At 59.7% G+C, this 55854-nt stretch carries 57 protein-coding genes (1 of these 57 cut by a window edge); 28 read left to right on the top strand and 29 right to left on the bottom strand.

The annotated features are described in order from the left end of the window. Positions 1–66 precede the first annotated feature (66 nt). On the bottom strand, positions 67–996 hold the full coding sequence (locus tag BLU24_RS12680) for a hypothetical protein (RefSeq protein ID WP_093100678.1): 930 nt from the start codon (positions 994–996) through the stop codon (positions 67–69). 189 nt (positions 997–1185) lie between these two features. After that, a complete protein-coding gene (locus BLU24_RS12675) occupies positions 1186–1494 on the bottom strand; it encodes a hypothetical protein (protein ID WP_442965783.1) in 309 nt (102 codons plus the stop codon). A 194-nt stretch (positions 1495–1688) separates the two neighbouring features. On the opposite strand from BLU24_RS12675, the gene BLU24_RS12670 reads away from it, so the two are divergent. Both BLU24_RS12670 and BLU24_RS12665 read left to right on the top strand, forming a co-directional pair. Further along, positions 1689–2372, top strand: coding sequence for a response regulator transcription factor (locus tag BLU24_RS12670; protein WP_090284268.1), 684 nt, complete (start codon positions 1689–1691; stop codon positions 2370–2372). After that, a complete protein-coding gene (locus tag BLU24_RS12665; RefSeq protein WP_093100676.1) occupies positions 2350–3744 on the top strand; it encodes a sensor histidine kinase in 1395 nt (464 codons plus the stop codon). Before BLU24_RS12670 ends, BLU24_RS12665 begins: the two co-directional genes overlap by 23 nt. Positions 3745–3872: 128 nt before the next feature. Here BLU24_RS12665 and BLU24_RS12660 read toward each other — a convergent pair whose 3' ends face one another. The 3 genes from BLU24_RS12660 to BLU24_RS12650 all read right to left on the bottom strand — a co-directional run bounded on the left by BLU24_RS12660 (position 3873) and on the right by BLU24_RS12650 (position 5654). Next, positions 3873–4283, bottom strand: coding sequence for an SRPBCC family protein (locus BLU24_RS12660; protein WP_093100673.1), 411 nt, complete (start codon positions 4281–4283; stop codon positions 3873–3875). 232 nt (positions 4284–4515) lie between these two features. Continuing rightward, the gene (locus BLU24_RS12655) at positions 4516–5184 is read right to left on the bottom strand and encodes an HAD-IA family hydrolase (RefSeq protein WP_093100670.1); all 669 of its coding nucleotides are present in this window, start codon (positions 5182–5184) and stop codon (positions 4516–4518) included. 56 nt (positions 5185–5240) lie between these two features. After that, complete coding sequence (locus BLU24_RS12650; protein ID WP_090284276.1) at positions 5241–5654, bottom strand: response regulator; 414 nt, start codon at positions 5652–5654, stop codon at positions 5241–5243. A gap of 199 nt (positions 5655–5853) precedes the next feature. Here BLU24_RS12650 and BLU24_RS12645 point away from each other — a divergent pair, with 199 nt between their 5' ends. After that, positions 5854–6795 carry a class I SAM-dependent methyltransferase gene (locus BLU24_RS12645; RefSeq protein ID WP_093100667.1) on the top strand — a complete coding sequence of 314 codons (942 nt, stop codon included), beginning with the start codon at positions 5854–5856 and terminating at the stop codon, positions 6793–6795. A 72-nt stretch (positions 6796–6867) separates the two neighbouring features. Here the strand turns inward: BLU24_RS12645 and BLU24_RS12640 are convergent, their stop codons facing one another. Both BLU24_RS12640 and BLU24_RS12635 read right to left on the bottom strand, forming a co-directional pair. Then, a complete protein-coding gene (locus tag BLU24_RS12640) occupies positions 6868–7818 on the bottom strand; it encodes an IS481 family transposase (RefSeq protein WP_093096621.1) in 951 nt (316 codons plus the stop codon). Positions 7819–8017: 199 nt separating this feature from the next. Further along, positions 8018–8650 carry a TetR/AcrR family transcriptional regulator gene (locus BLU24_RS12635; RefSeq protein WP_093106626.1) on the bottom strand — a complete coding sequence of 211 codons (633 nt, stop codon included), beginning with the start codon at positions 8648–8650 and terminating at the stop codon, positions 8018–8020. Between the two features lie 164 nt (positions 8651–8814). Here BLU24_RS12635 and BLU24_RS12630 point away from each other — a divergent pair, with 164 nt between their 5' ends. Continuing rightward, positions 8815–9255, top strand: coding sequence for a hotdog fold domain-containing protein (locus tag BLU24_RS12630; protein ID WP_093100663.1), 441 nt, complete (start codon positions 8815–8817; stop codon positions 9253–9255). 120 nt (positions 9256–9375) lie between these two features. Here the strand turns inward: BLU24_RS12630 and BLU24_RS12625 are convergent, their stop codons facing one another. The 3 genes from BLU24_RS12625 to BLU24_RS12615 form a co-directional block, all read right to left on the bottom strand. After that, positions 9376–10062, bottom strand: coding sequence for a GNAT family N-acetyltransferase (locus tag BLU24_RS12625; RefSeq protein WP_093100660.1), 687 nt, complete (start codon positions 10060–10062; stop codon positions 9376–9378). Between the two features lie 75 nt (positions 10063–10137). After that, a complete protein-coding gene (locus tag BLU24_RS12620; protein ID WP_093100657.1) occupies positions 10138–10695 on the bottom strand; it encodes a YceI family protein in 558 nt (185 codons plus the stop codon). An 83-nt stretch (positions 10696–10778) separates the two neighbouring features. Then, on the bottom strand, positions 10779–12134 hold the full coding sequence (locus BLU24_RS12615) for an MATE family efflux transporter (RefSeq protein WP_093100654.1): 1356 nt from the start codon (positions 12132–12134) through the stop codon (positions 10779–10781). Positions 12135–12334: 200 nt separating this feature from the next. Here BLU24_RS12615 and BLU24_RS12610 point away from each other — a divergent pair, with 200 nt between their 5' ends. Both BLU24_RS12610 and BLU24_RS12605 read left to right on the top strand, forming a co-directional pair. Then, entirely contained in the window at positions 12335–12895 is a 561-nt protein-coding gene (locus BLU24_RS12610) for a chorismate mutase (RefSeq protein ID WP_093100651.1), read from the top strand. Positions 12896–13030: 135 nt separating this feature from the next. Then, a complete protein-coding gene (locus BLU24_RS12605; protein ID WP_093100648.1) occupies positions 13031–14674 on the top strand; it encodes a sensor domain-containing diguanylate cyclase in 1644 nt (547 codons plus the stop codon). A gap of 54 nt (positions 14675–14728) precedes the next feature. Here the strand turns inward: BLU24_RS12605 and BLU24_RS12600 are convergent, their stop codons facing one another. Both BLU24_RS12600 and BLU24_RS12595 read right to left on the bottom strand, forming a co-directional pair. After that, positions 14729–15115: a c-type cytochrome gene (locus BLU24_RS12600; protein ID WP_090284292.1), complete on the bottom strand. Its 387-nt coding sequence runs from the start codon at positions 15113–15115 to the stop codon at positions 14729–14731. 51 nt (positions 15116–15166) lie between these two features. After that, positions 15167–16498 carry an aminotransferase-like domain-containing protein gene (locus tag BLU24_RS12595; protein WP_093100646.1) on the bottom strand — a complete coding sequence of 444 codons (1332 nt, stop codon included), beginning with the start codon at positions 16496–16498 and terminating at the stop codon, positions 15167–15169. Between the two features lie 91 nt (positions 16499–16589). Here BLU24_RS12595 and BLU24_RS12590 point away from each other — a divergent pair, with 91 nt between their 5' ends. Beyond that, a complete protein-coding gene (locus BLU24_RS12590) occupies positions 16590–17483 on the top strand; it encodes a DMT family transporter (protein ID WP_093100643.1) in 894 nt (297 codons plus the stop codon). Here the strand turns inward: BLU24_RS12590 and BLU24_RS12585 are convergent. Beyond that, the gene (locus BLU24_RS12585; protein ID WP_093100640.1) at positions 17476–18303 is read right to left on the bottom strand and encodes an AraC family transcriptional regulator; all 828 of its coding nucleotides are present in this window, start codon (positions 18301–18303) and stop codon (positions 17476–17478) included. The two genes, BLU24_RS12590 and BLU24_RS12585, sit on opposite strands and share 8 nt — an antisense overlap. A gap of 268 nt (positions 18304–18571) precedes the next feature. Here BLU24_RS12585 and BLU24_RS12580 point away from each other — a divergent pair, with 268 nt between their 5' ends. Both BLU24_RS12580 and BLU24_RS12575 read left to right on the top strand, forming a co-directional pair. Then, positions 18572–19090 (top strand): carboxymuconolactone decarboxylase family protein, encoded by a 519-nt coding sequence (locus tag BLU24_RS12580; RefSeq protein WP_090284301.1) that lies wholly within the window; start codon positions 18572–18574, stop codon positions 19088–19090. 189 nt (positions 19091–19279) lie between these two features. Further along, the gene (locus tag BLU24_RS12575) at positions 19280–21511 is read left to right on the top strand and encodes a GAF domain-containing hybrid sensor histidine kinase/response regulator (protein WP_093100637.1); all 2232 of its coding nucleotides are present in this window, start codon (positions 19280–19282) and stop codon (positions 21509–21511) included. On the opposite strand, the gene BLU24_RS12570 is transcribed toward BLU24_RS12575, so the two are convergent. Next, on the bottom strand, positions 21479–22924 hold the full coding sequence (locus tag BLU24_RS12570) for a SulP family inorganic anion transporter (protein ID WP_093100634.1): 1446 nt from the start codon (positions 22922–22924) through the stop codon (positions 21479–21481). The two genes, BLU24_RS12575 and BLU24_RS12570, sit on opposite strands and share 33 nt — an antisense overlap. Before the next feature lie 154 nt (positions 22925–23078). Between BLU24_RS12570 and BLU24_RS12565 the strand changes: the two genes are divergently transcribed. After that, positions 23079–23381 (top strand): DUF7693 family protein, encoded by a 303-nt coding sequence (locus BLU24_RS12565; protein WP_093106623.1) that lies wholly within the window; start codon positions 23079–23081, stop codon positions 23379–23381. A gap of 737 nt (positions 23382–24118) precedes the next feature. Here the strand turns inward: BLU24_RS12565 and BLU24_RS12560 are convergent. Together BLU24_RS12560 and ggt are read right to left on the bottom strand one after the other, a co-directional pair. Further along, positions 24119–24655, bottom strand: coding sequence for a cysteine hydrolase family protein (locus BLU24_RS12560; protein ID WP_093100630.1), 537 nt, complete (start codon positions 24653–24655; stop codon positions 24119–24121). A 67-nt stretch (positions 24656–24722) separates the two neighbouring features. Further along, positions 24723–26450, bottom strand: coding sequence for a gamma-glutamyltransferase (gene ggt, locus BLU24_RS12555; RefSeq protein ID WP_090284310.1), 1728 nt, complete (start codon positions 26448–26450; stop codon positions 24723–24725). Between the two features lie 150 nt (positions 26451–26600). Between ggt and BLU24_RS12550 the strand changes: the two genes are divergently transcribed. Next, positions 26601–27116 (top strand): methylated-DNA--[protein]-cysteine S-methyltransferase, encoded by a 516-nt coding sequence (locus BLU24_RS12550; RefSeq protein ID WP_093100627.1) that lies wholly within the window; start codon positions 26601–26603, stop codon positions 27114–27116. Between the two features lies 1 nt (position 27117). Here BLU24_RS12550 and BLU24_RS12545 read toward each other — a convergent pair whose 3' ends face one another. From BLU24_RS12545 to BLU24_RS12535, 3 genes are all read right to left on the bottom strand, one after another. Next, entirely contained in the window at positions 27118–27708 is a 591-nt protein-coding gene (locus BLU24_RS12545) for an NUDIX domain-containing protein (RefSeq protein ID WP_093100623.1), read from the bottom strand. 365 nt (positions 27709–28073) lie between these two features. After that, on the bottom strand, positions 28074–28709 hold the full coding sequence (locus BLU24_RS12540) for a lytic polysaccharide monooxygenase auxiliary activity family 9 protein (protein ID WP_093100620.1): 636 nt from the start codon (positions 28707–28709) through the stop codon (positions 28074–28076). 220 nt (positions 28710–28929) lie between these two features. Continuing rightward, on the bottom strand, positions 28930–29367 hold the full coding sequence (locus BLU24_RS12535) for a hemerythrin domain-containing protein (protein ID WP_093100617.1): 438 nt from the start codon (positions 29365–29367) through the stop codon (positions 28930–28932). A 146-nt stretch (positions 29368–29513) separates the two neighbouring features. Between BLU24_RS12535 and BLU24_RS12530 the strand changes: the two genes are divergently transcribed. Further along, a complete protein-coding gene (locus BLU24_RS12530) occupies positions 29514–29939 on the top strand; it encodes a GNAT family N-acetyltransferase (RefSeq protein WP_093100614.1) in 426 nt (141 codons plus the stop codon). A gap of 116 nt (positions 29940–30055) precedes the next feature. On the opposite strand, the gene BLU24_RS12525 is transcribed toward BLU24_RS12530, so the two are convergent. After that, the gene (locus tag BLU24_RS12525; RefSeq protein WP_093100611.1) at positions 30056–30406 is read right to left on the bottom strand and encodes a hypothetical protein; all 351 of its coding nucleotides are present in this window, start codon (positions 30404–30406) and stop codon (positions 30056–30058) included. A 134-nt stretch (positions 30407–30540) separates the two neighbouring features. On the opposite strand from BLU24_RS12525, the gene BLU24_RS12520 reads away from it, so the two are divergent. The 7 genes from BLU24_RS12520 (at position 30541) to BLU24_RS12490 (ending at position 34509) form a co-directional block, all read left to right on the top strand. Then, positions 30541–30870 carry a DUF6388 family protein gene (locus tag BLU24_RS12520; RefSeq protein WP_093100609.1) on the top strand — a complete coding sequence of 110 codons (330 nt, stop codon included), beginning with the start codon at positions 30541–30543 and terminating at the stop codon, positions 30868–30870. 173 nt (positions 30871–31043) lie between these two features. Beyond that, entirely contained in the window at positions 31044–31436 is a 393-nt protein-coding gene (gene tusD, locus BLU24_RS12515) for a sulfurtransferase complex subunit TusD (protein ID WP_093106620.1), read from the top strand. Further along, positions 31437–31793, top strand: coding sequence for a sulfurtransferase complex subunit TusC (gene tusC, locus BLU24_RS12510; protein ID WP_093100606.1), 357 nt, complete (start codon positions 31437–31439; stop codon positions 31791–31793). After that, a complete protein-coding gene (tusB, locus tag BLU24_RS12505) occupies positions 31793–32086 on the top strand; it encodes a sulfurtransferase complex subunit TusB (RefSeq protein ID WP_093100603.1) in 294 nt (97 codons plus the stop codon). The genes tusC and tusB overlap by 1 nt, the downstream gene beginning before the upstream one ends. Beyond that, a complete protein-coding gene (locus tag BLU24_RS12500) occupies positions 32083–32418 on the top strand; it encodes a TusE/DsrC/DsvC family sulfur relay protein (RefSeq protein ID WP_090284330.1) in 336 nt (111 codons plus the stop codon). The genes tusB and BLU24_RS12500 overlap by 4 nt, the downstream gene beginning before the upstream one ends. Further along, positions 32415–33416 carry a glycosyl transferase family protein gene (locus BLU24_RS12495; protein WP_093100600.1) on the top strand — a complete coding sequence of 334 codons (1002 nt, stop codon included), beginning with the start codon at positions 32415–32417 and terminating at the stop codon, positions 33414–33416. The genes BLU24_RS12500 and BLU24_RS12495 overlap by 4 nt, the downstream gene beginning before the upstream one ends. A gap of 91 nt (positions 33417–33507) precedes the next feature. Beyond that, positions 33508–34509, top strand: coding sequence for a glutathione S-transferase family protein (locus tag BLU24_RS12490; RefSeq protein WP_093100597.1), 1002 nt, complete (start codon positions 33508–33510; stop codon positions 34507–34509). Positions 34510–34626: 117 nt separating this feature from the next. Here the strand turns inward: BLU24_RS12490 and cysG are convergent, their stop codons facing one another. The 6 genes from cysG to BLU24_RS12460 all read right to left on the bottom strand — a co-directional run bounded on the left by cysG (position 34627) and on the right by BLU24_RS12460 (position 42292). After that, complete coding sequence (gene cysG, locus BLU24_RS12485) at positions 34627–36021, bottom strand: siroheme synthase CysG (RefSeq protein ID WP_093100594.1); 1395 nt, start codon at positions 36019–36021, stop codon at positions 34627–34629. Continuing rightward, positions 36022–37302 carry a serine--tRNA ligase gene (serS, locus tag BLU24_RS12480; protein ID WP_093100591.1) on the bottom strand — a complete coding sequence of 427 codons (1281 nt, stop codon included), beginning with the start codon at positions 37300–37302 and terminating at the stop codon, positions 36022–36024. Positions 37303–37317: 15 nt separating this feature from the next. Then, on the bottom strand, positions 37318–37692 hold the full coding sequence (gene crcB, locus BLU24_RS12475; RefSeq protein ID WP_093100589.1) for a fluoride efflux transporter CrcB: 375 nt from the start codon (positions 37690–37692) through the stop codon (positions 37318–37320). Next, positions 37692–39014, bottom strand: coding sequence for a replication-associated recombination protein A (locus tag BLU24_RS12470; protein ID WP_093100587.1), 1323 nt, complete (start codon positions 39012–39014; stop codon positions 37692–37694). Before BLU24_RS12470 ends, crcB begins: the two co-directional genes overlap by 1 nt. 153 nt (positions 39015–39167) lie before the next feature. Further along, positions 39168–39788: an outer membrane lipoprotein chaperone LolA gene (lolA, locus tag BLU24_RS12465; protein ID WP_093100585.1), complete on the bottom strand. Its 621-nt coding sequence runs from the start codon at positions 39786–39788 to the stop codon at positions 39168–39170. Positions 39789–39862: 74 nt separating this feature from the next. Further along, a complete protein-coding gene (locus tag BLU24_RS12460; protein ID WP_167359897.1) occupies positions 39863–42292 on the bottom strand; it encodes a DNA translocase FtsK in 2430 nt (809 codons plus the stop codon). Between the two features lie 489 nt (positions 42293–42781). Between BLU24_RS12460 and aat the strand changes: the two genes are divergently transcribed. The 3 genes from aat (at position 42782) to infA (ending at position 44559) form a co-directional block, all read left to right on the top strand. Beyond that, complete coding sequence (gene aat / locus BLU24_RS12455; RefSeq protein ID WP_093106617.1) at positions 42782–43462, top strand: leucyl/phenylalanyl-tRNA--protein transferase; 681 nt, start codon at positions 42782–42784, stop codon at positions 43460–43462. A gap of 58 nt (positions 43463–43520) precedes the next feature. Next, entirely contained in the window at positions 43521–44228 is a 708-nt protein-coding gene (locus tag BLU24_RS12450; RefSeq protein ID WP_090284349.1) for an arginyltransferase, read from the top strand. A 112-nt stretch (positions 44229–44340) separates the two neighbouring features. After that, positions 44341–44559 carry a translation initiation factor IF-1 gene (gene infA, locus BLU24_RS12445; protein ID WP_002553999.1) on the top strand — a complete coding sequence of 73 codons (219 nt, stop codon included), beginning with the start codon at positions 44341–44343 and terminating at the stop codon, positions 44557–44559. Positions 44560–45248: 689 nt separating this feature from the next. Here infA and clpA read toward each other — a convergent pair. Then, entirely contained in the window at positions 45249–47519 is a 2271-nt protein-coding gene (gene clpA / locus BLU24_RS12440; protein WP_007964841.1) for an ATP-dependent Clp protease ATP-binding subunit ClpA, read from the bottom strand. Between the two features lie 30 nt (positions 47520–47549). Next, positions 47550–47933, bottom strand: a complete 384-nt coding sequence (gene clpS / locus BLU24_RS12435; protein WP_011334948.1) for an ATP-dependent Clp protease adapter ClpS — start codon at positions 47931–47933, stop codon at positions 47550–47552. A gap of 326 nt (positions 47934–48259) precedes the next feature. Between clpS and BLU24_RS12430 the strand changes: the two genes are divergently transcribed. Further along, entirely contained in the window at positions 48260–48550 is a 291-nt protein-coding gene (locus BLU24_RS12430) for a cold shock domain-containing protein (protein ID WP_093106614.1), read from the top strand. Positions 48551–48630: 80 nt separating this feature from the next. On the opposite strand, the gene icd is transcribed toward BLU24_RS12430, so the two are convergent. Next, positions 48631–49887: an NADP-dependent isocitrate dehydrogenase gene (icd, locus tag BLU24_RS12425; RefSeq protein ID WP_090284351.1), complete on the bottom strand. Its 1257-nt coding sequence runs from the start codon at positions 49885–49887 to the stop codon at positions 48631–48633. Between the two features lie 481 nt (positions 49888–50368). On the opposite strand from icd, the gene BLU24_RS12420 reads away from it, so the two are divergent. From BLU24_RS12420 to purB, 5 genes are all read left to right on the top strand, one after another. Next, positions 50369–52594 (top strand): NADP-dependent isocitrate dehydrogenase, encoded by a 2226-nt coding sequence (locus BLU24_RS12420; protein ID WP_093100582.1) that lies wholly within the window; start codon positions 50369–50371, stop codon positions 52592–52594. A gap of 202 nt (positions 52595–52796) precedes the next feature. After that, on the top strand, positions 52797–53243 hold the full coding sequence (locus BLU24_RS12415) for an NUDIX hydrolase (protein ID WP_093100580.1): 447 nt from the start codon (positions 52797–52799) through the stop codon (positions 53241–53243). 59 nt (positions 53244–53302) lie between these two features. Then, positions 53303–54427 (top strand): tRNA 2-thiouridine(34) synthase MnmA, encoded by a 1125-nt coding sequence (gene mnmA, locus BLU24_RS12410; protein WP_090284358.1) that lies wholly within the window; start codon positions 53303–53305, stop codon positions 54425–54427. Then, complete coding sequence (gene hflD / locus BLU24_RS12405; RefSeq protein WP_090284360.1) at positions 54424–55047, top strand: high frequency lysogenization protein HflD; 624 nt, start codon at positions 54424–54426, stop codon at positions 55045–55047. The genes mnmA and hflD overlap by 4 nt, the downstream gene beginning before the upstream one ends. A 126-nt stretch (positions 55048–55173) precedes the next feature. Continuing rightward, positions 55174–55854, top strand: partial view of an adenylosuccinate lyase gene (gene purB / locus BLU24_RS12400; RefSeq protein WP_093100578.1) — the beginning only. 690 nt of this gene lie beyond the right edge of the window; only the first 681 of its 1371 coding nucleotides appear in the window; its start codon is at positions 55174–55176; the stop codon falls past the right edge of the window.

The raw sequence follows: 55854 nt of genomic DNA, 5'->3' as shown, positions 1-55854 counted from the left end.
AATAATGATCGGAATAGGCACGCCGAGAAAAAACAGCAGTAATGAGCGCATGGTTTTGCTCCTTGTTTAACGGACGGGAGTGGTCGTGGTGTAGGTGTCGACTTCGACGTATTCCACTGCGTCGCGACGACGACCGCCGAACGTGGCGGCGAGGCTGGCGAAGAACGCACCGGCCAGCAGCGCGACGAACATCCACAGCGAGGTGTAGGCAGCGACTTTGGCGGCGGTGTCGGCGGCTTGCTGAGCTTTCGTTTTGGCGTCGGCGATGGCTTTCTGCGTGTTGGCGTAGATCTCGTCGACACGACGTTCAGCATCGGCCTGGCTCAGGTTGGTTCGCTGGGCGACCAATTGTGCGAGGTAGGTGCGGTCTTCCGGGCTGAGCTGACCGTTGGCAAGGCTCTGAGTGAAGATGCGGGTCACGGTGCCGCGAGCGGCGTCATCGCTGACGGCGGCAGGACGATCATCGCGGAACAGGCTATCGACGAAATAGCCGTACTGATCGCTGTCAGTGTTGGCAGCAGCCGAACTGGCCGCCTGACTCATCGCACCGGCAGCACCGCCGACGACATTGGCACCCGCCTGCACACCGCCGCTGACGACGCTGCTGACCGAACCGACCACCAGCATCGCGGTGACCAGCGTAGCTACACACCAGGCGAGAAAACCGTGCGCGGTGTCGCGGAAATACACCTCGTCACCGTGCATGTTCGCCCACTTCACTCGCAGGCGACCGGCGATGTAGCCGCCCATCCCGGAAGCGATGATCTGCGTCACCGCCAGCCAGACAATCGTCGAAATACCCAGACCCTTGGCGCTGACGCCCTCACCGGCCCACGGTGAAACAGCGGAAAAACCCAGACCGAAGCCGAGCAACACCAGGATCATCGACAACGCCGCAGCCGCCGCAGCGCCCGCAAAGATCGCGCCCCAGGACACACCTGATACGCTGCTTGATTCTTCAACGGCAGAATAAATTCCATCAGAAGATCTGTTCATTGTTGTTCTGCTCCAGGCATGAAAAATGATGTTACAAGTACTCAACGGAGCAATTGCAGCGACCGTGCCAGTCGTCAGAACAAAATAAACGTAGCGTTTTCAATCAGTTAGAAAAGATGAACTTCCTCAGACCATGCAAAATGCAACAAGCGCATGTTAAAGGCGGGTTTTCTGCACTGGCAGAAGGGTTTATTTGCGTTTGTAGCTCTTGTTACCGCTTGGCGTGAGGCAATACACCCCGCCACGTGGGCCAGTGCAAAACGCACCGGTGCCACAGGCGCAGCCATCGTCGCTTTGCAGAAAATTCTGCAGACGCGCCTGCTGACGCTCGCCAAACATTGCCGCACAGCTCTTTTTCGAGCCACTGATGGAGCCGTCATTGCACAGGAACAGGTCACCGTCGCAGCGATTGATCCCGCCCTTTTTCCCGGAACATGGAGTATTGGCGGCCAACGCTGGAGCGCCAAATAGCACCAGCAGCAAACCGGTCATCGGCATCCAGCCAGGGCAAATGAATTTACGCACGGCACCACTCCTGTGAGAAATTATGGCCAGATGATATCAATGTTTCGTTTATCTCACCCCAGTTACCGACCCACTGGCCTTAGGAACATGAAAGTTAATTTAAAGCGTCACGGAAATTTCTTGGCAAAATGCTGCCATTCCGTTTGAACCGATCAGCAGGCCTGCCTATGACTCGTATCTTGACCATCGAAGACGACGCCGTGACCGCCCGGGAGATCGTCGCCGAACTCAGCAGCCACGGGCTCGATGTCGACTGGGTCGACAATGGCCGCGAAGGCCTCGACCGCGCCGTGAGCGGTAATTACGACCTGATAACCCTTGACCGCATGTTGCCCGAGCTGGACGGCCTGGCCATCGTCACCACCCTGCGCACCATGGGCGTGGCGACGCCGATTCTGATGATCAGCGCCCTCTCAGACGTTGATGAGCGGGTGCGGGGTTTGCGCGCCGGCGGTGACGATTACCTGACCAAGCCGTTCGCCACCGACGAGATGGCCGCGCGGGTCGAAGTGCTGTTGCGCCGCCAGACAAGCGTCGCCACGCAAGCGACGACGCTGCAGGTCGCCGACCTCGAACTGGATCTGATCAGCCACGAAGCGCGCCGTGCCGACCAAGTGCTGACGCTGCTGCCGACCGAGTACAAACTGCTCGAATTCCTCATGCGCAACAGCGGCCAGATTCTTTCGCGAATGATGATTTTCGAAGAGGTCTGGGGCTATCACTTCGACCCCGGCACCAACCTGATCGACGTGCACATCGGCCGCCTGCGCAAGAAAATCGACGCCGCTGGCCACGTTCCGCTGATCCGCACGGTACGGGGCTCCGGCTATGTCATTGCCGAACCCGTCTGACGGCTGGCGCTCTTCCAGCAGCCGTCTGCTGGCGCTGTACAGTTCGCTTTTCGTGGCCTGGAGCGCGATCCTCATGGGGGTCATGTATTACGAGGTGTCGGGCTACCTCGACAACCTTGCCAAGCATTCGCTGATGCAACGCCAGCACCTGTTTTCGCACTTTCGTGGAGAGCAACTGGAAGACGCTCTCGCCGCCAGCATGACTTTCGATATTCGTGGCATCGACGCCTACGGCCTGTTCAGCGCCGACGGCGTTTACCTCGGCGGCGCACTGCAACAGATCCCCGAAGGCCTGCCGCTGGATGGCAAGATCCACATGCTCGCCGACTGCGCCGATTCCGACGATCCGACCCTGCCGAGTGACAGCTGCGACGCCGTGGCCACGCAAACCCGCGATGGCCGCTGGCTGGTGCTGCTGCGCGACAACGGCTCGTTGTTCGCAGTGACGCGGATCATTTTGCATGCGTTGTTCTGGGGCGTATCGCTGACCATCTTGCCGGGTGTCGCGGGATGGCATTTGCTGCGGCGCCGACCGTTGCGACGGATTCGGGCGATTCAGGACAGCGCCCAGGCAATCGTCGCGGGTGATCTGACCCATCGTTTGCCGCTGTCCAACCGCCGCGATGAGCTGGACATGCTCGCGGCCATCGTCAACGCGATGCTGGAGCGCATCGAGCGGCTGATGAATGAAGTCAAAGGCGTCTGCGACAACATCGCCCATGACTTGCGTACGCCGCTGACCCGCCTGCGCGCGCAGTTGTATCGCATGCAGCAACAGGCCGGCGAAGGCTCGCAGGAAGCGGCGCAACTGGACCTGGTGCTGGCCGAAGCGGATACGCTGATGGCGCGGTTTCGCGGCTTGCTGCGGATTTCCGAACTGGAAGATCGTCAGCGCCGCTCAGGATTCGTGCAACTTGACCCGGTGCAATTGCTCGAAGAACTGCATGAGTTTTACTTGCCACTCGCCGAAGAAGGCGAGCTGCGTTTCGAGCTGAACATGCCGGAAACCCTGCCGCCGCTCAATGGCGATCGGGCGTTGCTGTTCGAGGCACTGGCGAATCTGTTGAGCAATTCGATCAAGTTCACCCCGCCCGGCGGCACGGTCATGTTGCGCGGGGTGAATGCCGGTGGGCAGACGCAGATCGAAGTGCACGATTCGGGGCCGGGGATTCCCGAAGCGGAACGCGAGGCGGTGTTCCAACGGTTTTATCGCGCCGAGGGTGGGCAACCGAAGAGCGGTTTTGGCCTTGGCTTATCGATCGTCGCAGCGATTGTCAGCCTGCATGGCTTCAGCCTGCACGTGAGCAGCAGCGACCTGGGCGGGGCGAAACTGCTGCTCGATTGCAGGCAGAGCCTGATCGGTAATTCCTGATCAACTTTTGAAATGCAATCCATGTGGGAGCCAGCCTGCTGGCGATGGCGGTGTGTCAGTCAACGGATGCGTTGAATGATCGATCGCCATCGCCAGCAGCTAGCTCCCACAGGTTTGCGCGTCGACCATCAAACCGGGTAATTGGCGCGCAATGCGTCCAGTCCACCCTGGTAAATGCCGTTGAACAGCGCCACCACTTCCTCATCGCTCACGCCCACGGCATTAAATCGTCCCGACCAGGTCACCCGTGCGCCCTGCCCCTGGGCCTCGACCTTGAGCGTGGCCAGATAATCAGTTGCCGGAAACGGCGCCTGTTCGATCGAATAGCTGTACGTCATGGCGGCGTTATCGAAGGTTTGCAGGCGCTCGATCACCACGCCGCCGTCAGCGGTTTTCAGGCTGCGCACACGTCCGCCGTCGGCCAGGGTGCTTTCGGTAATGAGTGGCAGCCAGTCGGGCAGCGTGTTGAAGCCGCCGATCAATTGCCAGACCTGATCGGCCGAAGCCGGGATATCGATGGTTGCAGAAGCGGTTGCCATGGAAGTGGGCTCTCTAGTCCGTTTCAAATATTGTAACCCCTCATCGGAACGCCGCCCGCCTAGCCTTCTTCCGAGGGAGAGGGAACCGATCGGGGGATATTAACGATGTGCGCCGACATGGAAGATTCGCTCTGAATCCATAATCGCTCAGGTCGTTCAGGTCGGCGTCTGACGCGGCAAAACTCGGTCAGTCCCCTCTCCCTCCGGGAGAGGGTTAGGGTGAGGGTTTTTTTCAGCTCTTGAACAACCGAAGTAGCCCTTCACCATCAACCTCAACCCTGATCGCGTCATAACTGGCGATCGTCGCATGCGCGGTTTCCAGCGGATGCTGATGAGTCGTGGTAATGATCATCAACGGCGCACCTGCCGCTTCCGCTGCCTGAATGCCCACTGCCGCGTCCTCGAATATCAGGCAATCACGCGGTTCAACCCCGAGGCGTTGCGCCGCCAAGCGATACCCCGCCGGATCCGGCTTGCCGGCCTTGACATCTTCCGCCGTAATCAACACCGCAGGCGCGGCAATGCCGGCGGCGGCCATGCGCCGCAACGCCAGATCGCGCGGTGCCGACGTGACCATCGCCCAGCGCTGCGCCGGCAGGCTGTTGAGAAACGCCGCGGCGCCGGGAATCTCGACGATGCCTTCGACGTCATCAATTTCCGCAGCGGTAATGAACGCCGCTTGCGCTTCGGCATCCACCCCCGGCAGGTTCAGACGGGTGATGGTGTCGATCGCCCGCGCACCGTGGATGGTCGGCAAAAACGCTTCGACATCGACGTCATGGCGTACTGCCCAGGCCGACCAGATGCGCTCTGCAGCGGCGATGGAATTGAGCACGGTGCCGTCCATGTCGAACAGGAACGCACCGAACGCGCGGTCGAAAACAGAAGTTTCAGCAGACAAAAGGGCAAATCCTCTGACAGGGGGGCGGGCAAATTCGCCCGCCAATGTAGCATCTGTCAATGCAGTTGCGGCGCCTTGGACTTGAACGCGTTTTCCACACAGTCGAGCAACTGACCGATCGCCCACGGCTTCTTGATGAATGCCACCGAATGCTTGACCCCCGAGGTCTCCGGGGTCTCATAACCGGACATGACCATCACCGGTTTTTCCGGCCAGCGGTCACCGACCAGATTGGCCAGGTCGGCGCCGTTGAGCGTGCCGGGCATGGTGATGTCGGTCAGTAACAGCGCAACGTCTGCTGCATGTTTTTCCAGATACAGTGATGCTGCGTCAGCGCTGGTTTGCGGTTCGACCTTGAACCCTTCCTCCTGAAGAATTTCGCAAAGAAACTCCAGAATCAACGGATCGTCTTCCACTACCAGAATCAACCCGCCAGGAAGGTGCGCGCTCGACGTAGGTGTAGGGCACATGAACAGCACTCCCCCGAATTACATTTTCGATTAGCGGTTTGGATCCGCTGCTTAACTGGTATGAGCAGTGGGCTCTGTAGAAATTCACTTTTGATACAGGACTTTTCGACAACGAGCTTTTCAGCGGTTATGGATCAACGTTCGCAACCTGGCAATTGTGGTTAAAATGCCGGCCCATTCTGCTTGCCGATCCTGCCCGATGACCCCTGAAGCCCTCGCCACCCTCCACGCCCATTTGCTGCCGGCACTTGCCGCCGCCCCTGGCGAAACCCGTCGCCTGTTTCATGGACGCGGGCGCTGCTGGCCGGGGCTGGAGCAGTTGACGGTGGACTGGTTGCAAGGCGTGGTGCTGGTGTCGCTGTTCAAGGAACCGGCACCTGAACAACTGGAAGATCTGAAGCGCTTGCTGCTCGAGATCACTGCGGGGGACGAATGGCGACAGTGCGGAGCGCACACCTTGTTGATTCAGCATCGCTATTTGCCACAAAGCACCGCCGAATGGCTGCTCGGCGACGAGATCGAGGAAATGACCATCGTCGAGGGCGGCCTGCAGTACCGCGTCGATCTGGGGCGCAAGCAGAACGCCGGGCTGTTTCTCGACATGCGTTACGGGCGCGACTGGGTGCGCGAACAGGCCAGCGGCAAACGCATACTCAATCTGTTTGCCTACACCTGCGGTTTCTCGGTCGCAGCCATTGCGGGCGGCGCCAGCCATGTGGTCAACCTCGACATGTCGCGCGCGGCGCTGAGCCGCGGTCGCGACAATCATCGCCTGAACGGCCATGACCTGAGCAAAGTCAGTTTCCTCGGCCACGACCTGTTCAAGTCCTGGGGCAAGGTGATCAACAGCGGCCCGTACGATCTGGTGATCATCGATCCGCCGTCGTTCCAGAAAGGCAGTTTTCTGCTGACCAAGGATTACCAGCGCGTGCTGCGGCGCCTGCCGGAATTGCTCACGGCGCAGGGCAGCGTACTGGCGTGCATGAACGACCCGGCGTTCGGCCCGGACTTTCTGATCGATGGCGTGACGCGGGAAGCGCCGCAGTTGTGCTTTGAACAACGGCTGGAAAATCCGCCGGAGTTTCCGGACATCGATGCGGAGAGCGGCCTGAAGGCGCTGGTTTTCCAGCGCAACGACTGACTTCCTGACGACGCCCCCTTGTGGGAGCCTGCTCGCGAAAGCGTTCTATCAGTCGCAGCGATGTTGACTGAGCTAGCTGTGTAAACCCACCACGTTGTTCACGGATGCTATTCGGCTAATCGGTGGTAAATAACTCAAACTGGCATGCGGGCGATGCCAGTTGTACCTGTGCAACCAAGGCATCAGATACGTCGCGCGTTGATCTGAGCTTTCATAACTTCTGGCGTAGGCCCATTCGCGCAGAGCGGTCTGTATAAATCGCTCTGCCTTGCCATTCGTGCGCGGGGTGTAAGGCTTGGTAAAGATGTGCTTAAGCCGCAGCCGCCGGCACAGGCGCTTGAAGCTCCTGGATTTGTAGCAAGGGCCGTTGTCGGTCATTACCCGCTCGAATTTCACGCCGAGCGTTTTGTAGTAACGCAGGGCCCGGATCAGCGCGAGGCAGGCGCTACGAGCGGTTTGGTCTGGGTATAAACCACAGTGCGCCACTCGACTATGGTCGTCGATGGCAACATGTCCAAACTCCCAACCCACATGGTAAGAACGGCCTTTCAGACGGTCTTTTGTCACTCGATGACCAGGTTTGTTAAAGCGCCCCAGCCTCTTGATATCCAAGTGCAGCAAGCCTCCCGGCTGAGAGTATTCGTAGCGAATAACCGCAACTGGCGGTTCCAGATAAGCCAGGCGATTGAGTCCGTTGCGGCTCAATATCCTGCCTACCGTGCTATGCCCCACCTTCAAAGACTTACTGATTTCGCCATAGGTTTTTCGCTCACGGCGAAGCTTGATGATTTTCTCCAGACACTCTGGGGCAGTAGCGTGCGGACAGGAAGCCGGGCGGGATGAGCGATCCTGGAGACCTTTTTCGCCTTCGGTTCGATAGCGGTTTATCCACTTGTAGGCAGTGCGAACGCTGACCCCTTGGGCCTTGGCCACCTCTTCAACTCTCAAACCCTCTGTGAGGACTCTTTGAACAAGAAGGGCTCGACCAGAAACAGTTAATCGGGCATTTTTATGAGTGTTCACTCGGGGCCTCCGGGGGCTTGGTTTGGTTCGCACCTCCAATTTCCCGGAAAAGCCCCGAGTGAACAACCTACAGAGAGATCACAGCTAGCTAGCGCATTCGCGAGCAGGCTCCCACAGGGTCAGCGTTTTGCTTCAGAAATTTGGCGAGTCGCGCAAACAGCCCGGGGTGTCCATTGACTGCCATTCCCCTTGCGCAAAATCAGTCGGGCAACGCCGAGTCAGCGCGAATCGAGCGCCATGCGGCTTGCGCCAGCACCTGGCGATATTCCATCGGACTGCCCTTGACCCGCCCCGCCAGCCACGCCCGGCAATAGCTGTCGGCCTGGCCGATGATCAGCGATGGCAATAATTCGAAGGGCAACTCACGCAATTTGCTAATGCGTCCGGATTCGCCGAGCCATTCGCGCAGGCGCCGATTGCGCGTTTTGTTGCGCTCGGCCAACTCATCCTTGAACGGCCCCTTGGTCACGGCAAATCGCGCGTGATACTGGAAGCGCGCCCATTGTGGCTGGCGCTCGACCCAATCCAGATAGCTGAACACTAACGCCTGCACGCCCTCTTCGGTGCTTTTCGCGGCATCCAGATATTCATCGCGCAGCCGCGTCTGGTCCTCCAGCGCCGTGAAAAACAGCGCCGCGACCAAGCCTTCCTTATTGCCGAAATGGTGATAGATCGCGCCGACGCTGGTGTCGCACTCGGCACGAATCATCTCGATGGTGGTGGCCTCGATTCCCTGCTCGTTGAACAGATTCAGCGCCTTGCGAAAGATGTCGCGCTTAAGTTCGGCCCGCCGGCCGGGGTAACTGCGTTCAAGTAGATCTGCGGTGTCCATGCTGCTCAGAGCCCGAAAAATGAAAATGGAAGACACGCTCGTGCCCAAGAAAAAAGCCTGCACAGGTTGACAGATTTCATGCAGACAGAATACCGTTCCGTTACGGAATATTATTCTGTAACGGAATATCGTTCTGCCAAACCACTTATCGCGAGGCGTTTCCCATGAGTCAATCTCTCAGCATGTTCAACAGCGTCGGCTCCGATGCCTTCAGCAAGATGGCCTGCCAGTTCGCCCCTTACTTCAGCACGATCAACCCAGTGATCAGCGAACTGCGCCCGAACGCCGCCACCGTTCACGTGCCGTTTCGCAAGGAAATCACCAACCACCTCGGCACGGTCCATGCGATTGCCATGTGCAACGCGGCAGAACTCGCTGGCGGCATGATGACCGACGTCTCGATCCCGGACGGCGCGCGCTGGATTCCCAAAGGCATGACCGTGGAATACCTGGCCAAGGCCAAAACCGACGTGACGGCAGTGGCCAGCGCTGAAGGCGTGGATTGGCAAAGCGAGGGCGACAAGGTGGTGACCGTCGATATTCACGATACCGAGGGCAAAAAGGTCTTCACGGCGCGAATTACCATGAATGTGAAGCTTGGCTGAATAGCCGGACTGGCTGCGGATTGAGTGTTGATCGTTCCCACGCTCCGCGTGGGAATGCAGCCCCGGACGCTCTGCGTCCATAGCGTGACGCAAAGCGTCATGCGGGGTACGCCGAGCAACTCAGTGCAGCGTCAGCCGCTGGCGGACGAATTCCTCGGTATGCCGGGTGGTCTGATCCAGATGCCGGTCACGCTGTTTCTCGGCGTCGAGCATGGCGCGCTTGCCGTTTTTCTGCAGCAGATAGGTATGAATCTGCTGAACCTCGAGCGAGCGATAAATCGGGGTGGTATCGATAAATCCGCGCAGGCCGTTGCTGCGATAGTGCCGGGTGCTCATCAGTACCTGGGTTTCGCGCGAGCCGATTACCTCAAAGCCCAGCGCCTCGAAATACGGGACCTTGCCAATGTTGCACGTCAGTTCGGCATGCGGGTATCGCCCGACCATTTCGCCGATCATCGCCCGCGCCACACCCTGGCGCCGATGCCCTTCGCGCACGGCCATGTAGGCGACGCTGCACGCTTCCCAGTCGCCCTGCACCGGCAGGTACAGAAGAAAGCCGATGACCTGCTCCGGATCGTCCTCGTCAGTCGCCACCAGCAATTCCACCTCGGTGCCCTTCTCGCCTTTCAATGCCTCGAGATACAGATGCACCTCATAACCCACCGCGTACTGATAGACGTTGTAGAGCAGGTTGCTCGGGCCAAGGCCGACTGCGCTGATGTCGGTCAGGTAGTCGACGACCATTTGCAGAATCTGGCTATTGACGCCTTCGGGGCATGGGGTCTTGTAGTGGGTGATGCGTGGCATGACAGGCGAACTCCGGCGGAAAACCGCGACATCATACCTTGTGGATCGACAGAATCTGCTGATGGCAGCTTACCGTCACTGCTGTGGCGCCACGACCTTGAATCTGATCGCGATCTCTCTGGATACCACCGAGTCTGCCCACTCCCCCGCGCCGAGGCGAAACTCGTCGCGATTGAGGATCATCTCGCCGTCGAACACACCGATGCCGCTGCCCGGTTTCAATTCCACCGGCACCTGCACATCGCGCGTCATGCCTTTGAGGGTGAGCTGGCCGTCGATCAGATAGCGATGCTCGGCCACTTCGGTGAAACGCGTCGACTTAAACACCGCTACAGGAAATTGTGCGGTATCGAACCACGCCGGTTTCACCAGTTCGGTGTTGGCGTCTTCACTGCCGGCATCGATGCTGGTGAGATCGATATGCAGCGTGGTCCGGGCGTCACCGAGGCGGGCGCTGTCAAAATCCAGCGCCGCCTCGAACTTGCCGAAGGTGCCGTACATCGGCGCGCCCATTTGCCTGTAGGTAAAGCTGATCTGGCTGGCGGTGGTATTGACCCGATTGTACTCAACGGCCTGCGCAGCAGTCGTGGCGCACAGGCAAAACGCGGCAGCCAGCAGCAATCGGATCGACATTGACATTCTCCAGGCTGGGCTCGCTATCGGACGCCTCGATTGACTTTAAGCAAACAACCGTCGTTACGCCAACCCTCGCCGGGCTAAACCAACCGCTCGATCTTCTGATGCCGCCAGACCAGTTTGTAATACAGGGTTTGCAGCACCAGCATGCCCAGATACGCTACCGGGAACGCCATCCACACACCCTGCAATCCAAATTGCCCGTCGAGCCAGTACGCCGCCGGCAGTTGCACGCCGACGACGCAGATGATCGCAATGGCCACCGGCACCAGCACCGTACCGCTGGCGCGCATGATGCCGCCGATGATCGCCTGGAAGCCGAACACCAACAGGCTCCACAACATGATGTGCAACAGATGCTCGGCCATCGCCCGGGTCGAGTCATCGGTAAGGAACAGCCCGAGCAACCAGTGCGACAACAAATAGCCGATGACAATCAAACCACCGGTCAGGCACATGTTGATCACAAGGCCCGTGCGCAGGATCGGGCCCATGCGCTCCAGCCGCCCGGCACCAATGGCCTGCGCACCGAGAATCGATGCGGTGATCGCGATCGACAACGCCGGAAACTGCACGTAATTGACGATCTGCGTCACCGCGCCATAGGCCGCTGTCGCTTGCGAGCCGTGCTGGTTGACCAGTGCCAGAATTACCAGCTCCGACAGCGACAGCACGATCATCTGCACACCGGTCGGCAGGCCAATGCGCAGCACCTTGCCGAGAATCGCCCGGTCGAGTCGCAGGGCGGCAAAAAACTCCCGGTCCGGCGCCAGCGGATGCCCCTTGCGAATCAAGCGCCACGCCAGCCACGCCATCGCCGACAGGTTACCGGCCAGCCCGGCATAAGCTGCGCTCTGAATGCCCAGTTGCGGCAAGCCGAACCAGCCGCGAATCAGTGCCGGCGTCAGCGCCAGCCCGACGCAGGTCGAGACCATCAGCGCCAGCAGCGGGGACAGCGTATCGCTGACCCCGCGCAGCAATTGCGTAAACAGCACGAACACCAGGAGTGACGGCAGAATCCACAGCATTACATGGGCGTACTCCACCGCATCATCGAGTACATCCACCGGCGTTCCCAGCCCGGTCAGCGCCTGTCGCGCAAACACGCTGCCGAGCACCGCCGCCAGCAAACCGATCAATACGCCCAGCAACAGCGTCGCGCCGGCAATTGCCTTGACCATGTGCGGTTCCCGCGCGCCCCAGGCCTGGCCGATCAGCACACCCGCCCCGGCACCGAGGCCGATCACCAACGCAATGAAAAAGAACACCACCGGAAACATCCCCGACACCGCCGCCAGTGCCTGGGTGCCGAGCATCTGGCCGATGTAGATGCTGTTGACCGTGCCCGACATCGATTGCAGAAAATTCGACAGTACCATCGGCGCAAGGAACAGCAGATAGGTTTGCCAGAGCGGGCGGTGGTTGGCGACTTGCATTGAGGGGAGGTCCATCTCTACGGCGGCAGGGGTTGATGGAGGATAGCTTCGATGAGTTGCGAGCGGTGTGCAATTAACATTTCCGTTCGCTGTTTATCAGCGGTTCAAACATCGGCTAAACAATCGCTGACGGTAGTAGGTAGCGTGTCACGGGCTGTGGTAAACAACACGCACGCCCATTTTCCGCTTGAGGTCTGTTCATGCCGCACGTTGCCAATTTGCTGACCGCTACCCTTCTCACCCTGCTCGCCACCACCGTTCACGCCGCCGCGCCCGCCGAAACCTTGAAGCCGTTGGTGCAGACGCTGAACGAACGCCTGAACATCGGTGACCTCGTGGCGCTGACCAAATGGGACAGCGGCAAGCCGATCCAGGACAGCCCGCGTGAAGCGCAGGTCATCGCCAATGCACAGACGCTTGCCACAGAACGCCAACTCGACCCGCAAGACGTTGCGCAATTGCTCGCCGCGCAAATGGAGGCGAACAAGCTGGTGCAGTACGGTCTGCTCGCGAAATGGCAAGCCGCCGGTGCCGCGCCGGACACGCCGCGCCCTGATCTGGGCAAGCAGATCCGTCCACGTCTGGATGAGTTGCAAACACGGCTGCTGCAACAGTACGCCGACTTCGCGCCGTATCGTCATGATGCCGATTGCCCAAAATGGCTGGCCAATGCCCGCAACGGCCTGACCCGGGATGCGCTGCATGATCTGGCGTTGACCCGTGCGACCGGTGAGCTGTGCATTCGGCCGGTAGCGCCGTAATCAACAGCGTACGCAGCTCTTCCAAAAGCACAGGCAAGCCAACCTGAGACTGCCGGGCAATCCACACGCGACTGGCCCCCGCCGCCCATTGCGCATACCATTCGCCGACAAAAATCAGAACAGACCCTGCCTGCCATGCTCAAAGCCAGTCTGCGTAGCCACCTCACCCTCTGGTTCGCCGGTTTGTCTTTGCTGACACTGTTGAGCGTGGGCTTCTATGTCGGCCACATCGCCACCGAGCAGATGAAGCAGGCCAGCGGTAATGCGCTGCTCAATACCGCGCGCGCGGCGGCGTCCTTGTTGGGCGAACAACTGCGCGAACGCCAACTGGAGGTTTATCTGCTCAGCCGTGCGCCGCATCTGGAACGCGGCGATCTCGACAATCCGGCGATCCTTAAATCGATGCAATTGCGCACCGAGGCCCGCGCCGAGTATGCGTGGATGGGCGTCACCGATGCCGAAGGCAAGGTGCATCAAGCGGTGGGCGGTTTGCTGGTCGGCCAGTCGGTGCAGCAACGGCCATGGTTCCGGGCCGGGCTGAATGGTGAGTACACCGGCGACCCGCATGAGGCCGTGCTGCTGGCGAAAATGTTGCCCGCCCTGCCCAACGGCGAGCCGCTGCGTTTCATCGATTTTGCCGCGCCGATCCATAACGCCGAAGGCCGGGTCATCGGCGTATTGGGCGCACATGCACACTGGAGCTGGGTCACGCGCATGGTCGAGTCGGCGGCGTTCGCGCATAAACATTCTGCGCCGGACATCGAAGCGTTGATCATCGATCACGATGGCAAGGTTCTCTATCCGGAAGCGCTGGCTGGCCAGCAAGTGGCGACGGCTGACGAAGAGCTGCAAGGCTGGACGGCAAGCAATGGTTTTCTGACCAGCACGGTCAGCGTGCCGCCCCCTTCCAGCACGGCACTGACCTGGTCGATTGCCGTGCGTCAGCCATTGCAAACCGCACTGCAACCGGCACGCCTGCTGTTTTACAAATTGCTGATTCTCGGCGTGTTCGCGGCGGTGATTTTTGGTCTGGTGGCCTACTATCTGGCGCTGTATCTGAGTCGGCCGATCGAGCAGCTCGCGCACTCGGCCCGGCAGGTGCAGAACAAACAGACCGGTGTGCAATTTGCTTTGCAACACCCGGTGCAGGAAATCGCCCAGCTCGGCCAGTCGATCGAGGCCATGACCCAGTCGCTGCTGGCCAAGGAGCGCGAACTGCAACAAGCCAATGCCTCACTCGAAGCCACCGTCGCGCAGCGCACTGCGGCGCTGACCCAGGCCAATGCCGAACTGCTGAGTCTGGCTACCCACGACGCCTTGACCGGGGTTTATAACCGTCGTCGTTTCGACGAAAAACTCACCGAGTACACGCTGCTGTTTCGCCGCACCGGTCGGCCATTCTCGCTGCTGCTGATCGACGCCGACCATTTCAAGCGCATCAACGACACGCACGGTCACGCAGTGGGCGATGCTGTCCTGCAACAATTGGCGCAACTGATTCAGGCCAGTGTGCGCACCACCGACTTCATCGCTCGTTACGGTGGTGAAGAGTTCGCCGTGCTGCTGCCGGAAATCGCCACCCCCGACACACCCGAAGTGGTCGCCGAAAAGATCCGCGCGGCGATCGCCAGCGCGGATTTCCCAGGCATCGAACAAGTCACGGTGAGCATCGGTATCGGTCTGGCTGACCCGGCTGACAACAGCCATGTCGCGCTGCTCAAACGTGCTGACCAGCAGCTGTATCAGGCCAAGGCGAACGGTCGCAATCGGGTGGCGTGAGCAGGCGTTGCTGAAATATTGCTTCGGTGTTGTAGTTGGAAATTGCCGCAGAACTTACTGCGAAAACGTCTGCAGATACGCCAACAGATTATCCAGCTTCTCCTCGTCGCTCAGTCCCCAGAAAATCATCCGCGTGCCGGGCACCACGTCTTTCGGGTCTTTGAGGTAGGCAATCAGCGTGTCGCGATCCCAGGTCAGCCCTGAGTTTTTCATCGCGTCGGAATACACATAGTTCGCGGAGGTCCCGGCCGGTCGGCCGATGATGCCATTGAGTTGCGGGCCGAATCCGGGGCGGGCGGATTCGCCGACCTGATGGCAGCCGCCGCACAGGCGCGGAAAGATTTTTGCGCCAGCTTCGGGGTCGCCTGCGGCTTGCGTGAGAGGACTGAGCAGGCCAGTGCCGAGCACCAGCGCGAGGGTCAATGCAGCAGTGTTTTTCATCGCAAGTTCCGATTCCATTTCAACGGGCGGCGCAAGGTTAGCATTTTGTGTTTATAGATAAGCGCCGAGAACCCGACGGACAGTACTCAGTGCCTGGCGCAGTACATCAATGTCTACCGAGCCCAGTGCCAGGCGAATCGCATGCGGCACATGGCTCGCCACGGCAAACGGTTCGGCGCTGGTGACCGAAATCTGTTCGCGCATCAATTCGACGATGATCTGGTCGGCGCGCACGTCTTCCGGCAGCGGTAGCCACAGGAAGTACGAAGCCGGATGGCCAATGCAATGCAGACCTTTGAGCACCTCGGCGGCCAATGCTTGTCGCGCCATGGCGTCGTTGCGTTTCTGCTCTTCAAGCAGCGTCACGGTGCCGTCGTCGAGCCAGCCACAGGCGATGGCGGTCATCACGCCCGGCGTGTTCCAGGTCGTGGCACGGATCACCCGTTCCAGCGCTGGCACCCGCTCGAGCGGTGCGGCGATGAAGCCAACGCGCAGGCCCGTGGCGATATTTTTCGACAGGCCCGAGACGTAAACCGTGCGCTCCGGCGCCAGATCAATCAGCGCGCGTGGTGGGTTTTCCACCAGAAACGCGTAGGCCGCATCCTCGATCAGCGTCAGATCATAACGCCGGGCGATCGCCACCAACTGCTCGCGCTGCGCCAATGGCGTCACCCAGCCCAGTGGATTGTGCAGTGTCGGCATGCAGTACACAGCGCGCACCGCGCGGTGGCGGCAGAGCTTTTCCAGGACGTCGAGGTCCGGCCCCTGAGCGCCCGACGGGATCGCGACAATTTCCAGATGCAGCGCTTCGGCCAGAATCTTGAAGCCGGAGTAGGTCAATGCGTCGGCGGCGATCACGTCGCCGGGTTTGAGCAGCGCCATCAACGTCACCGCCAGCCCCTGTTGGGCGCCGTTGACGATCAGTACTTGCTCGGCCGTGACCTCGACGCCGCGGCTCTTCAAATACCGGGCGGCCGATGCGCGCTCGTGGCTGCGACCGGCGTGGGGTTGATAGCGCAGCAACGCTTCCAGATCGCCCGACAAGGCCAATTGGCGCAGCGCTGTGCGCAACAGCTCCGCCTGCCCCGGCAATGACGGGTAGTTGAAATTGAGGTCGATCATGCCGACCGCCACGTCTTTCTGATCGATGCCCTGCCCCGGTGCCAGCGAGGTTTCTCGGACAAACGTGCCGCGCCCGGTTTCGCCGCTGACCAGGCCCATGGCCTCAAGCTCGGCATAAACCCGCGACGCGGTGACCAGCGCCAGCCCCTCTTGCGTCGCCAATTGCCGATGTGTCGGCAAGCGCGTGCCCGGTGCCAGACGCCCCGAACGAATATCCGCAGCATAAGCGTCGACCAGTGTTTTATAGCGGGAGCGTGGCATGTCGAGGTGTATCCATGACAATTTTTTGATTGTGCTGATTCTCGGCCCTAGCATCGGCGCAACGCACCTCACTTGTCGAGCATGACTTCGTATGGAACAGACTTCGCACCTGCCCGCCCCGGCACTGGAAAAAACCAGTGGCTGGATCAATGGTTTCATTGGCGTGCTGATTTTCAGCGGCTCGCTGCCCGCCACACGCCTGGCGGTGCTGGAGTTCGATCCGGTGTTTCTGACCGTGCTGCGCGCCGCGATTGCCGGGGTGCTGGCCGTGGTTCTGCTGGGGTTGTTCCGCCAAGCACGGCCGGCGTGCAATCAATGGCTGTCGCTGCTGATTGTCGCGCTTGGAGTGGTGCTGGGTTTTCCGCTGCTGACGGCGTTGGCATTGCAACACGTCACGTCGGCGCATTCGATTGTGTTTGTCGGATTGCTGCCACTGGCGACGGCGATTTTCGGCGTGCTGCGCGGCGGTGAGCGGCCACGTCCGGTGTTCTGGCTGTTTTCGATTCTCGGCAGTGCGCTGGTGGTCGGTTTTGCCTTGTCGCAAGGTTTGACCGCTTCGCCCACGGGTGACCTGTTGATGCTCGCGGCCATTCTCGCCTGCGGCCTCGGTTACGCCGAAGGCGCAAAGCTGTCACGCAGCCTCGGTGGCTGGCAGGTGATTTGCTGGGCGCTGGTGCTGTCGTTGCCGCTGATGGCGATTGCCAGTCTGTGGCTGGCGCCCGCCTCGTTCGCTACCATCAGTCTGCCTGCGTGGCTGAGCCTGGGTTATGTGTCGCTGTTCAGCATGCTGATCGGCTTTGTATTCTGGTATCGCGGCCTGGCTCAGGGCGGGATCGCAGCGGTCGGCCAGTTGCAATTGCTGCAACCGTTTTTCGGACTGGCCCTGGCGGCGACGCTGCTGCACGAACAGGTCAGCCTCGGCATGCTGGCGGTGACGTTGGGCGTGATTCTGTGCGTAGCCGGGGCGAAGAAATTCGCTAAATGATGCTCAGGGCGCCAGCCTTCCATTCACGCGGGCTGAGCCCGGTCTTGCGTCGAAACGCCCGGGCCAGCGCCGACGGGCTTTCGTAACCGACCTCCTCGGCGATCAGCGCAATCGGCCGGCCCTCGCGCAGGCGTTTCTGCGCCAGACTGACCCGCCAGCTCAGCAGATAATCGGCCGGCGTCTGCCCGACCACACGGCGAAACTGCTCGGCAAAACCGGCGCGGGACAGGTTGGCGACCGACGCCAGCTCGGCCACGCTCCAGGGTTTGTGCGGTTGCTCATGCATCAGGTTCAGAGCACGCGACAAGCGCGGATCGGCGAGCCCGGCGATCATCCCCGGTTGTTGTTCTCGGCTGCTGATCAAGTGGCGCAACAGCAGAATCACCAGCAATTCGAACAACCGATCCATCACCGCCATACGCCCGCAATGGCCTTCGAAGGCTTCCTTGAACAACCATTCGAGTGTGTTGCCCAGTTCGGGAACGTCCGTCAGCTTCAGCACCAGATAATCCGGCAGCGCCGCCGCCAGGGCATTGCCGGAGCCGCCGTCGAAGGTCAGCGATGCACAGACTAGCCGGGTGTCCATGGCTTCGTCGGCAAACATGCGATGAGTGAAGGGGCGCGGGAAAAAGATCAGCGATGGCTCAGTTAGCCGCATCTCGCGATCACGACCCGGCTGCAACAACAACTCGCCCGTCTGCAATAGATGAACATGGCCGACCGGCTCGTCCTCATGCACGCTGACGCCACAAAACGCGCCGCTGTGAAATGTGCCGGCATTCACGCCGAAATGGCTGAGCAAGGTTGACAGGCGATCCATGGGCGACTCCGGTTTTGTTGGCTGCTTGTGGTGTTGCAACGCTCGCTCCGCGTCGAGACTTTCGCGAGCAGGCTCGCTCCCATTCTGGAATGCATGCTCATCTGGGACCCTGCTCGCGAAAGCGCCCCCCGTCGATAAGTCCTCCGCACAAACACATCTGGACGATCTGCAGCATATCCTCGACGATTTGCCGCCAAAGCACCAGACACTCTCAATAACATGGCCTCCATCCCCGGCGCACTTCGCACCGGTACTTCGGAGAATCACCATGAGCCGCATCAACGCTATCAGCCTCGACACCGCCACCGACGCCACCCGCCCTGTGCTCGAAGGCGTGAAAAAGAAAATCGGCTTTCTGCCGAATCTGTTCTCCACATTGGCCAAGGCGCCGGTCGCCCTCGACACCTATGTGCAGGCTTCGGCGATCCTCGGCAAGACCTCACTGAGCGCCCAGCAAAAAGAAGCGGTGTACCTCGCCACTTCCCAGGTCAACGGGTGCGACTACTGCCTGGCGGCGCACACCTTGTTCGCCGGCAAGGCCGGACTGTCGGCCGAGGACATCGTCGCCGCCCGTCACGGCGAACTTAACGCTTACGCCGCCCTCGCCCGCCAACTGGTCGAAACCCGCGGCCACTTAAACGATGAGCAGATCGCTGCCGCCCGCGCCGCCGGTATCGACGACGTGAAAATCATTGAAGTGATCGCGCTGGTCGCCGTGCAGACCCTGACCAACTACCTGAACAACACCGCGCTGACCGACATCGATTTTCCTGCCATCGACGCGTGATAAAACGTCAGCAACAACGCCGTGGCGAGGGAGCGATACCCTCGCCACAAATCGTTTCGTCCGCCGCATCGTGGCATGATGCGCGCAGGTCCGGATCCACACTGGCCAACACCACGCCAGTGCTCTGAAACCAAACACCGGCACGAGGGTCTTCTTCACATGCTGACGTCAGGATAAGACAAGCCCCCCATGAAAGACTGGTTGCAGGACAACGGCGCAATGGCCGAGCAGATTCGACGTCACGATTGGGCGAACAGCCCGCTCGGTCCGTTGCAACACTGGCCCGATGTACTCAAGACCACTGTCTCGCTCTGCCTCGCCTCGCACTTTCCTCAAGCGATCATTTGGGGCCCGGAACTGATCACTCTGTACAACGACGCGTTTGTGCCGATTCTCGGCGACAAGCCCGATGCATTGGGCCGTCCCTTCAGCGATATCTGGCAGGAAGCCTGGAGCGAGATCAGCCCCATCGCCGATGCGGCTTATGCCGGACGCGCCACCTATATCGAAAACTTCGCGCTGATGATCGAACGCGGCCGCGGCCCGGAGCAGGCCTATTTCACCTTCTGTTACAGCCCGATTCGCGATTCTCTTGGCAATGTCGTCGGGATGATCGACACCGTCACCGAAACCACGCAGACCGTCCACCTCAACCAGCGCCTGGTGGTCCTCGATGCGATCGGCAAGGCCGTGACCAACGCCACTGACGCCCAAGACATTCTGGCGACGAGCACGCGGCTCATGGTCGAGCAGTTGCAACTGTCCAATTGCGCTTACGCCGACATGGATGCCGACGAAGACGGTTTCACCATTCGCGGCGACTACGCGGCGCCGGGCTCGCCGAGCATTGTCGGCCATTATCAGTTGCGCGATTTCGGCAAAAAAGCCGTGACCCTGCTGCGTGCCGGCAAGCCGCTGGTCATCCATGACAACCGCAGCGAACTGCCGCCGGAAGAATCGGCGACGTTCCAGGCCATCGGCATCACCGCGACCATCTGCATGCCGCTGATCAAGCAAGGTCGCTTGACTGTCCTGATGGCTATCCACGACAAGGCGCCGCGGGTCTGGTCGGAATTCGAACAGGCGCTGTTAAGTGAAGTGACCGAACGCTGCTGGGCGCACATCGAGCGGGTGCGCGCCGATGCCAGCGTGCGCGAAGGCCTCAACGCGCTGGCCGAGCTAAACGCCACGCTCGAACAGCGCGTCGAGGAGCGCAGCCTGCGCCTGGCCCACGCGGAATCAGCCTTGCGCCAGTCGCAAAAGCTCGAAGCCATTGGCCAGCTCACCGGCGGCGTCGCGCATGATTTCAATAACCTGCTGACGATCATTCGCTCGTCAGTGGATTTTCTGCGCCAGCCCAACCTTTCCGAAGAGCGCCGCCAGCGCTATATGCGTGCGGTGTCGGATACGGTAGAACGCGCTTCCAAGCTGACCAGCCAGTTGCTCGCCTTTGCCCGCCGCCAGCCGCTCAATCCGCAGGTGGTCGATGCTGGCGAGCGTCTGGAAAACATCGGCGAAATGCTTGAGTCGGTGACCGGTGCGCAAATTCATGTGTGCGTCGAACGGCCCGATCATCCCTGCTATATCCGCGTCGACCTGAGTCAGTTCGAAACCGCGCTGATCAACATTGCGTTAAACGCCCGCGATGCCATGAACGGTCAGGGTCTGTTGAAACTGCGACTGGAATGCAACAAGCCGCTGCCAGCGATTCGCGGCCACGCCGGCTCCGGCGGGCAGTTCGTGTCGATTGCTCTGGCCGATAGTGGCCCCGGCATCGATGCGAAGACTCTTGAGCACATCTTCGAACCGTTCTTTACCACCAAGGATGTCGGAAAAGGCACCGGATTGGGCTTGTCTCAGGTGTTCGGCTTTGCCAAGCAATCGGGCGGCAACGTCGATGTGTCCAGCGTGCTCGGCGAAGGCACGGAGTTCACCCTGTACTTGCCACAAGTGCCTGCCAGTGAAGTGGAATGCAACGATGCGGCAGACGATGACGACGCAGAGCCGCTGCACGAAAAGCGCCGGGTGTTGGTGGTCGAGGACAATCTCGATGTTGGCCGCTTTGCCAATCAGATTCTGCAGGACTTGGGCTACGAGACGGTCTGGGCGACCAACGCCGAAGAAGCCCTGCAACTGGCAGGTGCTGACGCCATGGCCTTCGATGCGGTGTTTTCCGACGTGGTGATGCCGGGCATCACCGGCGTCGCTCTAGCCAAAGAGCTGCGCCGGCGCCGCCCGGATCTGCCGGTGATTCTGACGTCCGGCTACAGCGAAGAGCTGGCGCGCAGCGGTTACGAAGGGTTCGAGTTCATCGCCAAGCCCTACTCCGCCGATCAGGTCTGGCGCATTCTCGGCAAGACCTGGCTCAAGGACGCGTCCGGCGCAGCCTCAGTCGTGATCGACGCCGGCACGCTTGAGTAATTTCTTGCAGCGCTCCGACAGATGAAATACCTGCAAATGCTTGCCGGCCTTGGCGTAGCGCTCACGCAGGGTTTTCAGCGCAGCAATGGCTGAATAATCGACGAAGCTCAGATGCCGGCAATCCAGCGTCACCCGGTCCGGGTCATTGGTCGGGTCGAACTGGTTGAGAAACGGCGTGGTCGAGGCGAAGAACAACGTGCCATGCAGGCGATAGAGCTTGCTGCCGTCGGCTTCCAGATGCTCGTCGGCGTACAGTTCGCGCGCCTGCTGCCAGGCAAAGTTGAGCGCGGCAATGACGATGCCGCAGAGCACAGCGGTGGCCAGATCGGTGAACACGGTGATAGTGGTCACGGCGATGATCACCAGTACATCGTTGAGCGGCACTTTGTTCAGCACCCGCAACGACGCCCAGGCGAAGGTCTGCTGCGACACCACGAACATCACGCCGACCAGCGCCGCCAGCGGAATCCGCTCGATCAGCGGTGACAGGAACAGAATGAACAACAGGATCAGCACGCCCGCGACCACCCCGGACAAACGCCCGCGCCCGCCGGAACTGAGGTTGATCACGGTCTGCCCGATCATCGCGCAACCACCCATGCCGCCGAATGCGCCCGAGACCATGTTCGCCGCGCCGAGCGCTACGCACTCGCGGTCCGGATAGCCGCGGGTTTCGGTGATTTCGTCGGTGAGGTTGAGCGTCAGCAGGGTTTCCAGCAGACCGACCAGCGCCATCAGGATTGCGTAGGGCGCGATGATGCGCAGGGTTTCGAGATTCCACGGGATATCCGGCAGCGCAAAGCTCGGCAAGCCGCCGGCAATGTGCGCCATGTCGCCGAGGGTGCGGGTTGGCAGGCCGAACAGGTAGACCAGCAGACCGACGCCGAGGATCGCCACCAGCGCCGGCGGCACGGCGCGGGTCAGGCGCGGCAGGAGGTAGACGATGGCCATGGTCAGCAGCACCAGACCGGTCATCAGGTACAACGGCGTGCCGCTGAGCCAGTCTTCACCGTTTTTGAAATGCTCCAGTTGCGCCAGGGCAATGATGATTGCCAGACCGTTGACGAACCCGAGCATCACCGGGTGCGGCACCATGCGCACCAGTTTGCCCAGGCGTAGCAGCCCGAACGCCATCATGATCAGACCGCCGAGCAACACCGTCGCCAGCAGATACTGCACGCCGTGCTGAACCACCAGCGCGACGATCACCACGGCCATCGAGCCTGCGGCGCCGGAGACCATGCCCGGCCGCCCACCGAACAATGCCGTCAGTGTACAAATGATGAACGCGCCGTACAGGCCCATCAGCGGGTTGAGGTGCGCCACCAGCGCAAACGCAATGCATTCGGGCAACAGGGCAAACGAGGTGGTGAGTCCGGCCAGGACATCGGCGCGCAGACGAATCGGTTTCATGGCTTACCTGACTGAGCGGCCGACGCGGCGACCGCAGGTGTTCGGAAAAAGAGGGGGGCGAATGTTACGGAATTGTTCCGTGTCGGGCCAGTGATCGCTGACAGGTGCCGAGCCGCGCCTTATGCTGGCGCCTCATTTTTTGATTGAGCTCGACATGTCGTCATCTTTGACCGCCCGCGAGGTTTGTCAGCGTCTGCGTGAAGCGGCGCTGGGCATCCTGACTTTGGACGTCTGCGCAGGACCTGATGCGACCGGCCTGGTCACGGTCGATATCGAAGGCTGGCGTCTGCTGCTGGATTTTGCCGGTCAACGATTGCATCACTGTGAATATGCCCGCAGTCCTGAAGGCCATGAGGGTGCGCTTGAATCGTGGCAGCGTTATGGCACGGACCCGGTGAGTCTGCTCAGTACCTGGGAACTGGCGCAGGTTGAGTGGTTGTTGCTGGCGGATCGTTAATCGGCGGCAGCGATGTGTCAGTTGTTGGTGATTTGGCTGGGCTGACGCCATCGCGACTAGGCTCACTCCTACAGGTTTTGTGGTGGGCTCGCGTTTGAGGACAACGAGGACCATTGTGGGAGCCAGCCTGCTGGCGATGGCGGTGTGTCAGGCACTGAGGATTTGGCTGGGCTGAGGCCTTCGCGAGCAGACTCACTCCTACAGGTTTTGTGGTGGGCTCGAGTTTGCGGGCAACGCAGGATCACTGTGGGAGCCAGCCTGCTGGCGATGGCGGTGTGTCAGGCACTGAGGATTTGGCTGGGCTCACGCCTTCGCGAGCAGGCTCACTCCTACGGGTTTTGTGGTGGGCTCGAGTTTGAGGACAACGAGGATCACTGTGGGAGCCAGCCTGCTGGCGATGGCGGTGTGTCAGGCACTGAGGATTTGGCTGGGCTGACGCCTTCGCGAGCAGGCTCACTCCTACAGGTTTTGTGGTGGGCTTGAGTTTGCGGGCAACGCAGGACCAATGTGGGAGCCAGCCTGCTGGCGATGGCGCTGTGTCAGGCACTGAGGATTTGGCTGGGCTGACGCCATCGCGAGCAGACTCACTCCTACAGGTTTTGTGGTGGGCTCGAGTTTGCGGGCAACGCAGGACCAATGTGGGAGCCAGCCTGCTGGCGATGGCGGTGTGTCAGGCACTGAGGATTTGGCTGGGCTGACGCCTTCGCGAGCAGGCTCACTCCTACAGTTGTCGGGTGTTATTTGAAGTGGATGGTTTGCGCTGGCTTGACGTCGGTCCGCGCCACGGAGCCGGTGAGGGCGGCGAAGTCCTTGTTGTGTTCGGCAATGATGTCTTCGGCGCTCATCGTACCGTTGTCGACGGTCGAATGCGCGTCTTGCGCGACGACTACGTCATAGCCCAGTTCATGGGCGCGGCGCACGGTGGCATTGACGCAGTAATCGGTCTGCAGGCCGCAGATCACCAGGCGCTCGAAATCTTCGCTGGGCAACAGCTTGCCCAGGTCGGTCTGGTAAAAGGAATCGCCGGTGGTCTTGTTCACACGCAGATCTGTGGGGGAAATCAGCAAGCCTTCGGCGAGTTGCCAACCCTCTGCATCGCGAACGAACGCACCGTCCTTTTCTTCATGTTGAATCAGCACCACCGGAACCCCGGCCTCGCGAGCGCGGCGGCTCAGGTCATTGATCCCAGAGATCACGCGGTCGACTTCAAAACACTGATATTCACCAGCACACAGAGCCTGCTGGACGTCGATGATCAGTAATGCGGTGGTCATGTCGAGCCTTCCTTGATCAGTCCTTGAGAATGGGACGGACCTGAGTCCGCCCCTTTTTTTACTCCGCTCAATAGCCCAATGACAAGCCGGTATTGCGCCGTGGATCGTTGGCACCGTAAAAGCGGTTCTTGCCCACCGGTTTGCCGCCCAGCGCCGGTGCACCGACCAGAATCGCAGCGATATGGTTAGGGTCCTGCGGGCCAGCGAATTTGTGGCCCCAGCTCTCAAGTAACTTTTTCGTATCGGGGCTGGCGGCGAAGTCTTCGAGGTTGGTTTCCTCGGGCATCCACTGTTGGTGGAAACGCGGAGCGTCGACGGCTTCCTGCAAGCCCATGCCGTAGTCGATGACATTGAGCATGGTCAGCAAGGTCGCCGTAATGATCCGGCTGCCGCCCGGCGTGCCGACCACCATCACCACTTTGCCGTCCTTGGTGACAATGGTCGGGCTCATCGACGACAAAGGCGCCTTGCCCGGCGCGATGGCGTTGGCCTCGCCCTGCACCAGACCGTACATGTTCGGCACGCCAACCTTGGAGGTGAAGTCGTCCATTTCATCGTTGAGGATCACTCCGGTCTTGCTCGCCATCACGCCCGCGCCGAACCAGTCGTTGAGGGTGTAGGTGACCGACACCGCATTGCCCCACTTGTCGACAATCGAATAGTGCGTGGTGTTGCTGCCCTCATGTGGCGCGACGCCGGGTTTCAGTTCAGCCGACACGCCGGCTTTCTGCGGCTGGATCGCGTCACGCAGTTTGGTCGCGTAATTCTTGTCCAGCAGATGTTCGATCGGGTTTTTGACGAAATCCGGATCGCCGAGATAGCTGTTGCGATCAACATAAGCGTGGCGCATCGCTTCGATCTGATAATGCATGCCCTGGGCGGAATGGAAGCCCAGATCCTTCATCGGATAGCCTTCGAGAATGTTCATGATCTGGCAGATCACCACGCCACCGGAACTGGGCGGCGGTGCCGAGACCACGTGATAACCGCGGTAATCGCATTCCACCGGAGCCAGTTCGCGGGTCTTGTATTTGTCGAGGTCGGCCTGAGTGATGATGCCTTTGTTGGCCTGACTGGAGGTCACAATCGCATCCGCGACCCAGCCTTTGTAGAAGCCGTCTGCGCCTTTTTCGGAAATGCTGCGCAGGGTTTTGCCGAGGTCCTTCTGCACCAGTTTTTGCCCGACTTGCATCGGTTCGCCGTTGTGCAGGAAAATCGATCCGGAATCACGCATGTCCTTTTTGAACACGTCCGTGGCGTACTCCAGCAGCTCGACATCGCCCTGCTCCAGGGCAAAACCGTCTTCGGCCAGTTTGATCGCCGGTGCGATCATTTCCTCTCGCGCTTTGGTTCCGTACTTGCTCAGTGCCAGCTCCATGCCGGACACGGTCCCGGGCACGCCAACCGCCAGGTGCCCGCGGGTACTCAACTCAGGAATGACGTTGCCGTCCTTGTCCAGGTACATGTTCGCCGTTGCCGCCAGCGGTGCTTTCTCGCGAAAATCAAGAAAGGTCTTGCGTCCGTCCGCCAATTGAATGGTCATGAAACCGCCGCCACCGAGGTTGCCTGCCGCCGGATACACCACCGCCAGCGCATAGCCCACCGCGACCGCCGCATCGACGGCATTGCCGCCGCTTTTCAAAACATCGACGCCGACATGAGTGGCCAGATGTTGTGCGGTGACCACCATGCCGTTTTCCGCAGCGACCGGTGCCACCGACGCGGCGTGAGCCATAAGACAGCTGAGTGCCAGGGACGTCGCAATCAGCGACTTGGCCAAAGGTTCGTACTTCATGAGTCGATCTCTTTTTTGTTTTAGGGGACGGCGCAAAACCACGTGCAGTGTTTCAAGCGCAATCAGCAGTATGGTCGGCTTTACGTATTGCGCCTCTCTGTTGCGCCGCTATGCTGGACGCTGTTCACACTTTCCAGCGGGGTTGCACTGATGCCTTACACATTCATCACCCTGCCCTCGCCGGTCGGCGAGCTGAAGCTGGTAGCGAACGGTTCGCGACTGGCGGCCATCCTCTGGGAAAACGACAAACCGAATCGGGTACGCCTCGGGCCGATGAGCGAGGCACCGGGCAATCCGGTCCTGCAAAACACCGCCCGGCAGCTCGATGAATACTTTTCCGGGACTCGTGTTCGCTTCGACCTGGAACTCGACTTCGCTGGCACGCCTTTTCAGCGGCAAGTCTGGGCTGCATTGCTGACCATTCCGTTCGGCGAAACCCGCACCTACAGCCAGATCGCCGAGCAAATCGGCAACCCGACTGCCGTACGGGCCGTGGGCGCGGCGAACGGGCGCAATCCAATCTCCATCGTCGCGCCATGTCATCGGGTGATCGGCGCGTCGGGGAAGCTGACCGGTTTCGCCGGCGGGCTTGAAGCAAAAGAGCGGCTGCTGACCCTTGAGGGTGGCCAATGGTCGCCCATTGGCAAAACCGGCGAACTGTTCTGATTCAAGCACCGAACAGATTATTCATCGCTGCGTACTGCAACAGCATGATGGTCTTGGCATCGCAGATCTCACCACGCTGAAACGCCGCCAGCGCCTCGTCGAATGCCCATTCCAGCACTTCCAGCTCCTCGGTTTCCTCCTCCAGTCCGCCACCGTCGCTGACCTTTGAGGCCGCGTCGTATTCGGCGATGAAAAAGTGCAATTTTTCGGTCACCGAACCCGGGCTCATGTAAGCCTCGAACACCTTCTTCACATCGTGCACGCGATAACCGGTTTCCTCCTCGGCTTCATCGCGGATACGTTGCTCTGGCGCCGCGCCTTCGAGCAAACCGGCCGCCACTTCGATCAGCAACCCGTCATGGCCGTTGACGAACACCGGCAAGCGGAATTGCCGGGTCAGTACTACCGTGCGTTTGTCGCGGTTGAACAAGAGAATCGCCGCGCCGTTTCCGCGATCGTAGACCTCACGGGTCTGACGCTGCCATTCGCCATTGTTGCGGTGATAGTCAAAGGTGATCTTCTTCAATAAATACCAGTCGTGGGACAACACCTGAGTGTCGACGATATTGACCCGCTCGGCTGTGTTGGACATGACGCCTGATCCTTTAGTCATTGATGGCCTCCGGGCCTGCAAATGCCCGGTTCTTTGAACAAAAAAACCAACCATATATCGCCCTACATAGCATGTCGAACCGTCCTACAGACACTGCCTATTTCCTCGCCCTCCTCGCTGATCTGCAACCCAACAGCGAAAACTTCTCGAGTATCTGAGCGACCTCGAGCTGGAGGCGCTGCCTGCTCTGTTTTCCAGTGACGCATAGCCCTTTGAACAAAAGCCCGGCAGCGCTACCGGGCTCGTTCATGTACCGTTAAATAGCCATGAAGTCTCCACTGATAAAGTCGTCATGGAGCACTGCTTGATCCTTTCAAGCAATTATTCTCGAGGCCATCACCCCCTCATTTAAAATCAACATCAAACGCCTGATAAAACGCATTACCAGTATTGGCAACGATCCACATCAGCACGATGACGTGACGACCCTTTTTGCTTGTCGGCAGTATCACCTCGTGGTCGACCTTGGCTTTCAATTCCCCCGCATGGCTGTAATACGGGACCTGCGGATAGAAGTCTTCGAAAAACGGTTGCGCCTCGAGTTGTGAGCGGGTGATGCGTTGCTGCGGATCCCAGCCATCCCGGGTAATCAACCAGCGATAACCACGGGTGGTGTGTGGCGCTGTGTATTGCCATTTGATCTGAAGGGTTTGACCGGCAGTGACATTGAGCAGCGGCCATGCAAACGGACGACCGAGCTTTTTGCTCATCTCGGCATCGGTGAAGTTCACACAGTCGCGTGCATCGTCTTTACCGCCGCTGAGGATGTAACCGTCGGCAGGTGGCGCAACGCTGGCCAAGTCGGTTTCATACGGTGGCGGAAACGGCCCTGCCACCAGCGCCGGAAAGTTCTTGCCACCCTCCATCTCGTTGACCTGCCAGCCACCCAGCAAGCCGAGATCGATTGCCACCGCACCGCGACTGGCCGGAGAAGTCACGCGGCCGTGTTTCAGTTGGTTCTCTGGTATTGCCTGATTCATGATTTTCACTCCATTGATTGATGACTCTCCTTCCCGAGGAGAGGACCTCAAGCTAACGGAGGTGAATTTTTTGTCCATTGGCGAATTTGTCGCGGTCAGCGAATTGCTGCCAACCAAACGCCGCAAATACTGGATACATATACAGTCATAGACGACAACGCCCACGCGCGATGACGGCAAACGATTACAGCGCAACACTACAAAGGCTGCCGTCCGATATTCAGGTGAGCTGAGCCTGAAACTCCTTCTCATACTGCCCTGCCAACTGCTCTTTTTGCTTGTCATCAAGCAGTTTCCCGGCCATCTGAAAGAACTTATGCTCTTCTTCCTCAAGGTGATGATGAACCTTGTCCGACAGCTTCTTCGCCGTCGCCAGCCACGCGGGGCTGGACATCTCGGTTTCGTCGAGTTCTTCCATCATTTCGTCCATTTCATGGTGCTCCGCGATGGCATGACGGCTCAGGTCTACGCCTTCATCCATTGCCATCAACGGAATATAGAAATGGCGCTCTTCCGCGGTTTCGTGGGCTTGCAGTTCAGCTTTCAGCTGTTTGTAGGCCTCGACCCGCTCCGGACTGTCGCCGCTGGTTTCGATCAGGGCTTTGGCGTAGCTGCGCTGGCGCTCGTGGCTTTCACGCAGGGCTTCGAAAATATTCATGGGGGTCCTTGTTGGCGGCGTTCGGGAATGACGCTGTAAACGCTAGACCCCGGCGCAAGCGAAGCGGTTCCAAAGCGTGGGCAAGCGCTTGGAAAATGAGCGCCGGGCAGGATAGGCTGCGAGTTCCTAAAACAAGGAAGTCCCGCATGAATCTGCGCATCGAGTTGTCAGAAAATCCTACAGAAGACGAACGACAAGCCATTTTGGCGCCGCTGCATGCCTACAACGTGGCGAAGGCCGGAATTGCGGTTGCAGAGCCACTTACCCTGCTGGTACGTGACGATGACGGCAAGATTCTCGGCGGGCTGTATGGCCGGCTCGCATGCCAATGGCTATTCGTCGATCTGCTCTCAGTACCTGAAGCAGGACGGGGTCAAGGCATTGGTTCGAAGCTGATGCGCATGGCCGAAGACCTCGCGCGGGAGAAAGGCTGCATCGGCGCCTGGCTCGACACGTTCGACTTCCAGGCACCCGGGTTCTACAAGAAACTCGGGTATAGCCAATTTGGTGAGATCGTCGACTATCCACCGGGGCACAAGCGGCATTTCTTTCAGAAGCGCTTTGCAGGGTGAGCGTAGCGGCGCTTTCGCGAGCAATCTCGCTCCACAATGGTTTGGTGTCGATCACACATCCAGGGTGGGAGCGAGCCTGCTCGCGATGGCGGCACAAGCCGCACCGCTAAACTGGGCTAGAGACAAGTAGCCAGCGCCGCCAACCGGCGCTTGGCAATAAAATCGTCCTTCTGCGCGTAGTAATTCAGTGTCGTGCCCGAAGCGTCAGTGATTACGTCGACGAACGACTCGGCCGAACGCGTGTACACCGTCGTGCCGCCTGAACTGCGCGGCTCCATATACGCCGCTGCATCCACGCCGAACACCGCCTCATCCTGCCAGCCAAACTGCACGCACTGTGCGACGACTTTTTCGGCCTTGTCCGAGGTCAGAACCTTATAAGGGGTTTTGGTCCGGGCATCGTTCATCACCGAACCCGCACAGCCGGCGAGCATCGTGGCCGTCAGCGCTAACATCAGAATTCGCATCGCATTCGCTCGTTGGCAAAAAAGCGGACTGTATCACCGCAATCGCCGAAATCGTTCTGCTTTACTGCATTTATCGCGCGACAGACGCACAGCGCTGCGGCACCCTAGAGTCATCAGTCTTACAAGGAAAACACATGGCGCCTACCGATCAGCGACATGAGCATGCTCTGAAATTGTTTCTCGACGCACGTCCCGAATTGCGCGAAACCCTCGACCACCTCAACCCGTTGCTGGCCCAGGCCAAGGGTGAAACCCAGGCGCAGTATCGTGAAGAACGACTGCATGAAGCGTTTGAAGCCGAGGCGGAAAATCAGGGGTTGTTTGCCTGGGAGCTGACGTTGCAACTGACGGCAGATTCGCCAGAGGAATATCAGGCGCAGCGTCTGGAAGTGCACCGCGAAGTCGCGGAAATGGCCGGGATGGATTGGCTGGAATATTGCGATTTGTATGGCATCAAGCCGTAACCAATCGTAGGAGTGAGCCTGCTCGCGATAGCGGTGTGTCAGGCGAATATCTTGTGAACGATACACCGCTATCGCGAGCAGGCTCACTCCTACAGGGATATGCATCAACTTCGGTTTCGCGGCAGCCTGCATAAAGCTTTATCATGGCCGCAGTTTTGCTGATCGAGTCCGTCATGAAGTTCGCCATTGCGCTGTTTTCCGCCGCCCATGCGCCCTCCTCGCGCCGCGCCCTGCTGTTTGCCCAGGCGGCGCTGGCCAGTGGGCATGAAATCGTCCGGCTGTTTTTCTATCAGGACGGCGTCTATAACGCCTCCGACGCGCTGGTCACGCCGCAGGACGAACTGGACCTGCCCAAGCAATGGCGCACATTCATCGACGAGCAGAAACTCGACGGCGTGGTGTGCATCGCCGCCGCCCTGCGCCGCGGTGTATTGAACGCGGAAGAAGCCAAGCGCTATCAGCGTGAGGCGGTATCGATCAGTGCACCGTGGGAATTGTCCGGCCTCGGTCAGTTGCATGACGCGGTGCAGGATGCCGATCGCCTGATCTGCTTCGGAGGCGCGTAAATGGCCACATCACTGTTGATCATCAGCCGTCAATCGCCCTGGTCTGGCCCCGGCGCTCGCGAAGCGCTGGACATCGTGCTGGCTGGTGGTGCGTTCGATCTGCCGATCGGTTTGCTGTTTCTCGATGACGGCGTGCTGCAACTGGCCGCGGGGCAGAACGCCAAAGCGCTGCAGCAGAAAGACCTCAGCGCCAATCTGCAAGCGTTGCCAATGTTCGGGGTCGAGGAGTTGTTTTATTGCGCAGAAAGCGCCAACGCGCGTGGGCTCGGAAAACTCTCCCTGGACGAAGCGCAGGCGCTTTCTACCGAACACATCACCGCCCTTATTGACCGCTATGACCAGGTGATCACCCTCTGATGTCGACTTTGCATGTGTTGTCTCACTCCCCTTTCGGCGACGATCGCCTGAGCAGTTGCCTGCGCTTGCTTGGCAGCACTGATACGTTGCTGTTGTCCGGCGATGCGGTGTACGCCTTGCAACCGGGTAGCGCGCCGTTTTTAGCCCTTCAAGACAAAAAAATCAGCCTGTTTGTGTTGCTTGAAGATGTACAAGCACGTGCGATCGGGATTCCGGACTGGGCCGAGGCCATCGACTACCCGGCCTTCGTCGAGCTGTCGATCCACCACGACAAGGTCAACAGCTGGTTATGAATGCACTGACTGTCGGCGCCCGCGCCATCGAACTGGACAAGGACGGTTTCCTTGTCGATCTGAGCGACTGGTCAGCCGAAGTCGCCAGCGCCCTGGCCGCCGCAGAAGATATTGAGTTGACTGCCGAACACTGGGAAATCCTCGAATTGCTGCGCAGCTTCTATGCCGAATTCCAGCTATCCCCCGCCACTCGCCCGCTGATCAAGTACACCGCGTTAAAACTCGGTGCGGAAAAAGGCAACAGCCTGCACCTCAACCGACTGTTCAAAGGCACCCCTGCCAAACTCGCCGCAAAACTGGCGGGCCTGCCCAAACCGACGAATTGCCTATGACCGACTTCCCAGCATTGACCCTCGAAACGCCCGCCGAGCACCCGTTCGCGCAATTCGTGCGCATTCTCGGCAAAGGCAAGCGCGGCGCGCGTGATCTGACGCGCGAGGAGGCCCGCGAAGCCATGGGCATGGTGCTCGATGACAAGGTCGAAGACACCCAGCTCGGCGCTTTTCTGATGTTGCTGCGGCACAAGGAAGAAAGTGCCGAGGAAATGGCCGGTTTCACCGAAGCCCTGCGCGAACGCTTGCAGGCGCCAGCCCTGAACGTTGATCTCGACTGGCCTACCTATGCCGGGAAAAAACGCCATTTGCCATGGTATCTGCTGGCCGCCAAGTGCCTGGCGCAGAACGGCGTGCGCATCTTCATGCATGGCGGCGGCGCGCACACCGCCGGGCGGCTGTACAGCGAACAATTGCTGGGCGAACTGAGTATCCCGTTGTGCCGTACCTGGCCGCAGGTCGGCGACGCGCTGGATAACGGCGGACTGGCGTTCATGCCGCTGGTGGACTGGGCGCCACAACTGCAAAAGATGATCGACCTGCGCAATACGCTTGGCCTGCGTTCGCCGATTCATTCGCTGGCGCGGATTCTCAACCCGCTGGGTGCGCGATGCGGCCTGCAAAGCATTTTCCATCCCGGTTATCAGGCAGTGCATCGCGATGCCAGCGGCTTGCTCGGCGACACCGCGATTGTGGTCAAGGGCGATGGCGGCGAAATCGAGATCAACCCGGACGCCACCAGCCATCTCTACGGCACCACTGGCGGGCAAAGCTGGGACGAGGAATGGCCGCAGCTGTCGGCGCAACGCCATGTCAAACCGGCGACGCTGGATGTCGCGCATCTGAAAGCGGTGTGGCGTGGTGAGGTGGTCGACAGCTATCCGCAAATGGCCTTGATCGCGACCATGGCACTGGCCTTGCGCGGCCTTGGTCAGAACCGTGAGCAAGCCTTCGCCACGGCCGAGCAGTACTGGACCGCGCGAGACAAATCGATTTAACCGATCATTCACGCCCGATCTTTGCGCTTTTTGTTCGAACTCATCGGAATAGACTCGGCTCCAATGAATATTGGTTTACGGAGTCTGAATCATGGGTTTACTCGTCGATGGCCGCTGGCAGGACAAGTGGTACGAAAGCAGCAAGGACGGCGCGTTTCAGCGCGAACAGGCTCAACGCCGCAACTGGGTCACCGCCGACGGCGAGCCGGGCCCGAGCGGTGAAGGCGGCTTCGCTGCCGAAGCCGGGCGCTATCACCTCTACGTTTCGCTCGCCTGCCCGTGGGCGCATCGCACCCTGATCCAGCGCAAGCTCAAGGGCCTGGAAAGTCTGACCGACGTCTCGGTGGTCAGTTGGCTGATGCTGGAAAACGGCTGGACCTTCGACAAAGCGCTCGGCTCGACCGGCGACAAGCTCGACGGCTTCGATTACATGCACCAACGCTATACCGCCGACACGCCTGATTACACCGGGCGCGTCACGGTCCCCGTGCTGTGGGACAAGAAGCTCAAGCGCATCGTCAGCAACGAATCCGCGGAAATCATCCGCATGTTCAACAGCGCATTCGACGCACTGACCGGTAATGACCTCGACTTCTACCCGGCGCCGTTACGCAGCGAGATCGATGCGTTGAACGAGCGAATCTATCCGGCAGTGAACAATGGCGTGTACCGCGCCGGCTTCGCCACGTCGCAGCAGGCCTATGAACAAGCGTTCGATGAGGTATTCGCCGAACTCGATCATCTGGAACAACTGCTGGGCGCCAATCGTTATCTGGCCGGCGAGTACCTGACGGAAGCCGATGTGCGTCTGTTCACCACGATGATCCGCTTCGATGCGGTGTACCACGGCCACTTCAAGTGCAACCTGCGCCGGATTGCCGATTACCCGAATCTGTCGAACTGGCTGCGTGAGATGTATCAGATCGAGGGTGTTGCCGAGACGGTGGATTTTCAGCACATCAAGAATCACTACTACGGCAGTCACAAGACCATCAACCCGACGGGCGTGGTGCCGAAGGGGCCGGAGCAGGATTTTACTGCGGGCCATGATCGGGCACGGCTGGCGGGCAAAGGGGTTTGGCGCCGGGGTTAAGAGATCAGGTGTTTTTGAAGGCCCCATCGCCAGCAGGCTGGCTCCCACATTGGATCTGTGTCGTGCACAAATCCCTGTGGGAGCCAGCCTGCTGGCGATTGCGGGCGCCTCGGTCTTTCAGACCTGCGCCTGAGCCCCTTCAAACCACGCCAGTTTCTCGCGAAGTTGCACCACTTCACCGACGATCACCAGTGTCGGAGCATGTACTTCGTGCTCCGCGACCAGTCGCGGCAAGTCGGCCAGCGTGCCGGTAAAGACCCGCTGGTTGACCGTGGTACCCTGCTGGATCAACGCCGCCGGGGTGTCCGCCGAACGACCATGCTTGATCAATTGCTCGCAGATGATCGGCAGCCCCACCAGGCCCATGTAGAACACCAGCGTCTGCGCCGGCGCGACCAGGTCGGACCATGGCAGATCGGTGGAGCCGTCCTTCAAGTGGCCGGTGACAAAGCGTACCGACTGCGCGTGGTCGCGATGAGTCAACGGTATCCCGGCATATGCCGCGCAACCGCTGGCGGCGGTAATCCCCGGAACGACCTGGAACGGAATACCGTGAGCCGCGAGCTCTTCGATCTCTTCGCCGCCACGCCCGAAAATGAACGGGTCGCCGCCCTTCAGCCGGACGACACGCTTGCCGGCCTTGGCCAGATCGACCAGTTGCTGATTGATCTGCTCCTGCGGCACCGCATGCTCGGAACGGCGCTTGCCGACGTATACCCGCTCGGCATCGCGACGGCACAGTTCGAGGATTGCCGGAGCAACGAGGCGGTCGTAGAGCACCACATCGGCCTGCTGCATCAGACGCAAGGCCTTGAAGGTCAGCAAATCCGGATCGCCCGGCCCGGCACCCACCAGATAGACCTCGCCGGTGGTCACCATTGCTTCGCCATCGATCTTGGCTTGCAGCAGACGCTCGGCTTCGGCGCCCTGCCCGGCTAGTTGCCGATCGGCAATCGGCCCCTGAAAAACGTCTTCCCAGAAACCGCGACGCTGCTGCACATCCGGAAACAGGTTTTTCACCTGATTGCGAAACCGCGCAGCGAGCCCGGCCAGATGACCGTAAGTCGAGGGAATCCAGGTTTCGATCTTGGCGCGAATCAAGCGCGCCAGCACCGGCGCGTCGCCACCGCTGGACACGGCGATGATCAACGGTGAGCGATCGACGATCGCCGGGAAGATCACGCTGCACAGGGCCGGCGCGTCGACTACGTTGACCGGAACGCAACGTCGATGCGCGTCTGTCGAGACTTGCGCATTGAGCGTTTCGTCGTCGGTGGCGGCGATGATCAGCCCGCAGCCATCGAGATCCGTCTCAACATAGCCACGCAGCACACATTCGCCGCCACTGGCAGCGACGAGTTCGGCCAGTTGCGGTTCGATTTCAGGTGCGACCACCCGCAGCAGCGCACCGGCATCGGCCAGCAGGCGGGATTTGCGCAAGGCAATTTCCCCCCCACCGACCACCAACACACGACTGCCGCGCAGGTTGTGAAACAGCGGCAGATATTTCATTTAGCCGATGACCTCAAGGCCACCCATGTACGGCTTGAGTACGTCCGGTACACGGATCGAACCGTCAGCCTGCTGGTAGTTTTCCAGCACCGCAACCAGCGTACGGCCGACCGCCAGACCGGAACCGTTCAAGGTGTGTACCAGCTCTGGCTTGCCGGTTTCCGGGTTGCGGAAGCGCGCCTGCATGCGGCGAGCCTGGAAATCACCACAGTTGGAGCACGAGGAAATTTCGCGGTATTTGTCCTGGCTCGGGATCCACACTTCCAGATCGTACGTCTTGACCGCGCTGAAGCCCATGTCGCCGGTGCACAGCGCCAGGGTGCGGTATGGCAGACCGAGCAGTTGCAGGACTTTTTCAGCGTTGGCGGTCAGGCTTTCCAGCGCTTCCATCGACTGCGACGGCTCGACGATCTGAACCATTTCGACTTTGTCGAACTGGTGCTGACGGATCATGCCGCGCGTGTCGCGACCCGATGCTCCGGCTTCGCTACGGAAGCACGGAGTGTGGGCAACGAATTTGATCGGCAGCAGCTTCGAATCGACGATTTCGCCAGCAACGATGTTGGTCAGCGACACTTCGGCGGTCGGGATCAGGTACAGATCGGCTTCGCCTTCGCGAGCGATCTTGAACAGGTCTTCTTCGAACTTCGGCAATTGACCGGTGCCTTGCAGCGCCGGCGCCTGAACCAGATAAGGCGTGTAGGCCTCTTCGTAGCCGTGCTCGTTGACGTGCAGGTTGATCATGAACTGCGCAAGCGCGCGGTGCAGACGGGCGATCGGGCCACGCAACAGGGCGAAACGTGCGCCGGACAACTTGGCCGCGGTTTCGAAATCCAGCCAGCCGAATTTCTCGCCCAGGGCAACGTGGTCTTTCACTTCGAAATCAAACTGCGTCGGGGTGCCCCAGCGGCGCACTTCGACGTTGTCGTCTTCGTCCTTGCCGACCGGCACGGATTCGTGCGGCAGGTTGGGAATGCCCAGCAGGATCGCGTCCAGTTCGGTCTGGATCGCGTCCAGTTCGACTTTACCGGCGCTCAACTCACCCGCCATGCGCTCGACATCCGCCATCAGTGGCGCGATGTCTTCACCGCGCTGCTTGGCCTGACCGATGGATTTGGACCGCGCGTTACGTTCAGCCTGCAGTGCTTCGGTGCGGGTCTGGACGGTCTTGCGCTGTTCTTCCAGCGCTTCGATGCGCGCGGTGTCCAGGGCAAAGCCACGGGAAGCCAGGCGGTCCGCTACGTCCTGAAGGTTGCTACGTAACAGTTTGGAATCGAGCATGTCGGTTTCTCGTTATCAAAGTTTGGTCAGGGACAGGCCAGCCCAAGTCGCGAGCAGCCCGCCGAATACGCTGAGTGCCGCATAGCCCAGGGCCAGCGGCACCTGCCCGCTTTCCAGCAGGCGCACCGTATCCAGTGAAAAGGATGAAAAAGTCGTCAGCCCCCCGAGGAAGCCGACCATCAACCCGGCGCGCACCTCGATCGGCACCTCCGGGCGTATCAAAAACAGGCCGTACAACACGCCAATCAGCAGACAGCCCACGATATTAACGGCCAGCGTCGCGGTATAGAAGTGCCGCGGCCAATTGGCGCTGATCCAGTTGCCGGTGGCGAAGCGCAGCAAGGTACCGGCCATCCCGCCGACAGACACCGCAATGATCAATGGGACCACTATTTTCTCCGCTGTCTTGGGCTTAAACGGTCGAGTTGAGCGAGGTGATTGAGCTTTTCGCCGATCTTCAATTCCAGACCACGCGGCACGGGCTGATAGAACGGAATCGGTTCGAGTTCTTCCGGGAAATAGTCTTCGCCGGCCGCGTAGGCATCCGGTTCATCGTGGGCATAGCGGTATTCGTCGCCATAGCCCAATTGCTTCATCAGTTTGGTCGGCGCATTGCGCAGGTGCAGTGGCACTTCCAGCGAGCCGTTTTCCGCCGCCGCGCGCAACGCGGTTTTGAAGCCCATGTACACCGCGTTGCTTTTCGGCGCACAGGCCAGATAAGTGATGGCCTGGGCCACGGCCAGCTCGCCTTCCGGACTGCCGAGACGCTCCTGCACTTCCCATGCTGCCAGGCACAGGCTCAGCGCGCGCGGGTCGGCGTTGCCGATGTCTTCGCTGGCCATGCGCACCACTCGGCGGGCCAGGTACAGCGGATCACAGCCGCCGTCGATCATGCGCGCGAACCAGTACAGTGCGCCGTCAGGATTGGAACCACGCACTGACTTGTGCAGCGCAGAAATCTGGTCGTAGAACGCTTCGCCGCCCTTGTCGAACCGGCGACGGGTATCGCCGAGCAGGCTTTGCAACAGATCGGTGTCGATCTCACTGTTGTCTTCGGCCAGGTCCGAGGCGTTTTCCAACAGATTGAGCAGGCGCCGACCATCGCCATCGGCAGCGGACAGCAGCATCTGGAAACCTTCATCGCTGAGGGTCAGATTGCGCTTGCCGAGGCCGCGTTCTTCGCTCAGCGCGCGGCCCACCAGTTTGCGCAGCGCCGCTTCGTCGAGGCTTTTCAGCACATAGACGCGGGCGCGCGACAACAAGGCGTTGTTGAGTTCGAACGAAGGGTTTTCCGTGGTGGCGCCGATGAAGATCAGCGTGCCGTCTTCGACGTAAGGCAGGAAGGCGTCCTGTTGGGACTTGTTGAAACGGTGGACTTCATCGACGAACAGGATCGTACGCTTGCCATACTGGCCGGCCTGCTGCTTGGCGATTTCAACGGCCTGACGGATCTCCTTGACCCCGGCGAGCACCGCCGAGACCGTTTCGAAGTGCGCATCGGAGACTTCCGCGAGCAATCGCGCCAGCGTGGTCTTGCCCACGCCCGGCGGCCCCCAGAAGATCATCGAGTGCAAAGCACCCTGCTCCAGCGCCTCACGCAGCGGCTTTCCACGCGCGAGCACGTGTTCCTGACCGACGTACTCGTCCAGATTGGTCGCACGCAAACGCGCGGCCAGTGGCTGGGCAATCGGTGCACTGCGAAACAGATCCATCACGTAGCGTTGAAACCTCTATTTGAACCGGTTGCCATTCATGCTTTTGATTTTGCAGGAGTGAGCCTGCTCGCGATAGCGGTGGATCAGACAACGAAGTGGTGACTGACAGATCGAATCGCGAGCAGGCTCACTCCTACAAGGGGTTTTGGTTTATTCCTGGATAACGTCGGCACCCTTGGGAATGTCGAACTTGAATTTCGAGGCCGGCACCGCTTCGTTGGCCTTGACCCCGGTAAACAGGATATTGGTGCGCTGGCCGACACTGTCGATCAGTTGCATGTCGTTGAGCAGACCGTTGCGGAACGACAGGCGCAGGTTGTCGAACAGGGTGTCTTTGGTTTTCGGCTTGAGGGTGAAGTCGATCACACCGCCCGCCTCTTTCGCGCTGATGTCAAAGCTCTGGCTGATCTTCGACACGTCGCCGGACAGCAGCAGCGCTGGGGTCTGGGTCAGGCGCTCGTCGAGTTTCTTGATAGTCGCCTGTTCCAGGTCCGGGTCCCACAGAGTGACTTTCTTGCCGTCGGAGACCATGGTCTGCTCGGCCGGGGCATTGGTGTGCCAGTAGAACAGGCCCGGACGCTGCAGGGTCATGTTGCCGGTGGTTTCCTGCAACTGGGTGCCGCTGCCGTCGAGGGTCAACTGCGAGAAGTTCGCGCTCAGGGTCTTGGATGTTTCCAGCAATTGGGTCAGACGCGCCACGTCCTTGCCATCGGCGTGGGCCGTGAGCGTGGTCAGCGCCAGTACTGGCAACAGCATGCGGATAAGACGCATGGGAGTCCTCTTGAATATTCGTTGGGAGAGGACGGCGCGTCATTGCGCCATCCTTTGTGCAAAAAGGGTTTCGATCAGTCGCGAACCGGGCCCGGAGCAAGGACCTCGCGAGAACCGTTGGTGTTCATCGAGGTGACGACGCCGGCCATTTCCATGGCTTCGATCATTCGGGCTGCGCGGTTGTAGCCGATTTTCAGCTTGCGCTGTACCGCGGAAATCGAAGCACGACGGCTTTCCAGCACAAACTGTACGGCTTCGTCATACAACGCATCGGCTTCCGGATCATCGCCGTCGCCGCCACCGCTGCTGCCTTCAAAACCGCTGCCGGCCTCTTCAACACCGTTGAGAATGTCGTCGTTGTATTCCGGTGCGCCGCGCAGTTTCCACGCCTCGACCACACGGTGAACTTCATCGTCGGACACGAACGCACCGTGAACCCGGATCGGCAGACTGGTGCCCGGCGGCATGTAGAGCATGTCACCGTGGCCAAGCAATTGTTCTGCACCGCCCTGATCGATAATGGTCCGCGAGTCGATCTTGCTCGACACCTGGAATGCCATACGGGTCGGAATGTTGGCCTTGATCAGACCGGTGATCACGTCTACCGATGGCCGCTGGGTCGCGAGGATCAAGTGAATGCCCGCGGCACGGGCCTTCTGTGCGATACGGGCGATCAGCTCTTCAACCTTCTTGCCGACGATCATCATCATGTCGGCGAATTCGTCGACCACAACAACGATGGTTGGCAGTTTTTGCAGCAGCGGCGCTTCGTCGTGGATGCTCTCGCGCTTGTACAGCGGATCGCTCAACGGCTCACCGGCATCCTGGGCTTCCTTGACCTTGGCGTTGAAGCCGGACAGGTTACGCACGCCCATCTTGGCCATCAGCTTGTAGCGACGCTCCATTTCGGCAACGCTCCAGCGCAAGGCGTTGGCGGCGTCTTTCATGTCGGTCACAACCGGGCACAGCAGGTGCGGAATGCCTTCGTAGATCGACAGTTCGAGCATCTTCGGGTCGATCATGATCAGCTTGGCGTCTTCCGGGCCGGACTTGAACAGGATCGACAGGATCATTGCGTTCACGCCCACGGACTTACCGGAACCGGTGGTACCGGCAACCAGCAGGTGCGGCATCTTCGCCAGGTCGGTGATGACCGGCTTGCCGCCGATATCGTGGCCGAGGGCCAGGGTGACCGGCGATTTGAAGTTGTCGTATTCAGGCGTAGAAAGCACTTCGGAGAAACGCACAATCTGCCGGTCTTCGTTGGGAATCTCGATGCCGACCGTAGTCTTGCCTGGAATCACTTCAACCACCCGCACGCTGGTCACCGCCAGCGAACGCGCCAGATCCTTGGCCAGGTTGGCGATGCGGCTGACCTTGACGCCTGCCGCAGGCTGGATTTCGTAACGGGTAATCACCGGGCCGGGATGGATCGAATCCACCGCGACTTCGACGCCGAATTCCTTGAGTTTGATTTCCAGCAAGTGCCCGACCGCTGCAAGCGATTCCGGCGAGTAATTGAGCTGTTTCTTTTCCGCAGGATCGAGGATCGAGATCGGCGGCAACGTGCCTTCCACGGCGCTGTCGACGAACAACGGCACCTGCTTCTCTTTCTGCACGCGCTTGCTTGGCTCGGGCGCTTTGGCCGGCGCCGGGGCGATCACTGGCGGCACCTGCTTCTCGCGATCGGACATGTGCTTGCTCAGGGCTTGCTCGCGTTCGATCAGGCGTTCCTTGACTTTGGCCTGTTCGCGCTTATCGGTGACCGTTGGCGCCACCACGTCATGCACACGATCGTCGACCTCTCGCAGTTGCGCGACCAGTTGCTTGCGTTCGGTGCGTGCCGCCCACCAGCGATTGAGCGCGCCCTGAAACAGTTCGAACAGGTCGAGGGTGATCTTGCCGGTGATGTCCATCACCTTGAACCACGACAGATCGGTAAACACCGTCAGACCGAACAGGAACAGCGCGATGAACAGCAGCGTGCTGCCCTGAATGTTCAGCGCATTCTTCGCCAGATTACCGAGGCTTTCGCCCAACGCACCGCCAGCACCCGCCGGCAGGCCGGAGGCCGCATGGAAATGCAGATGCGCAAGCGCCGCGCCGGACAGCACCAGAAATACCAGACCGATCAGGCGCCAGGAGAACAGCCAGCCACTCCACTGCCACGGCTCGTGGCGCTGACGGAAGATCTGATACGCCTTGATCGCCAGCAACAGCGGGAAGATGTAGGCGAAGTAACCGAGCACCATAAACAGGATGTCGGCGCTGTAGGAGCCCGCCGGACCGCCGAAATTCTGTACGTCATCGATCTTGCTGTTGTGGCTCCAGCCCGGATCGTCCTTGCCGTAGGTCAGCAAAGCCATCATCAGGAACAGGCACAAGGCACCGATGGCGATCAATGCACCTTCCTTGAGCCGGTAGTGCAATTGTTGACGCCAGAGCGGAACGACTGTTTTGGGTGCTTCGGTGGATTTCTTCAAAACGCTTCTTTTCCTGCGCACAAGGCGCGTCCATCTATTGAATGACGATAAAAAACTGCCCAATCCAGGCAGGTAAAAAATCAAACGAGCGCAAACGGAACTACTTTTAACATTACGCCGCGCTTTTTATAAACACAGCACATGACCAGCATTGTCTGATAACCCGCCATTGTACGGGTTTGTGCGTTCGATGCCATGCTTCAGACCCCGTGATTGAGCATAGCCAGGCGCGCAGAAGCTGCGACGCAATTTGAGCATGCATTTACCTTTTGTGACAAAGGCTTATGAAGGCTATTTGATGAACGTAGCGAAGCAGCCGATATCCACCCGGCTGCGATGCTCGCCGCGCGCTGCCACGGTGTCGCTTACGACCACGGCCGACACACCAAGTTGCAGCTCAATACTGGCTGCGTCGAATATCTGTGCAGGACATCGGCGCTTTTTCGCGGCAAACTCTTTCGCGGCGCCTGCGCGCCGCGACCGCCCTCCCCTTCTGCAAGCCTGGATGCCATGCTGACCTGGTTACAACGCAATTCCATGACCTTCCCTCCATTGGAAAAGGCCATGCGCGAGCCCAACGGATTGCTCGCCGCCGGCGGTGATTTGTCTGCCGATCGTCTGATTCAGGCTTATCGCCATGGCTGCTTTCCGTGGTTTTCCGAAGGCCAGCCGATTCTCTGGTGGTCGCCGGATCCGCGCACCGTGCTGTTTCCCGACGAGCTGCACGTTTCGCGCAGCCTCGGCAAACTGCTGCGCAAGGAACGCTATCAAGTGACCTTCGATCAGGATTTCGAAGCCGTGATTCGCGCCTGCGCCGCGCCCCGGGACTACGCCGATGGCACCTGGATCACCGAAGCCATGCAGGACGCCTACATCGAACTGCATCGTCGCGGCTTTGCCCACTCAGTGGAAGTGCGCGATCAGGGCGAGCTGGTCGGTGGCCTGTACGGCCTGGCGATGGGCCAATTGTTCTTTGGCGAATCGATGTTCAGCCGCGCCGACAATGCCTCCAAATATGGCTTCGCCACACTGGTGCGCCATCTGAAGGACGCCGGTTTCGTGCTGATCGACTGCCAGATGCCCACCGATCATTTGCACAGCCTCGGTGCGCGAGCGATTCCCCGCGAGCAATTTGCCGATTATCTGGCGCGACATCTGGATCAACCCAATCATGCGACCTGGGTTTGCTGAGCGACTTTTGCGCAGGTGGCTTACACTTAATCCACCAGCTTATTCCGAGGGTTGATTCATGACCGAGTTGGCGCGCCTGAAGTTCTATGCCACTCAGCCCCACTCTTGCAGTTATCTGCCCGAGGAGCAGGCCACGACCCTGTTTCTCGATCCGAGCCAGCCCATGGATGTGCATGTCTACGCAGACCTGTCGGAAATGGGTTTTCGTCGCAGCGGCGATCATCTGTACCGCCCGCATTGCCAGAATTGCAACGCGTGCGTGCCTGCGCGCATCCCGGTTGCGCAGTTCCTGCCCAACCGCCAGCAAAAACGCATTTTCAAACGCAACGCCGATTTGCAGGTGCGTCCGGCCAAGCCGCAATTCAGCGAAGAATATTTCGACCTGTACCAGCGCTACATTGAACAACGCCACGCCGACGGCGACATGTACCCGCCGAGCCGCGATCAGTTTTCGACCTTTCTGGTCCGCGATCTGCCCTTCTCGCGCTTTTACGAATTCCGACTCGACGGACGGTTGCTGGCGGTAGCGGTGACCGATTTGCTGCCTAACGGCCTCTCGGCGGTCTACACCTTTTACGAACCGGCCGAAGAACGCCGCAGCCTGGGACGTTTCGCGATCCTCTGGCAAATCGCCGAGAGCCAGCGCCTGGGGCTTGAGGCGGTCTACCTCGGATACTGGATCAAGAACTGCAAAAAGATGAACTACAAGACCCAATATCGCCCGATCGAACTGCTGATCAACCAGCGCTGGGTCATCCTCAACTAAAGCAAAAGCTCAAACCCCTTGGCGTAAACCCCATTTTTCGGGCACAATGCACGCCGCTTTTGCCTGGCGCAGTTGCACCGGGCCATTCACTGGATACCGAGGGCTTTACTGCATGTCGAAAGAAGACAGCTTCGAAATGGAAGGCACTGTCGTCGACACCCTGCCCAACACCATGTTTCGTGTGGAGTTGGAAAATGGGCACGTCGTAACCGCGCATATTTCCGGCAAGATGCGCAAGAACTACATTCGTATTCTTACCGGTGACAAAGTGCGCGTCGAACTGACGCCCTATGACTTGAGCAAAGGGCGCATCACCTACCGCGCTCGCTAATCAAGTCAATACAAAACGCCCGGCTTTTAGCCGGGCGTTTTTGTGTCTGGGGTTTGGGTTTGGGTGAGCACCCGTTTGCTGCGGGTGCATTTGAATTGCTCGAAGATCAAAAGCAACGTCAAAAGCCCCTCACCCTAGCCCTCTCCCGGAGGGAGAGGGAACTGACCGCGGTGATTGGAAGAGTTACGCAGACATGAAATACCGAGTCGTACGCAAAATTTGAAAAGCACAACGATCGGCTCCCTCTCCCTCGGGAGAGGGCTGGGGTGAGGGGCAGCCACACCACAAATCAAAAGCCATGCGACGCTTCTCACCACTCAATAGGCCGAGTGTCAGCTCGCCTGCTCTTGATCTTGATCCACCGGCGACGTCGGAAGGCTGAGTGGAGGGATTGATCCCGGCGTGGGAGCGCAGCGACCGTCTGGCGCAGCCAGACACAGCGGAAGGAGGTGCAGCGAAGCAAACCGTAGCCGCTGCGCCCGGATCGATCCCGGAGCGAAGGGACCCGAGCCTGCGAGGGCCGAACGTAGGAGCAAGCGTTTTTTTGCTTACTTTTTTTAGGCGTTTGTAAAAAAAGTGAGTCGCCGTAAGGGCGAAACCATAAGAAGCCGTTACCGCAGCAACGGATATACCCCCCAATCCCGAGACAAAAGAAAGGCGCCCGAAGGCGCCCTCTTAAACCACAGCCGTCAGGCCATCTCCGCCGTAGTCTCGAAGTCAAACGTCAACTCACCATCCTTGATGTCGATGTGCACCACACCGCCATGCTCGGCCAGCTCGCCAAACAGAATCTCTTCTGCCAGCGGACGCTTGATCTTGTCCTGGATCAGACGCGCCATCGGACGTGCGCCCATTGCCGAGTCATAACCACCCGCCGCCAGCCAACTGCGCGCCGCGTCAGTCACCTCAAGCAACACACGCTTGTCTTCCAGCTGCGCCTGAAGCTCGGTGAGGAACTTGTCCACCACACTCTTGATAACCTCATGACTGAGGCGACCAAACTGGATAATGGTGTCCAGACGGTTGCGGAATTCCGGCGTAAAACTCTTCTTGATCACTTCCATCGCATCGGACGAGTGATCCTGATGAGTGAAACCGATCGAAGCGCGAGCAGCCGTTTCGGCACCGGCGTTGGTGGTCATGATCACGATCACATTGCGGAAGTCCGCCTTGCGCCCGTTGTTGTCGGTCAGCGTACCGTGATCCATCACCTGCAGCAGCAGATTGAAGACTTCCGGGTGCGCCTTCTCGATTTCATCGAGCAGCAATACGCAATGCGGCTGCTTGGTGATCGCTTCGGTCAACAGACCGCCCTGATCGAAGCCGACATACCCTGGAGGCGCACCGATCAGACGCGAGACGGTGTGACGCTCCATGTACTCGGACATGTCGAAGCGAACCAACTCGATCCCCAGCGCCTTGGCCAATTGCCGCGCGGCCTCGGTTTTACCCACACCGGTCGGCCCTGCGAACAGGAATGAACCGACTGGCTTGTCCGGCGACTTGAGCCCGGCACGAGACAACTTGATTGCGGTCGACAGCGAATCGATCGCCGCGTCCTGACCAAACACCGTCAGCTTCAGGTCACGCTCCAGATTACGCAGCAATTCCTTGTCGGAACTGGTGACATGCTTCGGTGGGATCCGCGCAATCTTCGCCACGATGTCTTCGACCTGCGGCACTTCGATACGCTTGACGCGCATCTCCACCGGCTGGAGACGCTGATAGGCGCCCGCCTCGTCGATCACATCGATGGCCTTGTCCGGCATATGCCGGTCGTTGATGTAGCGCGAAGCCAGTTCGGCAGCGGCGCGCAACGACTCATCGCTGTACTCGATGTTGTGGTGCTGCTCGAAACGGCCTTTGAGACCACGCAGGATGCCGATGGTGTCTTCCACCGACGGCTCGACCACATCGACCTTCTGGAAGCGACGCGCCAGAGCACGGTCCTTCTCGAAGATGCCGCGGAACTCCTGGAACGTCGTCGAACCGATGCAGCGAATGTCGCCAGACGACAGCAGCGGCTTGAGCAGATTCGAAGCATCCATGACGCCACCGGACGCAGCACCGGCACCAATAATGGTGTGGATCTCGTCGATGAACAGAATCGCCTGCGGACGCTTTTTCAGTTCATTGAGCAGCGCCTTGAAACGCTTCTCGAAATCACCGCGGTATTTGGTGCCTGCCAGCAGAGCACCAAGGTCCAGCGAGTAGACGACGCTGTTGGCCAGCAGATCAGGCACCTGATTGTCGACAATGCGCTTGGCCAGGCCTTCGGCAATCGCGGTTTTACCCACGCCTGCTTCGCCGACCAGCAGCGGATTGTTCTTGCGCCGCCGCGCGAGAATCTGCGCGACCCGCTCGACTTCCGATTCGCGACCGACCAGCGGATCGATACGACCCTGGCGCGCGAGCTCGTTGAGGTTGCTGGCATAAGCATCCAGAGGATTGCCTGAAGAAGAAGACTCACCGCCCTCGTCGTCCTGCATATCTTGTTCACCTTCAGAGTGATCGCCATGCCCCGGTACTTTGGAAATGCCGTGGGCGATGTAGTTGACGACATCGATGCGCGCAACGCTCTGCTGTTTCAGCAGGAATACGGCCTGACTCTCTTGCTCACTGAAGATGGCGACGAGCACGTTGGCGCCAGTCACTTCGCGTTTGCCGGAGCTCTGTACGTGGAAAACAGCACGCTGCAGGACACGCTGGAAGCCCAGGGTTGGCTGGGTTTCGCGATCTTCGTCATGGACGGGGATCAATGGCGTGGTGGAGTCGATAAACTCCTGCAGGTCGTGCTTGAGTTTGTCGAGGTTCGCGCCGCAGGCACGCAAAACGGTGGCGGCAGCCTCATTGTCCAATAGGGCCAACAGGAGATGTTCGACGGTCATGAACTCATGACGCTTCGAACGAGCCTCCTTGAAGGCTAGATTGAGGGTGACTTCGAGCTCGCGGTTTAACATAGCTTCACCTCATACCCAAGTGGTCGGCGATTAACCGTCCTTCTCGATTTCACAGAGTAGCGGATGCTGGCTTTCCCTGGCGTACTGGTTGACCTGCATGGCCTTTGTCTCGGCGATGTCGCGGGTAAACACTCCACATACTGCTCGTCCTTCTGTATGGACGGCCAGCATGACCTTGGTCGCCAGCTCGCGATTCAGGTTAAAAAACACCTCGAGCACTTCGACGACGAAATCCATCGGTGTGTAGTCATCGTTGAACAAAACCACCTTGTACATCGGCGGTGCCTGTAATGCAGGCTTTGCTTCCTGAACAGCAACGCCTGCCGAATCGTCGTCGTGCTCCTGTGGAAGATCCTTTTGGAGAAGCGGGCGATCCTGATTGAATGTTAGTCGAATCTGGCTGATTGCATGCATGGAAAGAAAGGTTCGTCAGTTGTGCAAATACAGTGGTGGGGGCGGTTGCCTGCGTTTTCAACTCCGACTGCCCGGTCACCTTGACTATCGGGAAAACGGTGTTACAACCAATAGAGCCCACAGTGGGTAAAAAAGATCCGCGGAGTCAATTCTTTTATCGAATTCGATTGCGGATGAACGGGATGATACTCCAGCGATGGAGACTGGTGCAGAGGGATTTGGGTATGTCAGGCGGCAAGGTTAAAGACAAGATAGACGAAAAGGCCAAAGATAAGGTCAAAGACAAGGCCAGAGATAAGGCCAGAGATAAGGCCAAAGCCAAACCCATTTTCAGCGGCACGGTGAAATGGTTCAACAATGCCAAGGGATTCGGCTTTATCAATACCGAAGCCCACCAGGGCCGCGATGAGGATGGCAAGGACATCGATTTCTTTGCGCATTACTCGGCCATCGAAATGGAAGGCTACAAAACCTTGAAAGCCGGACAAGCCGTATATTTCAATATCGTCCAGGGCCCGAAAGGACTGCACGCCCACGATATAATGGACAAGGCATCCGTTGACGCCGCCGCAGCTGCAGCCGCCGCAACCAGCATGCGCACCAGCGTAGTGGGCTGAGCCCGCCACCCAAGGCATCGGGTTATAAAAAACCGCCGAACTCACAGATCGAGATCGGCGGTTTTTTGTGTATCCGCGTTTTACATATGCGAAATCAACGCATCCCCAAAGCCCGAAGACGAAACCAGCTTGGCCCCATCCATCAAGCGTTCGAAGTCATACGTCACAGTCTTCGCCCCGATCGCACCATTGGTGCCCTTGATGATCAGATCTGCCGCTTCGGTCCAGCCCATGTGCCGCAGCATCATCTCGGCCGAGAGAATCAGTGAACCCGGGTTGACCTGATCCTTGCCGGCGTATTTCGGCGCGGTACCGTGGGTCGCTTCGAACATCGCCACGGTGTCGGACAGGTTGGCGCCCGGTGCAATACCGATGCCGCCCACTTCTGCCGCCAGGGCGTCGGACAGGTAGTCGCCGTTGAGGTTAAGCGTCGCGATCACATCGTACTCGGCCGGACGCAGCAGGATCTGCTGGAGCATGGCGTCGGCGATGGCGTCTTTGACCACCACGTTCTTGCCGGTTTTCGGGTTCTTGAACTGCATCCACGGACCGCCGTCGAGCAGGGTCGCGCCGAATTCTTCCGCCGCCACCTCGTAGGCCCATTCCTTGAAGGCACCTTCGGTGAACTTCATGATGTTGCCTTTGTGCACGATGGTCAGCGAATCGCGATCGTTATCGACCACATATTGCAGCGCCTTGCGCGCCAGACGCTTGGTGCCCTCACGGGAAACCGGCTTGACGCCGATGCCGCAGTTTTCGTCGAAACGGATCTTGGTGACGCCCATTTCTTCTTTAAGGAATTTGATCACCTTGGTGGCTTCCGGCGAACCGGCCTTCCACTCGATGCCCGCGTAGATGTCTTCGGAGTTCTCACGGAAGATGGTCATGTCGACGTCGCCAGGCTTTTTCACCGGGCTTGGCACGCCTTCGAACCAGCGCACCGGGCGCAGGCAGACATAGAGGTCAAGCTGCTGACGCAGGGCCACGTTCAGCGAGCGGATGCCGCCACCCACCGGAGTGGTCAGCGGGCCCTTGATGGAAACGACGTAATCCTTGACCGCGTCGAGGGTTTCCTGCGGCAGCCAAGTGTCCTGATCGTAAACCTGGGTGGCTTTTTCCCCGGCGTAGACTTCCATCCAGGAAATCTTGCGTTTGCCGCCGTAGGCCTTTTCAACAGCAGCATCGACAACCTTGATCATCACCGGACTGATGTCGACACCAATACCGTCACCTTCGATGAAGGGGATGACCGGGTTATCAGGAACATTGAGAGAATGGTCTGCATTGACGGTGATTTTGTCGCCGACGGCTGGAACCTGAATCTTCTTGTAACCCATGCTGAACTCCATTGTTTGGATTGAACACCTGGCTTGCTTCGAGCGTAACCCAGTTGAATCAACACGCAAACCCTATGTTCCGCCGCCGCGCACATCTCATTTCGTACAAGCCTGAAAGCAAAGGGAAAAGCGCCAAACTCCAGCATTCGTAACGACTCTTTGCCCAACCCTGCCCTGCGACCTTTAGACCAATGGACGAGAATCGTTGCATATGAACCATCGGCAGATTGCCAGCTACCTATGTATAATGCCGCCCGCTGACCACAGGGTCACGACGGCTGGCCTCTCTAGTACGAGACTTTCCGCCTGATTGGTCGGGCTGTTACCGCAGCCTGACTGCTTGACGCTCTACTGATGCACCCAACATCACCGCGAAGAATCTCGACATTCGGTTCATGGATGACTTTGAACGAACGCGCTTACCCGGCGCCCCTCGAGTTTCTGCGCACGCTTTAGCAAAGAAGAGAGAGTTAATCCGAATATGCCCACCCGCTCGAAGATCATCTATACCTTCACCGACGAAGCTCCTGCCCTCGCCACCTATTCCCTGCTGCCGATCATCGAGGCTTACACCGCCTCGGCCGATATCGCCGTGGAAACCCGCGATATCTCTCTTGCAGCACGCATCCTGGCAAGCTTCCCCGAGCAACTGGGCGACAAAGCCGTAGCCGACCACCTCGCCGAACTGGGCGAACTGGCCGTTACGCCTGAAGCCAATATCATCAAGCTGCCGAACATCAGCGCTTCGGTGCCGCAACTGCAAGCCGCGATCAAAGAGCTGCAGGCGCAGGGCTACAACCTGCCGGACTACCCGGAAACCGTGACCAGCGACGCCGACAAAGACGCCAAGGCGCGTTACGACAAGGTCAAGGGCAGCGCCGTGAACCCGGTTCTGCGTGAAGGCAACTCCGACCGTCGCGCTCCGCTGTCGGTGAAGAACTACGCGCGCAAGCACCCGCACAAAATGGGCGCCTGGGCCAAAGACTCCAAGTCCCACGTCGCTCACATGAGCACCGGCGATTTCTACGGCAGCGAAAAAGCCGCCCTGATCGACGCCGCTGACGCCGTGAAGATCGAACTGATCGCCAAGGACGGTACTGCCACCGTTCTGAAAGAAAAAACCACCGTTCAGGCCGGCGAGATCCTCGACTGCGCCGTGATGAGCAAAAACGCCCTGCGTACGTTCATCGCTGCTGAAATCGAAAGCGCCAAGGCCCAGGGCGTGCTGCTCTCGGTGCACCTGAAAGCGACCATGATGAAGGTCTCCGACCCGATCATGTTCGGCCAGATCGTTGCCGAGTACTACAAAGACGCGCTGACCAAGCACGCTGACGTGCTGGCCGAGATCGGCTTCAACCTGAACAACGGCATCGGCGACCTGTACGCGCGCATCAAAGCGCTGCCGGCCGAGCAGCAAGCGCAAATCGAAGCCGACATGGCGGCGGTCTACGCTGTGCGTCCGGCGCTGGCGATGGTCAACTCCGACAAAGGCATCACCAACCTGCACGTGCCGAGCGACGTCATCGTCGACGCCTCGATGCCAGCGATGATCCGTGACTCCGGCAAGATGTGGGGCACCGACGGTCAGCTGCACGACACCAAGGCAGTGATCCCGGATCGTTGCTACGCCACCATTTACCAGGCCGTGATCGAAGACTGCAAGGCCAATGGCGCGTTCGATCCGACCACCATGGGCAGCGTGCCGAACGTCGGTCTGATGGCGAAGAAAGCCGAAGAATACGGCTCGCACGACAAGACCTTCCAGATCAAGGCTGACGGCGTGGTTCGCGTCACCGACAGCAAAGGCACCGTGCTGATGGAGCAGGCCGTTGAAGCCGGCGACATCTTCCGCATGTGCCAGACCAAAGACGCGCCGATCCAGGACTGGGTCAAACTGGCCGTCAACCGCGCTCGCGCCAGCAGCACCCCGGCGATCTTCTGGCTCGACCCGATGCGCGCTCACGACGGTGTGGTGATCGAGAAGGTTCAGGCGTACCTGAAGGATCACGACACCGCCGGTCTGGACATCCAGATCATGGCGCCGGTCGATGCAATGAAGTACACCCTGCAGCGCACCCGCGAAGGCAAGGACACCATTTCGGTGACCGGCAACGTACTGCGTGATTACCTGACCGACCTGTTCCCGATCATGGAACTGGGCACCAGCGCCAAGATGCTGTCGATCGTGCCGCTGATGAACGGCGGTGGCCTGTTCGAAACCGGCGCTGGCGGTTCGGCGCCGAAGCATGTGCAGCAACTGGTTGAAGAAAACTTCCTGCGCTGGGATTCGCTGGGTGAGTTCCTTGCCCTCGCCGCTTCCCTTGAGCATCTGGGTGTGAACTACAACAACCCGAAAGCGCTGGTGCTGTCGAAGACCCTGGACCAGGCCACCGGCCAGTTCCTCGACAACAACAAGTCGCCATCGCGTAAAGTCGGCAACATCGACAACCGCGGCAGCCACTTCTACCTGGCGATGTACTGGGCTCAGGCCCTGGCCGCCCAGACCGAAGACGCTGCACTGCAAGCGCAGTTCGCAACGCTGGCCAAAACCCTGACCGAGAACGAGGCGACCATCGTTGCCGAGCTCAACGCCGTTCAGGGCAAGCCAGTCGACATCGGCGGTTACTACCACGCCGACGCCGAGCTGATCAGCCAGGCCATGCGCCCAAGCGCAACCTTCAACGCGGCGATTGCTGCGCTGGTTTAAGGTTGTAGTGCGGTAAACAAACCCCGGCCCTGTGCCGGGGTTTGTGTTTTTAGACTTTGTGATCAGCACAAAACCCTGTGGGAGCTGGCTTGCCAGCGATAGCGGTGGATCAGTCACCTTCAATGCTGAATGATAGGCCGCCATCGCTGGCAAGCCAGCTCCCACAGTAATCGGGTTTCAATGTTCAAAACGAGGACAACTCATGGAATGGCTGCCCCACATCACCGTCGCCACCATTGTCGAAAAAAACGGTCGCTTCCTGATGGTCGAAGAGCACAAGGCCGGGCGCAATGTGCTCAATCAACCCGCCGGGCATCTCGATCCGGATGAAACCCTGATCGAAGCCGCCGTGCGCGAAACCCTCGAAGAGACCGGCTGGGACGTCGAACCCACCAGCGTCATCGGCATTTACCTGTACACCGCGCCGAGCAACGGCGTGACTTACCAGCGTGTGTGCTTCAGCGCCAAAGCCGTCAAACACCACCCGGACTATCAGCTCGACGACGGCATCCTCGGCGCCAAGTGGCTGACCCGCGACGAATTATTGGCTCAACGGGACAACTGGCGCAGCGAGCTGATCATGCGCTGCATCGACGATTATCTGGCCGGCCATCACTTCAGCCTCGAACTGATCCGCCCTTCCCTTTAGCCTTGCGGCCGCGAGCCTGATAGAATCGCGCCCTTTTCCAAGACACTCATTGAATCCCTATGCGTGATCCAGCCCCTTCTGACACATCCAAGAAGCGCGTCATTGTCGGCATGTCCGGCGGCGTGGACTCTTCCGTTTCCGCTCTCCTGCTGATCGAGCAGGGGTATGAAGTGGAAGGCCTGTTCATGAAGAACTGGGAAGAAGACGACGGAACGGAATATTGCACCGCCATGGACGACCTGGCGGATGCTCAGGCTGTCTGCGACAAGATCGGCATAAAACTGCACACCGCCAACTTCGCTGCCGAGTACTGGGACAACGTGTTCGAGCACTTCCTGGCCGAATACAAGGCCGGACGTACGCCGAACCCGGACATCCTGTGCAACCGCGAGATCAAGTTCAAGGCGTTCCTCGACTACGCGATGATGCTTGGCGCCGACCTGATCGCCACCGGCCACTACGTGCGCCGCCGCGACATCGATGGCCGCACCGAATTGCTCAAGGGCCTAGATCCAAACAAGGATCAGAGCTACTTCCTGCACGCCGTTGGCGGCGAACAGATCGCCAAGACCCTGTTCCCGGTCGGCGAACTGGAAAAGCCGGAAGTGCGCGCGATTGCTGAGAAATACGAGCTGGCGACCGCCAAGAAGAAGGATTCCACCGGGATCTGCTTCATCGGTGAACGGCGCTTCAGCGACTTCCTCAAGCAATACCTGCCGGCGCAACCGGGTGAGATCAAAACCACCGAAGGCGAAGTCATCGGCCGTCACCACGGCTTGATGTACCATACCATCGGCCAGCGCCAGGGCCTTGGCATCGGCGGTTTGAAAGACGCCGGCGATGAACCGTGGTACGTGCTGCGCAAGGATCTGGACGTCAACGAACTGATCGTCGGCCAGGGCAACAACCATCCGTGGCTGTTCTCCGGCGCCCTGCTCGCTTCGGACATCTATTGGGTCAACCCGATCGACCTGAGCCAGCCGCTGCGCCTGACTGCCAAAGTGCGTTATCGCCAGAGCGATCAGGCCTGCACCCTGGAGAAAACCGCCAGCGGCTATCGCGCCGTGTTCGACGAGCCGCAACGCGCGGTGACGCCGGGCCAATCGGTGGTGTTCTATGACGGTGAAATCTGCCTCGGCGGCGGCGTGATCGAAGTCGCCGAGCCGTGGAGCGGCCAGGCATGAGCCCGACTCAGGAGCAACTGACGGCGCTGGGCGGTGTGTTTCTGGCCGCCGTGCTGGTCGACCGCATCGCCAAGACCGGCCAGACCAACGAAGCTGGCCTGAGCTGCATGCTCGGCAGCCTGCTGGTGCGCGATCCGAAAGACACGCTGGACGTGTACGGCGGCGATGACATCAATCTGCGCGAAGGTTATCGGGCGCTGATCGGCGCACTGGAACGCGACCCCAGCACTTTGCAGCGCGAGCCGTTGCGTTACGCACTGTCGATGCTCGGTCTGGAACGCCAACTGGCCAAGCGCGACGACATGCTCGACACCATCAGCAAGCGTTTGCCGCAGATCCAGTCGCAGGTCGAGCACTTCGGTCCGGCCCACGAAAACGTGGTGGCAGCTTGCGGCGCGCTGTATCAGGACACCCTGAGCACCTTGCGCCAGCGCATTCAGGTGCACGGCGACATGCGCAACCTGCAGCAACCGAGCAATGCCTCGAAGATTCGCGCCCTGCTGCTGGCCGGGATTCGTTCGGCGCGCTTGTGGCGCCAGCTTGGCGGTCATCGCTGGCAGTTGGTGATCAGCCGGCGCAAGTTGCTCAAAGAGCTGTATCCGCTGATGCGCAGCGAGTAAACGCCGCGCGATACCAGTTTTGTAGTCTGTAACGCGTAATACGCCGGTCAGTTGGCGACGGACCGGCGGATTTTTTCATGTATGATACGCGCCCCATTTCGTTGCCCGACTGTCCGAGAACACCCCATGCAGCTCTCTTCGCTCACTGCGGTTTCCCCTGTTGACGGCCGCTACGCCGGCAAAACCCAGGCCCTGCGCCCGATTTTCAGCGAGTACGGCCTGATCCGCGCCCGTGTTCTGGTTGAAGTGCGCTGGCTCCAGCGCCTGGCCGCCCACGCCGGCATCCCTGAAGTACCGGCCTTCTCCGCCGAGGCCAACTCCGTTCTCAATGAACTGGCTGAAAACTTCTCGCTGGAGCACGCCGAGCGCGTCAAAGAGATCGAGCGCACCACCAACCACGACGTCAAGGCGATCGAATACCTGCTCAAGGAGCAGGCGGCCAAGCTGCCGGAGCTGGCCAAGGTCAGCGAGTTCATCCACTTTGCCTGCACCAGCGAAGACATCAACAACCTGTCCCACGCGCTGATGCTGCGCGAAGGCCGTGACGACGTGATGCTGCCGCTGATGCGCCAGACCGCCAACGCCATCCGCGAACTGGCCATCCGTTTCGCTGACGTGCCGATGCTGTCGCGCACCCACGGCCAACCGGCTTCGCCGACCACTCTTGGTAAAGAGCTGGCGAACGTGGTTTACCGTCTCGAGCGGCAGATCGCACAAGTCGCTGCCGTACCGCTGCTGGGCAAGATCAACGGCGCCGTCGGCAACTACAACGCGCACCTGTCGGCCTACCCGCAGATCGACTGGGAA

Origin of the sequence: Pseudomonas sp. Z003-0.4C(8344-21), assembly GCF_900104975.1 — a bacterium.
Lineage (GTDB): Bacteria > Pseudomonadota > Gammaproteobacteria > Pseudomonadales > Pseudomonadaceae > Aquipseudomonas > Aquipseudomonas granadensis.
The sequence above is the reverse complement of the archived record's forward strand: the minus strand, read 5'-3'. Positions and strand labels throughout refer to the sequence as shown.

Bases quoted from the DNA above. Each gene is read 5' to 3' on its own strand.
- BLU24_RS12680 (WP_093100678.1), bottom strand. From the start codon at position 996: ATGAACAGATCTTCTGATGGAATTTATTCTGCCGTTGAAGAATCAAGC.
- BLU24_RS12675 (WP_442965783.1), bottom strand. From the start codon at position 1,494: ATGCCGATGACCGGTTTGCTGCTGGTGCTATTTGGCGCTCCAGCGTTG.
- BLU24_RS12670 (WP_090284268.1), top strand. From the start codon at position 1,689: ATGACTCGTATCTTGACCATCGAAGACGACGCCGTGACCGCCCGGGAG.
- BLU24_RS12665 (WP_093100676.1), top strand. From the start codon at position 2,350: ATGTCATTGCCGAACCCGTCTGACGGCTGGCGCTCTTCCAGCAGCCGT.
- BLU24_RS12660 (WP_093100673.1), bottom strand. From the start codon at position 4,283: ATGGCAACCGCTTCTGCAACCATCGATATCCCGGCTTCGGCCGATCAG.
- BLU24_RS12650 (WP_090284276.1), bottom strand. From the start codon at position 5,654: ATGTGCCCTACACCTACGTCGAGCGCGCACCTTCCTGGCGGGTTGATT.
- BLU24_RS12645 (WP_093100667.1), top strand. From the start codon at position 5,854: ATGACCCCTGAAGCCCTCGCCACCCTCCACGCCCATTTGCTGCCGGCA.
- BLU24_RS12635 (WP_093106626.1), bottom strand. From the start codon at position 8,650: ATGGACACCGCAGATCTACTTGAACGCAGTTACCCCGGCCGGCGGGCC.
- BLU24_RS12630 (WP_093100663.1), top strand. From the start codon at position 8,815: ATGAGTCAATCTCTCAGCATGTTCAACAGCGTCGGCTCCGATGCCTTC.
- BLU24_RS12625 (WP_093100660.1), bottom strand. From the start codon at position 10,062: ATGCCACGCATCACCCACTACAAGACCCCATGCCCCGAAGGCGTCAAT.
- BLU24_RS12620 (WP_093100657.1), bottom strand. From the start codon at position 10,695: ATGTCGATCCGATTGCTGCTGGCTGCCGCGTTTTGCCTGTGCGCCACG.
- BLU24_RS12615 (WP_093100654.1), bottom strand. From the start codon at position 12,134: ATGCAAGTCGCCAACCACCGCCCGCTCTGGCAAACCTATCTGCTGTTC.
- BLU24_RS12610 (WP_093100651.1), top strand. From the start codon at position 12,335: ATGCCGCACGTTGCCAATTTGCTGACCGCTACCCTTCTCACCCTGCTC.
- BLU24_RS12605 (WP_093100648.1), top strand. From the start codon at position 13,031: ATGCTCAAAGCCAGTCTGCGTAGCCACCTCACCCTCTGGTTCGCCGGT.
- BLU24_RS12600 (WP_090284292.1), bottom strand. From the start codon at position 15,115: ATGAAAAACACTGCTGCATTGACCCTCGCGCTGGTGCTCGGCACTGGC.
- BLU24_RS12595 (WP_093100646.1), bottom strand. From the start codon at position 16,498: ATGCCACGCTCCCGCTATAAAACACTGGTCGACGCTTATGCTGCGGAT.
- BLU24_RS12590 (WP_093100643.1), top strand. From the start codon at position 16,590: ATGGAACAGACTTCGCACCTGCCCGCCCCGGCACTGGAAAAAACCAGT.
- BLU24_RS12585 (WP_093100640.1), bottom strand. From the start codon at position 18,303: ATGGATCGCCTGTCAACCTTGCTCAGCCATTTCGGCGTGAATGCCGGC.
- BLU24_RS12580 (WP_090284301.1), top strand. From the start codon at position 18,572: ATGAGCCGCATCAACGCTATCAGCCTCGACACCGCCACCGACGCCACC.
- BLU24_RS12575 (WP_093100637.1), top strand. From the start codon at position 19,280: ATGAAAGACTGGTTGCAGGACAACGGCGCAATGGCCGAGCAGATTCGA.
- BLU24_RS12570 (WP_093100634.1), bottom strand. From the start codon at position 22,924: ATGAAACCGATTCGTCTGCGCGCCGATGTCCTGGCCGGACTCACCACC.
- BLU24_RS12565 (WP_093106623.1), top strand. From the start codon at position 23,079: ATGTCGTCATCTTTGACCGCCCGCGAGGTTTGTCAGCGTCTGCGTGAA.
- BLU24_RS12560 (WP_093100630.1), bottom strand. From the start codon at position 24,655: ATGACCACCGCATTACTGATCATCGACGTCCAGCAGGCTCTGTGTGCT.
- ggt (WP_090284310.1), bottom strand. From the start codon at position 26,450: ATGAAGTACGAACCTTTGGCCAAGTCGCTGATTGCGACGTCCCTGGCA.
- BLU24_RS12550 (WP_093100627.1), top strand. From the start codon at position 26,601: ATGCCTTACACATTCATCACCCTGCCCTCGCCGGTCGGCGAGCTGAAG.
- BLU24_RS12545 (WP_093100623.1), bottom strand. From the start codon at position 27,708: ATGTCCAACACAGCCGAGCGGGTCAATATCGTCGACACTCAGGTGTTG.
- BLU24_RS12540 (WP_093100620.1), bottom strand. From the start codon at position 28,709: ATGAATCAGGCAATACCAGAGAACCAACTGAAACACGGCCGCGTGACT.
- BLU24_RS12535 (WP_093100617.1), bottom strand. From the start codon at position 29,367: ATGAATATTTTCGAAGCCCTGCGTGAAAGCCACGAGCGCCAGCGCAGC.
- BLU24_RS12530 (WP_093100614.1), top strand. From the start codon at position 29,514: ATGAATCTGCGCATCGAGTTGTCAGAAAATCCTACAGAAGACGAACGA.
- BLU24_RS12525 (WP_093100611.1), bottom strand. From the start codon at position 30,406: ATGCGAATTCTGATGTTAGCGCTGACGGCCACGATGCTCGCCGGCTGT.
- BLU24_RS12520 (WP_093100609.1), top strand. From the start codon at position 30,541: ATGGCGCCTACCGATCAGCGACATGAGCATGCTCTGAAATTGTTTCTC.
- tusD (WP_093106620.1), top strand. From the start codon at position 31,044: ATGAAGTTCGCCATTGCGCTGTTTTCCGCCGCCCATGCGCCCTCCTCG.
- tusC (WP_093100606.1), top strand. From the start codon at position 31,437: ATGGCCACATCACTGTTGATCATCAGCCGTCAATCGCCCTGGTCTGGC.
- tusB (WP_093100603.1), top strand. From the start codon at position 31,793: ATGTCGACTTTGCATGTGTTGTCTCACTCCCCTTTCGGCGACGATCGC.
- BLU24_RS12500 (WP_090284330.1), top strand. From the start codon at position 32,083: ATGAATGCACTGACTGTCGGCGCCCGCGCCATCGAACTGGACAAGGAC.
- BLU24_RS12495 (WP_093100600.1), top strand. From the start codon at position 32,415: ATGACCGACTTCCCAGCATTGACCCTCGAAACGCCCGCCGAGCACCCG.
- BLU24_RS12490 (WP_093100597.1), top strand. From the start codon at position 33,508: ATGGGTTTACTCGTCGATGGCCGCTGGCAGGACAAGTGGTACGAAAGC.
- cysG (WP_093100594.1), bottom strand. From the start codon at position 36,021: ATGAAATATCTGCCGCTGTTTCACAACCTGCGCGGCAGTCGTGTGTTG.
- serS (WP_093100591.1), bottom strand. From the start codon at position 37,302: ATGCTCGATTCCAAACTGTTACGTAGCAACCTTCAGGACGTAGCGGAC.
- BLU24_RS12470 (WP_093100587.1), bottom strand. From the start codon at position 39,014: ATGGATCTGTTTCGCAGTGCACCGATTGCCCAGCCACTGGCCGCGCGT.
- lolA (WP_093100585.1), bottom strand. From the start codon at position 39,788: ATGCGTCTTATCCGCATGCTGTTGCCAGTACTGGCGCTGACCACGCTC.
- aat (WP_093106617.1), top strand. From the start codon at position 42,782: ATGCTGACCTGGTTACAACGCAATTCCATGACCTTCCCTCCATTGGAA.
- BLU24_RS12450 (WP_090284349.1), top strand. From the start codon at position 43,521: ATGACCGAGTTGGCGCGCCTGAAGTTCTATGCCACTCAGCCCCACTCT.
- infA (WP_002553999.1), top strand. From the start codon at position 44,341: ATGTCGAAAGAAGACAGCTTCGAAATGGAAGGCACTGTCGTCGACACC.
- clpA (WP_007964841.1), bottom strand. From the start codon at position 47,519: ATGTTAAACCGCGAGCTCGAAGTCACCCTCAATCTAGCCTTCAAGGAG.
- clpS (WP_011334948.1), bottom strand. From the start codon at position 47,933: ATGCATGCAATCAGCCAGATTCGACTAACATTCAATCAGGATCGCCCG.
- icd (WP_090284351.1), bottom strand. From the start codon at position 49,887: ATGGGTTACAAGAAGATTCAGGTTCCAGCCGTCGGCGACAAAATCACC.
- BLU24_RS12420 (WP_093100582.1), top strand. From the start codon at position 50,369: ATGCCCACCCGCTCGAAGATCATCTATACCTTCACCGACGAAGCTCCT.
- BLU24_RS12415 (WP_093100580.1), top strand. From the start codon at position 52,797: ATGGAATGGCTGCCCCACATCACCGTCGCCACCATTGTCGAAAAAAAC.
- mnmA (WP_090284358.1), top strand. From the start codon at position 53,303: ATGCGTGATCCAGCCCCTTCTGACACATCCAAGAAGCGCGTCATTGTC.
- hflD (WP_090284360.1), top strand. From the start codon at position 54,424: ATGAGCCCGACTCAGGAGCAACTGACGGCGCTGGGCGGTGTGTTTCTG.